The organism is Aeromonas sp. 95A (genome assembly GCF_051919235.1).
Lineage (GTDB): Bacteria > Pseudomonadota > Gammaproteobacteria > Enterobacterales > Aeromonadaceae > Aeromonas > Aeromonas veronii.
In genome coordinates this window covers 3,735,001-3,792,671 of sequence record NZ_JBQBFC010000001.1, presented here as the reverse complement: position 1 = coordinate 3,792,671, position 57,671 = coordinate 3,735,001, and the positions used below count along the sequence as shown (strand labels likewise).

At 59.9% G+C, this 57,671-nt stretch carries 44 protein-coding genes, 2 rRNA genes and 2 pseudogenes (2 of these 48 only partly in view); 23 read left to right on the top strand and 25 right to left on the bottom strand.

Translation table 11 applies throughout. The annotated features are described in order from the left end of the window. From torA to ACTG2U_RS17345, 4 genes and pseudogenes are all read left to right on the top strand, one after another. Nucleotides 1-2,393 carry the 3' portion of a trimethylamine-N-oxide reductase TorA gene (gene torA, locus ACTG2U_RS17360; protein WP_439974839.1) on the top strand. 100 nt of this gene lie to the left of the window's left edge, so only the last 2,393 of its 2,493 coding nucleotides appear in the window; its start codon lies beyond the left edge, outside the window; the stop codon is at nt 2,391-2,393. Between the two features lie 99 nt (nt 2,394-2,492). After that, nucleotides 2,493-3,161 carry a molecular chaperone TorD gene (torD, locus tag ACTG2U_RS17355; RefSeq protein ID WP_101531272.1) on the top strand — a complete coding sequence of 223 codons (669 nt, stop codon included), beginning with the start codon at nt 2,493-2,495 and terminating at the stop codon, nt 3,159-3,161. Between the two features lie 7 nt (nt 3,162-3,168). Continuing rightward, the gene (locus tag ACTG2U_RS17350) at nt 3,169-3,537 is read left to right on the top strand and encodes a hypothetical protein (protein ID WP_042080620.1); all 369 of its coding nucleotides are present in this window, start codon (nt 3,169-3,171) and stop codon (nt 3,535-3,537) included. A 153-nt stretch (nt 3,538-3,690) separates the two neighbouring features. After that, nucleotides 3,691-6,132: pseudogene (locus ACTG2U_RS17345) on the top strand (sensor domain-containing protein). Nucleotides 6,133-6,192: 60 nt separating this feature from the next. On the opposite strand, the gene ACTG2U_RS17340 reads toward ACTG2U_RS17345, so the two are convergent. Next, a complete protein-coding gene (locus ACTG2U_RS17340) occupies nt 6,193-6,474 on the bottom strand; it encodes a hypothetical protein (RefSeq protein WP_225315392.1) in 282 nt (93 codons plus the stop codon). A 166-nt stretch (nt 6,475-6,640) separates the two neighbouring features. Between ACTG2U_RS17340 and acs the strand changes: the two genes are divergently transcribed. The 4 genes from acs to accC all read left to right on the top strand — a co-directional run bounded on the left by acs (nt 6,641) and on the right by accC (nt 11,176). Continuing rightward, a complete protein-coding gene (gene acs / locus ACTG2U_RS17335; RefSeq protein ID WP_439974838.1) occupies nt 6,641-8,587 on the top strand; it encodes an acetate--CoA ligase in 1,947 nt (648 codons plus the stop codon). A gap of 288 nt (nt 8,588-8,875) precedes the next feature. After that, complete coding sequence (gene aroQ / locus ACTG2U_RS17330; RefSeq protein ID WP_439974837.1) at nt 8,876-9,325, top strand: type II 3-dehydroquinate dehydratase; 450 nt, start codon at nt 8,876-8,878, stop codon at nt 9,323-9,325. Nucleotides 9,326-9,361: 36 nt separating this feature from the next. Beyond that, nucleotides 9,362-9,820 carry an acetyl-CoA carboxylase biotin carboxyl carrier protein gene (accB, locus tag ACTG2U_RS17325; RefSeq protein ID WP_005338908.1) on the top strand — a complete coding sequence of 153 codons (459 nt, stop codon included), beginning with the start codon at nt 9,362-9,364 and terminating at the stop codon, nt 9,818-9,820. Between the two features lie 15 nt (nt 9,821-9,835). Next, a complete protein-coding gene (gene accC, locus ACTG2U_RS17320) occupies nt 9,836-11,176 on the top strand; it encodes an acetyl-CoA carboxylase biotin carboxylase subunit (protein ID WP_439974836.1) in 1,341 nt (446 codons plus the stop codon). A 360-nt stretch (nt 11,177-11,536) separates the two neighbouring features. Here accC and ACTG2U_RS17315 read toward each other — a convergent pair whose 3' ends face one another. The 8 genes from ACTG2U_RS17315 to ACTG2U_RS17280 form a co-directional block, all read right to left on the bottom strand. Continuing rightward, entirely contained in the window at nt 11,537-12,457 is a 921-nt protein-coding gene (locus ACTG2U_RS17315) for a L,D-transpeptidase family protein (RefSeq protein ID WP_005338927.1), read from the bottom strand. A 511-nt stretch (nt 12,458-12,968) separates the two neighbouring features. Continuing rightward, entirely contained in the window at nt 12,969-14,210 is a 1,242-nt protein-coding gene (locus ACTG2U_RS17310; RefSeq protein ID WP_368166979.1) for a tetratricopeptide repeat protein, read from the bottom strand. 11 nt (nt 14,211-14,221) lie between these two features. Continuing rightward, on the bottom strand, nt 14,222-14,857 hold the full coding sequence (locus ACTG2U_RS17305; RefSeq protein WP_005343441.1) for an energy transducer TonB: 636 nt from the start codon (nt 14,855-14,857) through the stop codon (nt 14,222-14,224). 16 nt (nt 14,858-14,873) lie between these two features. Next, a complete protein-coding gene (locus ACTG2U_RS17300) occupies nt 14,874-15,281 on the bottom strand; it encodes an ExbD/TolR family protein (protein ID WP_005338933.1) in 408 nt (135 codons plus the stop codon). Nucleotides 15,282-15,348: 67 nt separating this feature from the next. Then, a complete protein-coding gene (locus ACTG2U_RS17295) occupies nt 15,349-15,876 on the bottom strand; it encodes a MotA/TolQ/ExbB proton channel family protein (protein WP_005338936.1) in 528 nt (175 codons plus the stop codon). A 10-nt stretch (nt 15,877-15,886) separates the two neighbouring features. Continuing rightward, entirely contained in the window at nt 15,887-17,260 is a 1,374-nt protein-coding gene (locus ACTG2U_RS17290; RefSeq protein ID WP_335811796.1) for a MotA/TolQ/ExbB proton channel family protein, read from the bottom strand. Then, nucleotides 17,257-18,021, bottom strand: coding sequence for a DUF3450 domain-containing protein (locus tag ACTG2U_RS17285; protein WP_335811795.1), 765 nt, complete (start codon nt 18,019-18,021; stop codon nt 17,257-17,259). Before ACTG2U_RS17285 ends, ACTG2U_RS17290 begins: the two co-directional genes overlap by 4 nt. A gap of 108 nt (nt 18,022-18,129) precedes the next feature. Continuing rightward, on the bottom strand, nt 18,130-20,655 hold the full coding sequence (locus tag ACTG2U_RS17280) for a TonB-dependent receptor (protein ID WP_058057271.1): 2,526 nt from the start codon (nt 20,653-20,655) through the stop codon (nt 18,130-18,132). Nucleotides 20,656-21,394: 739 nt separating this feature from the next. Between ACTG2U_RS17280 and ACTG2U_RS17275 the strand changes: the two genes are divergently transcribed. The 5 genes and pseudogenes from ACTG2U_RS17275 (at nt 21,395) to ACTG2U_RS17255 (ending at nt 27,672) form a co-directional block, all read left to right on the top strand. Then, entirely contained in the window at nt 21,395-22,420 is a 1,026-nt protein-coding gene (locus ACTG2U_RS17275; protein WP_005349436.1) for an ABC transporter permease subunit, read from the top strand. Between the two features lie 109 nt (nt 22,421-22,529). Then, nucleotides 22,530-23,573 carry an ABC transporter permease gene (locus tag ACTG2U_RS17270; protein WP_013724081.1) on the top strand — a complete coding sequence of 348 codons (1,044 nt, stop codon included), beginning with the start codon at nt 22,530-22,532 and terminating at the stop codon, nt 23,571-23,573. 149 nt (nt 23,574-23,722) lie between these two features. Then, nucleotides 23,723-25,540, top strand: a complete 1,818-nt coding sequence (locus ACTG2U_RS17265) for an extracellular solute-binding protein (RefSeq protein WP_439974835.1) — start codon at nt 23,723-23,725, stop codon at nt 25,538-25,540. 31 nt (nt 25,541-25,571) lie between these two features. Continuing rightward, a pseudogene (locus ACTG2U_RS17260) lies at nt 25,572-26,629 on the top strand (ABC transporter ATP-binding protein). Continuing rightward, nucleotides 26,626-27,672 carry an ABC transporter ATP-binding protein gene (locus ACTG2U_RS17255; protein WP_439974834.1) on the top strand — a complete coding sequence of 349 codons (1,047 nt, stop codon included), beginning with the start codon at nt 26,626-26,628 and terminating at the stop codon, nt 27,670-27,672. Before ACTG2U_RS17260 ends, ACTG2U_RS17255 begins: the two are co-directional and overlap by 4 nt. Nucleotides 27,673-27,773: 101 nt before the next feature. Here ACTG2U_RS17255 and ACTG2U_RS17250 read toward each other — a convergent pair whose 3' ends face one another. Further along, complete coding sequence (locus ACTG2U_RS17250; RefSeq protein ID WP_439974833.1) at nt 27,774-28,385, bottom strand: YitT family protein; 612 nt, start codon at nt 28,383-28,385, stop codon at nt 27,774-27,776. Nucleotides 28,386-28,628: 243 nt separating this feature from the next. On the opposite strand from ACTG2U_RS17250, the gene ACTG2U_RS17245 reads away from it, so the two are divergent. Together ACTG2U_RS17245 and ACTG2U_RS17240 are read left to right on the top strand one after the other, a co-directional pair. Further along, nucleotides 28,629-30,008, top strand: a complete 1,380-nt coding sequence (locus tag ACTG2U_RS17245) for a UDP-glucose dehydrogenase family protein (protein WP_429012721.1) — start codon at nt 28,629-28,631, stop codon at nt 30,006-30,008. Beyond that, nucleotides 30,005-31,018: an NAD-dependent epimerase gene (locus tag ACTG2U_RS17240; RefSeq protein WP_429012719.1), complete on the top strand. Its 1,014-nt coding sequence runs from the start codon at nt 30,005-30,007 to the stop codon at nt 31,016-31,018. Before ACTG2U_RS17245 ends, ACTG2U_RS17240 begins: the two co-directional genes overlap by 4 nt. Before the next feature lie 6 nt (nt 31,019-31,024). On the opposite strand, the gene ACTG2U_RS17235 is transcribed toward ACTG2U_RS17240, so the two are convergent. The 4 genes from ACTG2U_RS17235 to xapA all read right to left on the bottom strand — a co-directional run bounded on the left by ACTG2U_RS17235 (nt 31,025) and on the right by xapA (nt 34,971). Beyond that, a complete protein-coding gene (locus tag ACTG2U_RS17235) occupies nt 31,025-31,936 on the bottom strand; it encodes a DMT family transporter (RefSeq protein WP_439974832.1) in 912 nt (303 codons plus the stop codon). A gap of 56 nt (nt 31,937-31,992) precedes the next feature. After that, nucleotides 31,993-32,796, bottom strand: coding sequence for a deoxyribose-phosphate aldolase (gene deoC / locus ACTG2U_RS17230; RefSeq protein ID WP_439974831.1), 804 nt, complete (start codon nt 32,794-32,796; stop codon nt 31,993-31,995). A 62-nt stretch (nt 32,797-32,858) separates the two neighbouring features. Next, nucleotides 32,859-34,118 (bottom strand): NupC/NupG family nucleoside CNT transporter, encoded by a 1,260-nt coding sequence (locus ACTG2U_RS17225; protein ID WP_047438187.1) that lies wholly within the window; start codon nt 34,116-34,118, stop codon nt 32,859-32,861. 25 nt (nt 34,119-34,143) lie between these two features. Next, nucleotides 34,144-34,971, bottom strand: a complete 828-nt coding sequence (gene xapA, locus ACTG2U_RS17220) for a xanthosine phosphorylase (RefSeq protein WP_144714220.1) — start codon at nt 34,969-34,971, stop codon at nt 34,144-34,146. A 330-nt stretch (nt 34,972-35,301) separates the two neighbouring features. Here xapA and ACTG2U_RS17215 point away from each other — a divergent pair, with 330 nt between their 5' ends. The 4 genes from ACTG2U_RS17215 to ACTG2U_RS17200 all read left to right on the top strand — a co-directional run bounded on the left by ACTG2U_RS17215 (nt 35,302) and on the right by ACTG2U_RS17200 (nt 38,325). After that, complete coding sequence (locus ACTG2U_RS17215) at nt 35,302-36,234, top strand: LysR family transcriptional regulator (protein WP_047438191.1); 933 nt, start codon at nt 35,302-35,304, stop codon at nt 36,232-36,234. Nucleotides 36,235-36,316: 82 nt separating this feature from the next. Continuing rightward, a complete protein-coding gene (locus tag ACTG2U_RS17210) occupies nt 36,317-36,922 on the top strand; it encodes a DUF2076 domain-containing protein (RefSeq protein WP_439974830.1) in 606 nt (201 codons plus the stop codon). A 204-nt stretch (nt 36,923-37,126) separates the two neighbouring features. Beyond that, nucleotides 37,127-37,315: a hypothetical protein gene (locus tag ACTG2U_RS17205; protein WP_139461199.1), complete on the top strand. Its 189-nt coding sequence runs from the start codon at nt 37,127-37,129 to the stop codon at nt 37,313-37,315. Nucleotides 37,316-37,470: 155 nt separating this feature from the next. After that, complete coding sequence (locus ACTG2U_RS17200; protein ID WP_439974829.1) at nt 37,471-38,325, top strand: lytic transglycosylase domain-containing protein; 855 nt, start codon at nt 37,471-37,473, stop codon at nt 38,323-38,325. 8 nt (nt 38,326-38,333) lie between these two features. On the opposite strand, the gene ACTG2U_RS17195 is transcribed toward ACTG2U_RS17200, so the two are convergent. Both ACTG2U_RS17195 and ACTG2U_RS17190 read right to left on the bottom strand, forming a co-directional pair. After that, nucleotides 38,334-38,897, bottom strand: coding sequence for a YgjV family protein (locus ACTG2U_RS17195; RefSeq protein ID WP_439975132.1), 564 nt, complete (start codon nt 38,895-38,897; stop codon nt 38,334-38,336). Between the two features lie 57 nt (nt 38,898-38,954). After that, the gene (locus tag ACTG2U_RS17190) at nt 38,955-39,530 is read right to left on the bottom strand and encodes a Crp/Fnr family transcriptional regulator (RefSeq protein WP_439974828.1); all 576 of its coding nucleotides are present in this window, start codon (nt 39,528-39,530) and stop codon (nt 38,955-38,957) included. A 242-nt stretch (nt 39,531-39,772) separates the two neighbouring features. Here ACTG2U_RS17190 and ettA point away from each other — a divergent pair, with 242 nt between their 5' ends. The 4 genes from ettA (at nt 39,773) to glnE (ending at nt 46,532) form a co-directional block, all read left to right on the top strand. Further along, nucleotides 39,773-41,440, top strand: a complete 1,668-nt coding sequence (gene ettA / locus ACTG2U_RS17185) for an energy-dependent translational throttle protein EttA (protein WP_005338959.1) — start codon at nt 39,773-39,775, stop codon at nt 41,438-41,440. A gap of 93 nt (nt 41,441-41,533) precedes the next feature. Continuing rightward, nucleotides 41,534-41,863: a hypothetical protein gene (locus ACTG2U_RS17180; RefSeq protein WP_005343410.1), complete on the top strand. Its 330-nt coding sequence runs from the start codon at nt 41,534-41,536 to the stop codon at nt 41,861-41,863. A gap of 264 nt (nt 41,864-42,127) precedes the next feature. After that, a complete protein-coding gene (locus ACTG2U_RS17175) occupies nt 42,128-43,471 on the top strand; it encodes an NCS2 family permease (RefSeq protein ID WP_101531589.1) in 1,344 nt (447 codons plus the stop codon). A gap of 187 nt (nt 43,472-43,658) precedes the next feature. Further along, nucleotides 43,659-46,532, top strand: a complete 2,874-nt coding sequence (gene glnE, locus ACTG2U_RS17170; protein ID WP_182963319.1) for a bifunctional [glutamate--ammonia ligase]-adenylyl-L-tyrosine phosphorylase/[glutamate--ammonia-ligase] adenylyltransferase — start codon at nt 43,659-43,661, stop codon at nt 46,530-46,532. Nucleotides 46,533-46,620: 88 nt separating this feature from the next. On the opposite strand, the gene ACTG2U_RS17165 is transcribed toward glnE, so the two are convergent. The 9 genes from ACTG2U_RS17165 to ACTG2U_RS17125 all read right to left on the bottom strand — a co-directional run. Next, complete coding sequence (locus tag ACTG2U_RS17165; protein WP_182963318.1) at nt 46,621-47,151, bottom strand: GNAT family N-acetyltransferase; 531 nt, start codon at nt 47,149-47,151, stop codon at nt 46,621-46,623. 95 nt (nt 47,152-47,246) lie between these two features. Then, nucleotides 47,247-49,448 carry a glycoside hydrolase gene (locus tag ACTG2U_RS17160; protein ID WP_439974827.1) on the bottom strand — a complete coding sequence of 734 codons (2,202 nt, stop codon included), beginning with the start codon at nt 49,446-49,448 and terminating at the stop codon, nt 47,247-47,249. A 108-nt stretch (nt 49,449-49,556) separates the two neighbouring features. Beyond that, nucleotides 49,557-50,303, bottom strand: a complete 747-nt coding sequence (locus ACTG2U_RS17155) for a DUF2861 family protein (RefSeq protein ID WP_439974826.1) — start codon at nt 50,301-50,303, stop codon at nt 49,557-49,559. A 50-nt stretch (nt 50,304-50,353) separates the two neighbouring features. Then, on the bottom strand, nt 50,354-51,001 hold the full coding sequence (locus ACTG2U_RS17150) for a response regulator transcription factor (protein WP_199428497.1): 648 nt from the start codon (nt 50,999-51,001) through the stop codon (nt 50,354-50,356). Beyond that, nucleotides 50,998-52,380 (bottom strand): DUF3404 domain-containing protein, encoded by a 1,383-nt coding sequence (locus ACTG2U_RS17145; RefSeq protein WP_439974825.1) that lies wholly within the window; start codon nt 52,378-52,380, stop codon nt 50,998-51,000. Before ACTG2U_RS17145 ends, ACTG2U_RS17150 begins: the two co-directional genes overlap by 4 nt. 144 nt (nt 52,381-52,524) lie before the next feature. After that, nucleotides 52,525-54,687: an AsmA family protein gene (locus tag ACTG2U_RS17140; protein ID WP_439974824.1), complete on the bottom strand. Its 2,163-nt coding sequence runs from the start codon at nt 54,685-54,687 to the stop codon at nt 52,525-52,527. 132 nt (nt 54,688-54,819) lie between these two features. After that, nucleotides 54,820-55,326, bottom strand: a complete 507-nt coding sequence (locus ACTG2U_RS17135) for an NUDIX domain-containing protein (RefSeq protein ID WP_439974823.1) — start codon at nt 55,324-55,326, stop codon at nt 54,820-54,822. 185 nt (nt 55,327-55,511) lie between these two features. Continuing rightward, a 5S ribosomal RNA gene (rrf, locus tag ACTG2U_RS17130) occupies nt 55,512-55,626 on the bottom strand. A 119-nt stretch (nt 55,627-55,745) separates the two neighbouring features. Continuing rightward, nucleotides 55,746-57,671: ribosomal RNA gene (locus ACTG2U_RS17125) — 23S ribosomal RNA — on the bottom strand (it continues 964 nt past the right edge of the window).

Below are 57,671 nucleotides of genomic sequence, written 5' to 3'. Positions count from 1 at the left end.
CCGAGTCCGGCGAAAAACTGGTGCAGTCCGGCTCCCACTGGGGCGCCTTCCGTGCCCGGGTGGTCGATGGCCGCTGGGTCGAGACCCTGCCATTCGAGCACGACAAGCACCCCACCGACATGCTCAAGGCCTTGAGTGAGGTGGTCTACAACCCCTCCCGCATCCGCTACCCCATGGTGCGACTGGACTGGCTACGCAAGGGCCACCAGTCCGACACCAGCGAACGCGGCCAGAACCGCTTCGTGCGGGTCACCTGGTCCCAGGCGCTCGATTTTTTCTATCACGAGCTGGAGCGGGTGCAGAAGACCTATGGCCCGAGCGCCCTCTATGCCGGTCACTCCGGCTGGCAGTCGGTGGGTAAACTGCACTCCGCTGGCGCCATGCTGGGACGCGCCATGAACCTGCACGGCACCTATCTGGCCAAGGCCGGTGACTACTCCACCGGTGCCGCCCAGGTGATCCTGCCCCACGTGGCGGGCGCCATGGAGGTGTACGAGCAGCAGACTTCCTGGCCGCTGGTGCTGGAGCACAGCAAAACCATCGTCATCTGGGGCTCCGATCCCATCAAGAATCTGCAGGTGGGCTGGCTGGTGCCGGATCACAGCGTCTACGACTACTGGGCGCAGTTGAAAGAGAAGGTGGCGAAGGGCGAGATCCGGGTGATCAGTGTCGACCCGGTCAAATCCAAGACCCAGAAGTTCCTCAATTGCGATCAGGTGACCCTGAATCCACAGACCGACGTACCGCTGATGCTGGGCATCGCCCACACCCTCTACAGCGAGAAGCGCCACGACGAGGCGTTCCTGAAGAACTACACCACCGGCTTTGACAAGTTCCTGCCCTACCTGCTGGGCACCAGCGATGGTCAGGTGAAGGATGCGGAGTGGGCCGCCGCCATCTGTGGCGTCCCCGCCGAGACCATCCGCGAGCTGGCCCGCGCCATGAGCAGCGGCCGCACCCAGCTTATCGGCGGCTGGTGCGTGCAACGCATGCACCACGGCGAACAGTACGCCTGGATGCTGGTGGTTCTGGCCTCCATGCTTGGCCAGATCGGCCTGCCAGGTGGCGGTTACGGCTTTGGCTGGCACTACAACGGGGCGGGTACCATCACCTCCAGCGGCCCCATCATGTCAGGTTTCAGCTCGGTCATCCCCGGCGTTAAACCACTCCATGACGGCGACTGGAAGGGCTACTCCAAATACATTCCGGTGGCCCGTTTCGTCGACAGCATCCTCAATCCGGGCAAGCAGATCGCCTTCAACGGCCAGACCATCACCTACCCCCACATGAAGATGGCGGTGTTCTGCGGCAACAACCCGTTCCACCACCAGCAGGATCGCAACAAGATGGTCGCGGCCTGGCGCAAGCTGGAAACCGTGGTCAGCATCGATCACCAGTGGACGGCCAGCTGCCGCTTCGCCGATATCGTGCTGCCCGCCACCACCACTTATGAGCGGGATGACATCGAGCAGTGGGGTTCTCATTCCAACGCGGGCATTCTGGCCATGTACAAGGTGGTTGAGCCGCTGTTCGAGGCGCGCGATGACTATGACATCTTCGCCGATCTCTGCCGTCGCTTCGGTCGCGAGGCCGAGTTCACCGGCGGCAAGAGCAAGCTGGAGTGGATCCAGAGCATCTATGACGACGCCCGCCTGCAGGGCCGCGGCATCGGCATTCGTCTGCCCCGTTTCAGCCAGTTCTGGCACGGCGAAGGCTTCGTCACCTTCCCGGCAGGCCAACCCTGGGTGCGTCACGAGTCGTTCCGTCAGGAGCCGGATCTGGAACCCCTCGGTACCCCGTCTGGCCTTATCGAGATCTACTCCAAGACCATCGCCGACTACGGCTATGGGGATTGCCCGGGCCATCCGGTCTGGATTGAACCCTACGAGCGCTCCCACGGTGGGCCGGGCAGCAAACAGTACCCGCTGCACCTGCAATCCTGCCACCCGGACAAGCGGCTGCACAGCCAGCTCTGCTCCTCCGACAACTACCGAGCCACCTACACGGTGCAGGGTCGCGAACCTGTCTATATGAATCCGCAGGATGCCAAATCCCGCGGCCTCAAGGACGGCGATCTGGTGCGGGTGTTCAACGGCCGCGGTCAGGTATTGGCTGGTCTGGTGGTGAGCGATGACTACGCCCCCGGCGTGGTGCGCATTCAGGAAGGAGCCTGGTATGGCCCGCAAGAGGGCGGCAAGGTAGGGACGCTCTGTACCTATGGTGACCCCAACGTGCTGACCGCCGACATCGGCTCCTCCAGCCTGGCGCAGGCCACCACGGCCCATACCGCGCTGGTGGAGATCGAGAAGTTCCGCGGACAGGCACCTGCTGTCACCGCCTTCGGCGCGCCGGAATCGGCCAAGGGCATCGACCCCATGTTCCCGGCACTCTGACCCCGGGGGGACGAAAGCGCCCCCTTGAGTTTCCTTTATTTTTAAAGTCGTTAGAATCGGGAGCCATCAAGGCTCCCGATTGCCATCCACGGAGGAAAAATGCAGGAATTTATGGCTACCAGCGAACGCCGGGCCGAACTCTACTGGTGGTTCTCCACCCTGTTCGCCGCCGAACTCAGTGATGAGCAGATCGCCGAATATGACACCTATGATGTGCGAGGCTTCCTGAAAAGCCTCTCCACCCTGGATCCGATGCGCGAAGCCGTGGCCGAACTCAACGAGGCCATTGCGCGCCTGCTGGTGCGCCCGGATCGCCAACTGGAACTCGCCGCCGACTTCGCCGGGCTGTTTCTGGTGGACCCCAAACAGGGCGCCCTGCCCTACGAATCGCTCTACCGCGGCGAAGCCAAGTTGCTGATGCAGGCACCGATGGCCGAGATGCAGGCCCGCCTCGATCGCCTTGGTATCAATGTCAGCGACAAATACAAAGAGCCCGCGGATCATCTGGCCATCGAGCTGGATCTGATGGGCAATCTCATCATCCGTGGGGCGGAAGCCAAGAGCGCGGCCGAGCGGGAACGCTGGCTCGACGAGCAGGAAGCGCTGCTGCACGGCCATCTGCTGGGCTGGTTCGACAAGTTCGAAAGCGCCTGTCGCGCCGCCGACCGGTTTGGCTTCTACGGCGCCAGTGCCCGTCTGCTGGGGGTCTTCCTCAAGATGGATGCCAACTACCTCTCTCTGGTCAAACCGGCACCGTCCGCCGACTGAGGCCGCGATGAAGACAGCCCTGCTTCTGATTGCATGCTGGCTGCTGGCCCTGATCCCGCTGGATCAGGGCATTACTCCCCTGATCGCGCTGCTGTTCAACCCGGATCGCGAGCTCTACGGCACCGCCCAGCTCACCGGATTTGCTGGCATCCTGCTCACCCTCTACCTTGCCAATCTCGGCGTCGAGGTGGTGTTGCGCCGCCGCTTCCAGATTGCCGGCATGCTGGCGCTGCTGGCCGCCTGGATCGACTTCATCAACAGCAGCGGCAGCGAGTCGCACTTCCTGCTGCTCTATCTGCTTGCACTCCCGTTTCACCTGCTCGGCTGGCTGGTATTTGTGCGCGGTATTCAGGCGTTTGGTCGCCAGAAGGGATAACCACTCGCCCCCTTTTTCCATCCTTTTTATCAGGTTTTTCTGCCTATTCTTGCCGTCAAAACAACCAGATAACTCCGCTTGACTCCCGGCCAAACAGTTCGTGCCATACTGACAACTGATGCAAGTGATAAAACAATCAATGCCGAGGTCATCATGGATGGGAAGCTTTTCAACGCCGACACCGAGGCAATGTTGACCCAGCTGTCAGATCACACCGTCCTGGAACAGGTGATGGATAATGCCCCTCTGGGCATCGGCGTCTTTGACTGCGAATTTCGCTACCGTAAAGTCAATCAGGTGCTGGCCGACATCAATGGCAAGAGCATCGAGGAGCATCAGGGCAAGCACCTCAGAGAGGTGGTTCCCAAGCTGGCACCGACTCTGGAGCCCATGTTTCAGCAGATCATGCGCAGCGGCATGCCCTACGTGGATATCGCCATCACGGGCCAAACCGCGGCGTACGACAACAGCTCCCGCCGCTTTCAGGCCACCTACAGCCCGATGCGTGATGAGAAGGGAGAGCTGAACGGCATCCTCGCCATCGTACGGGACATCACCGAGCAGTACGAAACCGAACAACGGCTGCAACTGGCAATGCGAGCGGCCCAAATCGGGGTGTGGGAGTGGCACGTGGCGGAGGACAGACTGCTGTTCGACGGCCAGATTGAGCCGCTGCTGGGCATTGAGGCCAACCAGTTCCACGGTGGGCTGCAAGCGTTCGTCGACTGTTTTGAACCGGAATCCGGCAGCCAGCTCAAGGCCGCCCTGCAAAGTCATGACCCCATCCATCTCACCCTGAGCTACCTCACCGCTCTCAACGAGCGCCACTGGGTCGATATTCATGCCGACCATGTCCCCGCCACCTAGTCGGTCGGCCACCGGGTCATGGGAGTCATTCACAATGCCACCGCCCGCCGCCGTCAGGAGGAACGACTCCATCAGGCCAACGTGGTATTCGATACCACGGCCGAGGGGATCATCATCCTCGACAGCGAGCACCATATTCTGTCGGTCAACCCGGCCTTCACCATGCTGACCCAATACAATGCCGAGGAGGTGATAGGCCGTACCCCGGATATCATCATGCATCCCAGGCGCTACACCGACCTCGACTATCCCTGGTATCACCTGCGCCCCGGTAACAACGCCTGGCATGGCGAGATGGTTTGTCTGCGCAAGGATGGCAGCTACTTCTCCTCCTGGCAGCAGATCAGCGCTGTCTATGACAACTTCAACAACACTACTCACTATGTGATCGCCCTCTCCGACATCAGCGCCATTCGCAAGGTGGAGGCCGAACTGAATCACCTTGCCTATCACGATCCCCTGACCGAGCTGGGCAATCGTCATCTGTTGCAGGAGCGGCTGGCCCTTGAGCTGAAAACCGCGCAGCTCAATCGCAAACGGTTGGGGCTGCTCTTTATCGATCTGGATGGCTTCAAGCTGATCAACGACAGCCTGGGCCACGGGGTTGGCGATGAGCTGCTCAAGCGGCTGGCAGAGAGGATCCGCAGCTGCCTGCAGCACAACGATCTGGCGACCCGCCTCGGGGGAGACGAGTTTCTGGTGCTGATCCCCTATCTGGAGGAGCCTGACGAGCTGGCAACCCTGGCCAATACCCTGCTGACCGTGTTGCGTGAACCGGTTGAGCTGGCCCATGAGCTGGTGGCGATCTCGGCAAGTATCGGTATCGCCATCTATCCGGATCATGCAGACAGCCCGGAAACCCTGGTCAGCGCCGCCGACAGCGCCATGTACGAGGCGAAAAGTCAGGGGCGCAACGGATTCCAGTTCTATACCCCCTGCATGGCGGCTCGAGCCCGCGAGCGAATGCAGATTGAGCAGGGTCTGCTCAAGGCCCTGGAGCTCGAACAGCTCTGCATTTTCTATCAACCCATGACCAATCTGGCCAACGGCCACCTGAGTGGGCTGGAGGCCCTGCTGCGCTGGCAGCATCCGAATGAGGGAATGATAGCGCCGACCCGTTTTATTCCGGTGGCAGAGGAGTGCGGCCTGATCGAGAAAATTGGGGAGTGGGTGATGCGCAATGCCTGCGAGCAGGGACAAAACTGGCTGGCCGCCGGACTGCCGGTGCCCCGCTTGTCGGTCAATGTGTCGGTACGGGAGATGCGCTCCCCGGGCTACGTTGAACGGGTCGCCGCTATTCTGGCCGAGACCGGATTTCCGCCAGAACGGCTGGAGATAGAGGTGACGGAGAGCATCATCCAGCGGGTCGAACAGAGTCTGGATCTCTTTACCCGCCTGAAAAATCTCGGCGTGCAGATTGCCATCGATGACTTTGGTACCGGCTTCTCGTCACTGAGTCTGCTCAAGACCCTGCCGATCGATCGCATCAAGATCGACCGGGCGTTTGTGCAAGCATTACCGGAAGACAAGAACAGTCGGGAGCTCTGCCGCACCATCATCAATCTGGCCGACAGTCTGGATATGGAGGTCACCGCCGAAGGGATTGAAACCAAGGCACAACACGCCTTCTTGCAATCACTCAACTGCGGCGAAGGACAGGGCTATCTGTTCAGCAAACCACTGCATGTCGAACATATGGGAGATCGCCTGCATCAACGCTACGTCTGATAGCGGCAGGCAATCATCATCACCAGCCGGGAGGCATCCGCCTCCTGGCTGCCGACTGGATTACCACTCGATCTGCAAGCGGGATTCCCAACCATCATCACGATCATTGAGCATGCGCGTCAACGGTGATTCGCCAGCATAACGGGGAGCTGGCTCGCTGAAGGTGAGTCTGGTACCGGGCTCCTTGGCCTGCCATGCATGACCAAGCTGATCGGCCACCCGATCCCGCAGCGCAGGTGAGGCCTCCTGATGGGTGATCGCAAACTCTTTCGGGGGTTCGCCAGCGGGCACTGGCGCATCAAACTGCCAGAGGGATGCACAGAGCAACAGAGAAAACATCATGACATCCAATTAATCGACACGCCCCCTTTTACCCACTCGCCGATTAATTGTCACTCTTTGTCCTGTAACCAACTTTTGCCGCCTATCCAAAAGTCTAATTGCCCCCCGCCACCAAAGGTATAAGTTGTTAAGAAACCATTAAAAGATCTATTCAAAGGAGTGACAGATGAGCGAGAGCAAGGTCTACCCGGTCAAACCCCACATCAGCAGCAATGCACTGCTCGACAAGGGCGACTATGCCGCCATGTATCAGGCTTCCGTCGAGGATCCCGATACCTTCTGGGGAGAGCAGGGAAAAATTCTCGACTGGATGAAACCCTATACCAAGGTCAAGAACACCTCCTACGATCCGGGCCATGTCTCCATCAAATGGTTTGAAGATGGCCAGCTCAACGTCTCGGCCAACTGTCTCGATCGCCATCTCGCCGAACGGGGTGACAAGGTCGCCATCATCTGGGAAGGGGACAACCCTGCCGAAGATCGCAAACTCACCTACCGCGAGTTGCACAGCGAAGTGTGCAAGTTTGCCAACGTCTTGAAAGCACAAGGGGTTCACCGCGGCGACGTGGTCTGCCTCTATATGCCCATGGTGCCCGAAGCCGCCATCGCCATGCTGGCCTGTACCCGCATCGGCGCGGTACACAGCATCGTATTCGGCGGCTTCTCGCCAGAAGCGCTGGCCGGCCGCATCATCGACTCGGGCTCGCGCATCGTGATCACCGCCGACGAGGGGCTGCGTGGTGGCCGTCCGGTGCCGCTCAAGAAGAATGTGGATGAAGCGCTCACCAACCCGGAAACCCAGGTCAACAAGGTGATCGTGCTCAAGCGCACCGGCGGCAATGTCGCCTGGCACAACCACCGCGACATCTGGTGGCACGAAGCGACCGCCACCGTCAGCAGCGACTGCCCGCCCGAGGCGATGAACGCCGAAGATCCGCTCTTTATCCTCTATACCTCCGGCTCTACTGGCAAACCCAAGGGAGTGCTGCACACCACAGGCGGCTATCTGGTTTATGCCAGTCTCACCTTCAAATATGTGTTCGACTACCACGAAGAGGATATCTACTGGTGTACCGCCGATGTGGGCTGGGTCACCGGTCACTCCTATCTGGTCTACGGGCCGCTTGCCAACGGTGCCACCACCATCATGTTCGAAGGGGTGCCCAACTACCCGGCCACCAACCGCATGAGTCAGGTGGTGGACAAGCATAAGGTCACCATCCTTTATACTGCACCAACCGCCATCCGTGCCCTGATGGCCAAGGGTAACGAAGCGGTCACCGGCACCTCGCGCCAGAGCCTGCGCATCATGGGGTCGGTGGGTGAACCCATCAACCCGGAAGCCTGGGAGTGGTACTACCGCACCATTGGCGATGAGCGCTGCCCCATTGTCGATACCTGGTGGCAGACCGAGACCGGCGGCATCCTGATTACGCCGCTGCCCGGCGTCACCGACCTGAAACCGGGCTCGGCCACAAAACCCTTCTTCGGGGTGCAACCGGCGCTGGTGGACAACATGGGCGAACCGCTGGAAGGGGCCACCGAGGGTAACCTGGTGATCACCGACTCCTGGCCAGGCCAGATGCGCACCGTGTTCGGCGATCACGAACGCTTTGAGCAGACCTACTTCTCCACCTTCCCGGGCCGCTACTTCACCGGCGACGGTGCCCGTCGCGACGAGGACGGCTACTACTGGATCACCGGTCGGGTGGATGATGTACTGAACGTCTCTGGCCACCGCATGGGTACCGCCGAAATTGAATCGGCGCTGGTGGCCCATCCCAAGATCGCTGAAGCCGCGGTGGTGGGGGTTCCTCACGAGATCAAGGGTCAGGGTATCTATGCCTATGTCACCCTGATCGCCGGGGAAGAGCCGAGCCGCGAGCTGCACAAAGAGGTGAAGGAGTGGGTCCGCAAGGAGATTGGTGCCATCGCCACGCCGGACGTGATCCACTGGGCAGAGGGGCTGCCGAAGACCCGTTCCGGCAAGATCATGCGCCGCATCTTGCGCAAGATCGCCACCGGCGAGACCGACAGCTTGGGGGATATCTCCACCCTGGCGGATCCGGGGGTAGTAGACAAACTCATCCGCGAGAAGTCGGAAGCAGCCTGATCCCGCTTCGTTTGTTGCTCAATAAAGCCGGCCCTGTGCCGGCTTTGTCGTTTCTCATCTGCCAGCAAACAGCAAGGTGGCAGCGAAGAAGTATCTCAGGCCGAAACGTGCAATAAATAGCCAGATGTAGAGATTAGACCAGTAAAATGCTGCTAATTTTCACGAAATCAATATAATTGCGAAATCTGTGTGCCAGGGCACACCGATTTGCGCAGAAAATGGCTAGATTTCTGGTAGTCCACAAGATAGCTGATAGATAGCAGCATTATCATCGAGGATGTACTCAATATGTCGCAAAATCACCGCATTCTCCTGCTCAACGGACCAAACCTGAATCTGCTGGGCAAACGGGAACCGGGTATCTACGGCAGCAAGACGCTTGATGAGATCGTCGCCGATCTGAAGCTTAACGCCAGCGAACTCGGTGTCACTCTGGAACATCTGCAATCCAACGCCGAACATGAGTTGGTCGGCCGCATCCATCAGGCCATGGGCCAGGTGGATTTTATCATCATCAATCCAGCCGCCTTCACCCACACCAGCGTCGCCATTCGCGATGCGCTGCTGGGTGTCGCCATCCCTTTTATCGAGGTTCACCTGTCAAACGTCCATGCCAGGGAGCCGTTCCGTAATCACTCCTATCTGTCTGATGTCGCCAAAGGGGTCATTTGTGGTCTGGGGGCCGATGGCTACCAATTCGCTTTAACCGCGGCCGTGCACCATCTGCGCGCGGCTTGATAATCACTGATCAGATAAAGAAGAAAGAGAATGCTAATGGATATCCGCAAAATCAAGAAGCTGATTGAACTGGTTGAAGAGTCCGGCATCGCCGAACTGGAAATCTCCGAAGGTGAAGAGTCCGTTCGCATCAGCCGCAACTTCTCCGGTCAGGTGACCACCGCCATGCCGCAGATGATGATGCAGCAAGCCGCTCCGGTTGCCGCACCTGCCGCTGCCGCCCCGGTTGCCGCCGCACCGGCCGCAGATGCCGCCCCGAGCGGTCACCTGATGCGCTCCCCGATGGTTGGCTCCTTCTACCGCTCCTCCAGCCCGGATGCCAAGCCGTTCGCGGAAGTGGGTCAGCAAGTCAATGTCGGCGACACCCTGTGCATCGTCGAAGCCATGAAAATGATGAACCAAATCGAGTCTGACAAGGCCGGTGTGATCAAAGCGATCCTGGTTGAAAATGGTCAGGCCGTCGAATTTGACGAGCCGCTGTTCATCATCGAATAAGGGAAATCGCCACCCATGTTGGACAAAGTAGTCATCGCCAACCGCGGTGAAATTGCCCTGCGGATCCTGCGCGCCTGTAAAGAGCTCGGGATCAAGACAGTGGCCGTTCACTCCACCGCCGACCGGGAGCTCAAACATGTGCTGCTGGCCGACGAATCCATCTGTATCGGCAGACCGGCCAGTACTGAATCCTACCTCAACGTCCCGGCCATCATCGCCGCCGCCGAGGTAACCGGTGCCGTGGCCATCCACCCGGGTTACGGCTTCCTCTCCGAGAACGCCGATTTCGCCGAAGTGGTCGAAAAATCCGGCTTCATCTTCATCGGCCCGCGCGCCGAGACCATTCGCCTGATGGGTGACAAGGTCTCCGCCATCGAAGCGATGAAGAAAGCGGGCGTACCGTGTGTACCGGGCTCTGACGGTCCCGTCGACAACGACGCCAAGCACAACGCTGCCATTGCCAAGCGCATCGGCTATCCGGTGATCATCAAGGCCGCCGGTGGCGGTGGTGGTCGCGGTATGCGCGTGGTGCGCAATGAAGCGGAACTGGCGGGCGCCATCGCGCTGACCAAATCCGAAGCAGGCCAGTTCTTCAAGAACGACATGGTCTACATGGAGAAGTACCTGGAAAACCCGCGCCACATCGAAATTCAGGTGTTGGCAGACGGCCAGGGCAACGCCCTCTATCTGGGCGAGCGTGACTGCTCCATGCAGCGTCGCCACCAGAAAGTGGTGGAAGAAGCACCTGCGCCGGGTATCACTGCCGAAATGCGCAAGTTCATCGGTGAGCGCTGCGTGCGCGCCTGTATCGAGATCGGTTACCGCGGTGCGGGTACTTTCGAGTTCCTGTACGAGAACGGCGAGTTCTATTTCATCGAAATGAACACCCGTATTCAGGTTGAGCATCCGGTCACCGAGATGGTCACCGGTATCGATCTGATCAAGGAGCAGCTGCGCATCGCCGCCGGTCAGCCCCTGTCGATCACCCAACAGGATATCCGCATCCGTGGCCATGCCATCGAGTGCCGGATCAACGCCGAAGATCCGGCCACCTTCATGCCCTCTCCGGGTCTGGTGCAGCGCTTCCACGCGCCGGGTGGTCTGGGCGTGCGTTGGGACTCCCACATCTATGCCGGTTACAAGGTACCGCCTTACTACGATTCGATGATCGGCAAGCTGATCTGCTACGGCGAGAATCGTGACATTGCCATCGCCCGCATGCGTCATGCGCTGGACGAATTGGTAGTGGAAGGGATCAAGACCAACGTACCGCTGCAAAAAGAGATCATGAAAGACGAAAACTTCCAGCACGGTGGCACCAATATCCACTACCTGCACAAGAAGTTGGGTCTGTAAGAATTTTACTGGCAGAACATCTGCTTTTGGTATGGCGCTATCGAGTCGCTTCTCAGCCGGAAGGATGACGTGGACAGCCACAAAAATACCCGATCCGCAGCATCGGGTATTTTTTATCTCAGCAGCTGAGATTCGCTCTTCGTGTAATGGATAAGGACAGTTCCTACTTAAATCACATCTTTCCCCTTCCTCCAGTGACCTACTATTCGGAACAGCTAGTTAGATATCCAGTGTTGTTTGTATGCCCCCCCCCCAAAAAACCGGAACAACAAAATTGGTTTTTATCCATAAAAAACGGCGACCATCTGGTCGCCGTTTTCTTTATTCAGTCAGTGCGCGCGGCACCGCCAACTTGCTCAATCAGGGATTGAGGCGGGTCGGCATACCGGTACGCTGTTCCAGCACCTGCTTGACCACGTTGGAGTCAGACTCGGCGTGAGCGATGAAACGGGTGATAGCCGGAGTCATCGGGAGCGGCACGGAGGCGGTGGAGTTGAACTCCTCCTCGGTGCGCGACAGCGGCTCGTGTACTTCCATGTAGCGACCGCCATCCGGCTCGACCGTGGTCTTGACCGGCTGGTTGACGAACTGGACGCGGGTGCCGACCGGCACGTTGTCGAACAGATACTTGATGTCGTCAGCGCGCAGACGGACGCAACCGCTGCTCACCCGCAGACCTATACCGAAGGTGGCGTTGGTGCCGTGGATGGCATAGAGGTTGCCAATGTAGAGGGCGTGCAGACCCATGGGGTTATCCGGACCGGCTGGCCATACTGCCGGCAGGGTCTTGCCCTGGGCGGCATAGCGGCGACGGATGTTCTCGGTCGGGGTCCAGGTCGGGTTGGCGCGCTTGCGCTCTACCTTGGTGATCCAGTTCTCCGGGGTGTTTACCCCCAGCTGACCGATGCCGATGGGCAGCACTTCCACCACGTTCTTCCCTTTCGGGTAGTAGTAGAGACGCATCTCGGCAACGTTGATGACGATCCCTTCGCGGGGCGCGTTGGGCAGGATCAGCTGGTGGGGGATGATCAGGGTGCTACCCGCCTTTGGCAGATAGGGATCAACGCCCGGGTTGGCTTCCATGATGTTGGTCAGACCCAGCTGGAAGTCAGCAGCGATCTGCTCCAGCGGACGGTTGTCCGCAGGCACCACGTATTCCTGATTTTCACCGATCAGGCGGCTGTTGGCCGCAGGCAGACGGTACTCGACGGCGGCAGCCTGCTGGCTGACCAGCGCAAATGTGCATAAAAGGGCCGAAGCGGCAGTGCGAAGGGGATTCATAAAATTCCTGTGTGGTTTCCTGTACCAAATGGGCCGGGGGCCGTCTCATCCTCGGTCTGCCGGTGGCGGGTCAACCTGCCCCACGACGCCAATAACCGAGCGCGCATTCTTTCCTGAGTCGGCCAAAATTTCAACTTCCATATGTTGCTTTTCTTGTTAAAAGTAGCCGTTTTCGATGTGACGCTTATCAACAGGGCAAAAGCCACACTGGCAAGTCACAGCAAAGAGAAAGATGAATAGCACAGCCCGCCTGGCAGCGAGCCACCCGAGCCCTCGTCAACCACAACGCTGCGCCACCTTGTGTCACGGTTGCAGCCCTAGCTAAAACGTTTGTCGCATCGGGGGAGATAAGCCAATGTCGAGGGAGGCTTTGTATTGGCATGAAGAGGGATAAAACCGAGCGTCGGCCACCCGCCAGTGCCGGTTTCAGCTATAAAAAAACCGCTCCGAAGAGCGGTTAATGGAGCCACCAGGCAACCATAAAAGGGACTACAGGTAGTTGTCATTGGAATTACTGGACGGCTGCCTCTCCGGTGCCACTCTGCTCTTTGAGGAAACTGATCCACGGAGATGCCCGACCGCTGACGTTGCCATTCTGAGCCGCCTGGGTGAAGGCGTTGAGGGCCTCCTTCGGCTTTTGTTGCTCAAAATAGGCGACCCCGGTCAGGAACTTGAGATCCGCCCGCTGTTCACCATTGGCATTGGCTGCCGGTTTGGCGGCCAGCGCCACCAAATCCTGATAGCGTTTGCTCTGGATCATCATGCGCGCCATTTTCAGCTGCAATTCGGCACTCGGGGCCAGCTGGTAGGACTTGGCCAGGGTGTCGATGGCCGGATCCAGCTCCTTGGCCTGATGCCAGTAGTTGGCCAGGGTCTTGTAGTTGCTGGCGCTCCGCTCAATCACCCCGTCCTTCATCCCCTTCTCCATCACCCGTGCGGCGCGATGGGGAATGCCGGTGAAGGCGAGGTAGTTGGCGAGGCGCTGCAGCTCGGCGGCCTCGGTCAACATGCCGAGGTTGTAGGCCGACTCCAGCGCCGCCAGCGCCTTGGCATCGTTGCCTGCCTGCATATGCATGGCCGACAGCTGGGTCCAGTACTTCTTCTTCTCCGGGAACATGTTGACCAGAGAGGTCAGCACCTCGGTCGCCGGTTTGTACTGTTTCAGCTCGTAGTGAGCGCCCATCTTCAGCAGATACCAGGACTCCGGCGCTTTACCTGCCGACAGCTTGATCGCCTGATCCACCGCCGGGATCGCGTCACGGTACTGCTTGAGCTGAACATGGGCGTTGGCCAGCGTGATATAGGCATGGGAGTTGGGCTTGTCATCCTTGCCCTGGTTGGCAAACCACTCCTTCATGGTCTTGATCGACCCCTGATAATTACCCTCCGCCATATAGAGCTGGGCCAAGTTGTATCGTACCTGCTGGGCCACCGGTGGCGGCAAGCCGCCTGTCGCGATGGCATCGGCAAAGTACTTGGTCGCCTGACCGTATTTCTCCTGCTGGGCGGCCACGAAACCGAGGGTCTGCAATATGACCCCCTTGTCGTAGACCCGCTCGCCCGCACCTGAAAGCGCGTCTTGCAGCTTGGCATTGGCCTCACCGTATTTCTTCTCGGTGATCAGCTCCTGCGCCTTGTTGACCGCCCGATAGGCCCGATCCGACAGGGCCGGCTGCTCGGCGGCCCAACTGGCGGTGCTGAGCAGCACCGCCATGGCGACCGGGGCGAGGATCATCTTGTGTAACTTGTTCATCGCCACCTTCCTTAGTTGACCGCAAACTCGATCTCTTGCTGCATACGGCTCGCCTGCGGCTTGCCATCCACCATGGCCGGTTTGAACGTCCACTTGGCGATGGTTTTACGCGCCTCTTTGCCGAGGTCATAGCTGCGCGGCTCTTCCTTGACGATCCGCACGTTACTGACGGTGCCGCGCTCGGTGACGGTGAACTCCACCAGCACCTTGCCGGAAGCCAGCCCCGCCAGTGCCGCCTTGCGGGGCATCATGGGCTCGAAGGTTGCCAGCGGAATGGCGCCGTTGTTGCCACCGACGCCGCCACCACCGCCGCCGGTGCTGTAGGCCCCCAGCGCGTTGCCACCACCGATGTTGACCGGGATGTCAAGCTTGGGCATGTCCATCGGCGCGCTCTCCATCTTCGGCCGATCCGTGCTGGCCACCTCCATCTCGGGAGGCGGCGGCGGACGCTTGGGCGGCGGCGGTTTGGGCAGCTCCCGCTGTTTCTCTTGCAGGGTCTCCTGGGGCTTGAGGCGGATGAAATCGGTCATGGTGACGTCATCCTTCTCCACCAGCTCCCGGTGATCCGGTGTGATCAGCTTGTTCATTCCCAGAAACAGAAAGAACACCACCACACAGGAGACCGCCAACGATATCAGGTATCTCATAGGTCTCTCTCCGGCATCAGCTGCTCTTGTCTGCCGCGATGGAGATGTTCTGGACACCGGCCATGCGGATCTGATCCATGACCTGCACCACCAGACCGGAACGGGATTCGTTATCGGCCTGGATCACCACGGCGCTCTCCGGGTTTTCGGCCCGCAGCCGCTCGATGTTGGCGCGTACCGCCCCCACCTCGACCACCCGCTTGTCGACCCAGACCTGACCGTTTTCACGCACCGCGACCATGATATTGCCCTTCTTCACCGTCTCGGCCGTGCTGGCACTGGGACGGTTGATCTCGACACCGGACTCCTTGACGAAGGAGGTGGTGACGATGAAGAAGATCAGCATGATGAACACTATGTCCAGCATGGGGGTCAAATCGATAGCCGCCTCGTCAGCACCGCTGTCGCTGTAACGTTTTCTCATAGCAGAAACTCCTTGCTTGTTCTGTGCCCCCGGCAGGCCATGCCTCGCCGGGGGTATGCATCCTGCATCAACCGTGTTTCAGGTTGTCTTCCAGCTTTTGCACCGCCAGTTTGGCCTTGTGATCGAGCTGGTTGACAAAAAACAGGCCGGAAAGGGCGGCGATCATGCCCGCCATGGTCGGTACCGTTGCCTTGGAGATCCCCGATGCCATCGCCCGCGGCGAACCGGTGCCGGTGATGGCCAGGGTGTCAAACACCTGCACCATCCCCACCACGGTGCCGAGCAGCCCCATCAACGGGCAGAGAGCGATCAGCACCTTGATGACCGGCATCCCCTTGTCCACCGCCATGGCAACCCGTGAGACCAGCTCGCGCCGGATCTGCTTGGCAGACCAGGAGAGATGATCGGTGCGAGCCAGCCAGGTGGCCTTGGTCTGCTTCACCTGCTTGGGGTAAACCGCCATGAAGTAGAACCAGCGCTCCAGCAACAGGGCCCACATCATCAGGGTCAGGAAGAACAGGGCGACCAGTACATCGCCCCCCAATCCCAAAAACCGGCGGACCGACTCGACTTCTTCAATCAACCAGAACCACATGGGTGACTCCTTACGCTGCGGCTTTGGAGGCGTGCAGACGTTCCTGATAACGGGCGACGAAACCGGCGCTCTGCTCTTCCAGCACCTGGATCAGACGACGGCTCTGGGTCTGCACAATGGTGTAGAGGAACAGCATGGGCACCGCGACGACCAGACCCTGCATGGTGGTCACCAGCGCCTCGGAGATACCGCCCGCCATCAGCTTGGGATCGCCGGTACCGAACAGGGTGATAGCCTGGAAGGTGGCAATCATCCCCACTACGGTGCCGAGCAGGCCCAGCAGCGGCGCGACTGAGGCGATCAGCTTGATGAGGCTGATGCCCTTCTCGAACTTGGGCACGTTGCGCAGGATGATCTCGTCGAGCTTGGACTCCAGATCCTCGATGTTGTCACCGCGATGGTTCTGGTAGGCCCCCAGCATGTCACCAATGGGGTTGCCCTTGATGATCTGATCAGATTTCAGCTGCTTGCGCATGGACGAGCCGATCAGCGACAGGCGGATACCGCAGAAGATGGCCAGCAGGGTACCTATGACCCCCAATGCCAGGATCACATAGCCCACGGAACCGCCCTGATCGATACGCTCCTTGAGGGTCGGTGACTGCACCAGCAGGGAGAGGATCACGCCGCGAGACGGGTCGATAAAGATGGGCTTGACCCCGTCACCGCCCTGTTCAAACTCGGCGATGGGAGCCAGCACGCTCTTCTCCGGTTGACGGGAGAGCTGCTCGAACTTGCCGGTCTCCGGTACGAAGGTGAGGTACTTGCCTTCGGAGACAGTGTTGAACTCGCCGATCTGGGTGACGGTCTTCTCGGCCTGGTTGCCCTCGCCGTAGACCACAGTCGCCGGGATCTGGCTCACCTTGCCACCGTCCACCATGCGGCCGAGGGTGGTGGTCCAGAACGCTTCCAGATCGTCGCTGGAGGGGAGCTCTTTACTCTCGGCCAGACGGGTCAACAGAGCTGATTGCTCCGGATGCTCGACACGACGAGCGGAGGCGTTGAAGATCCCCTTGAACTCACCGGCAAACTGACGCAACACACCAAACATCTCGCCCATGTTGCCAGAACGCTGGCGCAGAGTTTCAGTCAGTTCGGTCAGCTGCTTGTCGTTGGCATCGAAGGTCGCCTTGAGCTGATCACCCTTGGCGGTTTCAGCAGCCAGCTCGGCCTTGGCCTTGGCCAGCAGTGCCCCCTGCTCGTTCTTGTCAGCCAGGAAGCGGGCTTCCCGCTCCTTGTTGAGTTGGGATTCGCTCAGGCTGGAGGCCTTGACCTGGTTCAGCAGCGCATTGAGATCCACCGGTTTTTCGGCAGCGGTCACCGGCAGGGTGACCAGGGTAGCTCCCGCAATCAGGGAGGCAATAGCAAGTTTGATTCCTTTCATGATGCTTTCTCCGCAGTTTGAACCGGCAGCTTGATCAGCGCGGGAGGCGCCTGCTTCTTGGCGATGCGAAGGCCCTGTTCAACCGCACTGCGATACTCCTGGGGCAACTCTTCCCACTGACGGGTCTTCTTGTTCCACATGCCGGTCTCCTGACCATCCGGAGACTGGTAAAGCAGCGCGATGCGGCCAACGCGCAGGAACTCGTAGGTCTTCTCGCTGCCATCCTTGTCCAGGCTCGCCTTGTAGGCCTCAATGGTGCGGCTGAAGCCCTCCTCGATCTGGTAGGCCTCCAGGATCTTGCGGTACTTCTCCGAGATGGTGACATCGGCCCGGTTCATCAGGTCGGTCAGAGCCGCCACGCGGTCCTCCCGCTCGACCTTCTGGAACGGCAGATCCAGCGCCACAAACTGCTCGAGGGAGTCGATCATCTTGAGCATCAGGGGCACCACTTCGGTGCTGGTCTGGTCGATCTGGGCGATCTGCTTTTGCATCGACGCCAGCTCGGCGCTCTGGGACTCGACCATCTTGCTCACCTGCTCGTTGTAGGTGCGCAGACTGTCGACCTGACGCAGGGCGGCCTTGTACTGGGCCAGTGCGGATTCGGCAGATTCGGCATAGCTGTCGATCTTCTGCTGGGAAACTTTGGATGCGTTGTTGGTGGCGGCTTGAGCGTCCACAGCCTGACCGGCAGTAGCGGCACTCAGATTGAAGCTGGTCAACAAGGCGGCCGAAACCAGGCTGCCAAGGAGCGCTTTCTTCATTGTAATGGTCCTTGTCTTCATAGGATTACCCTATCTCCGTAACTTCCTTGGACGTTGGGCACAGCCGGCCCGACCGGGCCGGCTGAGGTTGTATATCAACAGGGTTGATTAGAACTTCTGGGTGTAGTCGATGTAGTAGATGCGACCGTCGATGCTGTAGAGGTCTTCATCGTAAGTGAAGCCATCATTGGACAGGGAGGGGCCACGGTTGAACATGTTCTTCACACCGGTCTGGATCTTGCCATTCCAGCTGGTATCGACTGCGACGTTCAGGTTCCAGACGGTGTTGGAAGCGATATGACCCTCTTCCTGACCATCAACATAGTCCTGGCTCTGGGAATCGATATAGTTGGCGCTCAGGTAGGTATCCAGATTCCACAGCTGCGGGAAGTTGGCACCGATCCCGGAGTTGAGGCGCAAGTCAGGTTTGCCATTCCAACCCTTCTTGTCGATCATCGGACCACCGGCAAACAACCCCTCTTCGTACTGCAGGATGTAAGTACCACCGAAGTCATAACGCAGGGTGAAGGTGTTGAAGTCGTACTTGTAATCGGCTTTAAAATCTACACCACTGGTCTTGAGTTGCCCCAAGTTGACCATGCCAGCCTTGATCTCCTTGATGGTGCCGTTGGGGAGACGAATTACGTTCGGGTTGCTGCCACTGTTCAGCTCCTGATAAATCTGGGTTTGTGCCGTGGCTAGCTGGATCACATCATCAATCTTGATGTAGTAGTAATCGAGTGACAGATTCAAGTTATCCAGCGGATTGTAAGCAGCCCCGATAGTGAAGGTATCAGCCGTCTCCTCCTTCAGATTTTTATTGGACTGGCGGGTAACGTCATACTGTTTCTCAGGACAGTTAGCTGTGCCGGTAGCATTGCAGCGTACATAGTCCTTGGCATAGTCAGCAGAGAATGAGTCTGCGGCATAGAGATCATCCAGCCCCGGCGCCCGGAACGATTGTGACCAGGAGGTCCGGAACATCAAGTTGTCTAGCGGCTGGTAACGCAGGCTCGCTTTGGGCGAGAAGGCGCTGCCAAAGTCGCTGTACTTGTCATAACGACCCGCCAGGTTCAGCTCGACCTGCTCGGTGATGGGGATCAGGCTCTCGATATAGGTGGCAAACACATCGCGCACACCACCACCGGAGTTGCCGGATGAACCTATGACGTTGCCTGCTTCAGACTGACTGTCATAGGTATCGGAGTAAGTCCAGTCGTTATACTCGGAGCCCCAGTACCAACCGATTGGACCGGCAGGCAGTTCGCCCATTTCCCAACCCAAACCGCCATACCACTGGAAAAAGTCCATCTTGGAAGTACGCGAGGTATCGTAGGACAACAGATCATTTACTGACTTATCAAACTCACCATTGGTGAACTTGCCATCTTTGATTGCATTACGGGCAGCACTTTTGAGGATATAACCGCTACCATCGCTGGTATTGTCAGTCTTGGAGTACATGTAACCGGCGTTCCATTCAACATCCCCAACGGCCTCGGTAGGTAGTACACCGTCAAAGCCCAGGTTCATGCTGCCGGTAAAGTCAGTCACATCGTTATCACGGGGACCAATATTGTTGAATCGATAGAAAATTGCAGCCTGACCGCCAGTGATTCCGTTCGCAGCCAACAACGCAGGATCATCACTCACAAATGAGCCCGCAGCAGGGGCAAAGCGGCCAAAACTGGTCACCCGAGAGCCAATAAACTGAGGAACAAAATCCACACTGTCATTGATGTGATAGCGACCATTCACATAGACAGTATCGCGAGAACGAGAGGCTGTTTTAGCAGCAACCTTGGCGAAATCAAAGTTGCATAAACCATCCTGTTCAACAAAGCCGGTCCCGACATTGGCACAGTTGATACCTGCAAGCTGCTTCAGATCACCTGTATCTAAATCCATGATGTTACGGCCAGCCACGCTGGGGGACATTGCACCTTGTAAAGCCAGATAGTCACGGTCACGATAGTAGATCACGTCCTTCTCATCGTGCTCGTAAACCATCATCAGGGACCCTTTCTCCCCATTGACGCCCGCAACCACAGAGCCACTCTTCTCATCACCGCCCTCTTCGGTTGGTGAGCCAAGACGCCCTTGGAATGTCAACCCTTCGAAACCCTCCTTGAGGATCACGTTGATAACACCTCCGATAGCATCAGAACCATAGAGTGCGGAGCCGCCGTCCAGGTTCACTTCCACCCGCTCAACAGCAGCCATGGGGATGGTGTTAAGGTTGATGGAAGTGCCCCCCATGGAGGGGGATCCAGCAACACGTTTGCCATTGAGAAGCACCAGGGTACGTTCTGAGCCCAAGCCACGCAGCCCTACTGTGGCTTGTGACTGGGCAGAACTACCGGAGGATGGGGAGAAACCACCAAAAGAGTTGTAGGAGGCCTGTTTCAGATAATCCGCCACAGTCTGCTGACCAGACTGTTCAATTTGGGCCTTGCTGACAGAGACGACCGGAGTCGCCCCCTCAACATCAACACGGGAGATACGGGAACCAGTGACTTTGATTTTCTGCAGTTTTTCGACGTTCTGCCCTTCTTCGGCAGATACGGATGGGGCCGCCGCAAGGCTCGCCAAGGCGAACGCAATCGCAGCAGAGATTCTGCTCTTCCTAAGCATCGCTTATATCCTTCCTGGTTGTTTATTGTTTGCTTCCTGATACCGCCCTCTTTGGAGCGATGTGTAAGGCTTATCAATCTTTGACTAGCGACGTCAATGGAGCAGGGGTGTGGCGAGGTCAGGCGTAGAATAAGCGGAGTGTATTAATTTTGACCGGCATAATTAGTGAATAATTCTGCCAAAAATAACCCTCACAATGTAAAAATATTGTTAATTGGCGTAAATGGCGCTGAATTAAAATTTGATGAACTTATTAGTTAACGTGCTGTCCGTTTATATCTTATTTTGATTTATCGGCCTTAATAAGAATAAAACACTAACTTCATGAGGGTTTCACCTGACGGTTCTCATGGGGATAACAGATAAGATCGTTGAGATGATATCGTTTTCCTTCAATTTCACCGCTCAAACAAAAACGCTATTAATCAACAACTTAAAAACACAAAAAACTCAAATAAACAGCTGCTTATATTTTTTAAAATAATGTTGAGCAGTAGCGTTTTGTTTTGATTTTCACTTTTCAGATAAAAAACGTCATTTTTCGGTGCTTTTGGTCTCAGCGGGTCATTTGTCCCAGTTTTCCATTTCCTTGTACTTGATTTTTGTTGCAGAGCTTTTACAGTGGCCAAGCGGATTGTCTGCTGTTTGGCAACCAATCCAGCGCGTAATGCCAGGAAGGACAGGCCCGTCACCGGATTTGACTGGCCGCAAAAAAGAACAACAAGGACGAGGTTCCACCATGCTGTCGTATTTCCTACGCCGGATGCTTTTGATCATTCCGACGTTTCTCGGTATCACCCTGCTCGTCTTCACCATCACCCGTTTCGTGCCGGGCGGACCGGTCGAGCGCATGCTGCTGCAAGCCCAGGTTTCCCAGAATGAATCTGGCCGCTCCAGCGGCAGCAAGGGGGCGCAGGCCCTCTCCGATGAGCAGATCGAGGAGCTCAAGGCCTTCTATGGCCTCGACAAGCCCATGCTGGTCGCCTACTGGGAGTGGCTGCAGAAGCTGGCGGTGCTGGATCTGGGCGAATCGACCCGCTACTACGAACCGGTGTGGGATCTCATCAAGGATCGGCTCCCGGTCACCGCCTTCTTCGGACTGGCGACCTTTCTGCTGAGCTATGCGGTCTCCATTCCGCTAGGTGTGGCGAAGGCGCTCAGGCACAACAGCCGCTTCGACTCGTTGAGCTCCATGCTTATCTACATGGCCTATGCCCTGCCAGCCTACGTGGTGGGGATCTTCCTCATCACCGTCTTCGCCTTCCATCTGGAGTGGCTGCCGATGGGCGGTTTTCCGGGGGATGACTTTGAGTACATGGAGAGCAGCTGGGATCAGATCCGCACGGTCTTTGCCCACGCCCTGCTGCCGCTTATCGCCTACGCCATCGGCGATTTCGCCATCCTCACCATGACCATGAAAAACAGCCTGATGGAGAACTTGTCGGCCGATTATGTGCGTACCGCCGTGGCCAAGGGACTGCCATTTCGCAAGGCTGTCACCGACCACGCCATGCGCAACAGCCTGATCCCCATCGCCAGTCACCTGGGGTCTGTGCTCACCGTTTTCTTTGGCGGCTCCTTCCTCATCGAGACCATCTTCAACATCGACGGCATCGGCCTGCTCGGTTACGAGGCGATCGTCGAGCGGGATTACCCCACCGTCATGGGCATTCTGGCCATCACCTCCATGCTGATGCTGATTGGCAATATCGTCTCCGATATCTGTGTTGCCCTCGTTGATCCCCGCGTGCGATTTGGAGACTGACCATGAAGCAGACCTCTATTGCCATGCCGATGCTGATATCACGCCATATCGTCTCCGATATCTGCGTTGCACCTTCTGTTGATCCCCGCGTGCGGTTTGGAGACTGACCATGAAGCTCAATCCGGTTACCTTGAAAAAACTCAAGCGCTTCAAGTCGATCAAGCGCGGTTACTACTCCTTCATCATCTTCACCACCCTGGTGCTGCTCTCCCTGCTGGCGGAGCTGCTGGTCAACAGCCGGGCACTGATGGTGAGCTATCAGGGCCAGCTGCACTTCCCCACCTATGGCGATGTGATCCCCGGTCAGCAGTTCGGGCTCGATTACGAGTACGAAACCAACTACCGCCAGCTCAAGGCCAAGTTTGCCGCAGAGGGCCAGGGCGACTGGGTACTGCTGCCGCCGGTACCCTGGAACCCCTACGAGCAGGATTTCAAGGAGGATGCCTACCCGCCTTACGCCCCCAGCGCAGCCGAGCGCCACTTCCTCGGTACCGACACCAGCGGCCGAGACGTGCTGGCGCGACTGGTTTACGGCTTTCGCATCGCCATCGGCTTTGCCTTTATCGCGCTGGCGGCCAGTTACGCCATCGGGGTCACCATCGGCTGCCTGATGGGCTTTCTCGGCGGCCGCTTTGATCTCATCCTGCAACGCTTTATCGAGATCTGGTCCCAGGTGCCGTTTCTCTACGTCATCATGATCCTGGTGTCGCTGGCCAAGCCCAACTTCGGCCTGTTTGTCGCCATCAACGTGCTGTTCGGCTGGATGGGGATCACCTGGTATATGCGCACCCTCACCTACAAGGAGCGGGCGCGGGACTATGTGATGGCGGCGCGGGCGCAAGGGGCGACCACCGGGCGGATCATCTTCAACCACATCCTGCCCAACACCCTGATGATGATCGTCACCCTGGCGCCGTTCGCCGTGGTGGGCAATATCTCCACCCTGACGGCACTCGACTATCTGGGCTTCGGGCTGGCACCGCCGACCCCGAGCTGGGGGGAGCTGCTCTCCCAGGGCATCAACAATCTGGATGCCATCTGGATCGTCAGCTCGGTGGTGGCCGCGGTGAGTCTGGTGCTGATCATGGTCTCCTTTATCGGCGAGGCGATCCGCGAGGCGTTCGATCCGCGTAAATTTACCCGTTACCAATAAGCCAGCCGATGCCAGCGCATCAGCAGGCGCCGGATAACGAACAGTGATTAATGAAGGACGGGCCGCCGCCATCGGCGGTCCCGGGAGCAAGGGATAATCCCGTTATCAATCAAGACCCCCAGTGCAGGGGCCGGACCTGGAAGTCAAACATGAAAAATAAAATCAAATGGATAGGTGCTCTCTTTGTGCTGGTAAACGGATCCTGGGTCTGGGCGGCCAGCCTGCCCGCGGATCTCAAATGGGAGACCAATGACACGGATCCTGTGTTCGCCTCCCCCAAGGCGCTGCCGGGTGGCAACCTCAATATGTTTGTGGAGAGCTTTCCGCTGACGTTCCGCACCGTAGGGCCTGACTCCAACGGATCGTTCCGCTCCTTTATTCTCGATAACCAACTACGGCTCATCAGCTTCCACCCCAATACCGGCAACCCCATCCCCTCGCTGGCTACCCACTGGGCCATCGCGCCAGACAGCCAGACCGTCTACTTCAAGCTGGATCCGCGAGCCAAATGGTCGGATGGCAAGCCAGTCAATGCTGACGACTACACCTTCGGCTACGAGATGATGCGCTCCAAACACATCAAGGGGCCCTGGTTCAACAACTACTACACCACTGAAGTGGTAGCGGTAGAGAAGATCGATGATCACACCATTATGGTCAAAGCGGGCAACCGCAAGGCCAAGATGGACCTGCTCAACACCACCGAGCTGTGGCCCCAGCCCAAGCACTACTACAAGCTGACCCCCAACTGGGTGAAGCAGTACAACTGGGCCGTGGTGCCCACCACAGGTCCCTACGTGATCAGCGACGTCAAGAAGGGCAAGTCGGTTACCTTTAGCAAGCAGAAGGATTGGTGGGCAAAAGACGATCGCTATAACCAGCACAGATTCAACATCGACACCATCAAGGTGCAGGTGATCCGCGACCACAACATCGCCTTCCGCCACTTCCTGAAAGGGGAGATCGATACCTTCGAGATGATCCTGCCCAACTGGTGGCATGAAAAAGCGGTCACCCCGGAGTACAAAAAAGGCTACGTGCAGAAGGTGATGGCCATGACCGACACCAAACAGGGCGGTCAGGGAGTTCACCTCAATGTGGCCAACCCCAAACTGGCAGACGTAAACGTGCGCCTCGGCATCCAGCACGCCTTCAACATCGACAAGATGATAGAGACCGTGCTGCGCGGCGACTATGACAGAGCCACCACCTTCGGCTCGGGTTTTGGCGAGTTCACCGACATGACGCTGCCGGAGCGGGCTTATGACATCGGCAAGGCGCGGGAGTACTTTGCCAAGGGCGGCTACAACAAGCCGGGGCCGGACGGCATCCTGCAAAATGAGAAGGGGGAGCGGCTGACGCTGGCACTCACCTACACCAGTCAGGAGCACTCCAAGCGCCTGACCGTGTTGAAAGAGGAGGCCAAGAAAGCGGGTCTCGATCTGGAGCTTAACCTAGTGGATGGCGCCACCGGCTTCAAGGTGATGCTGGAGAAGAAACACGAGGCGGCCTGGCTCGGCTGGGGCGGCGGCGGTCTCTATCCACAATATTGGGAGTCGTTCCACTCCGCCAATGCCAACAAACCGCAGACCAACAACCTGTTCAACGTAGCGGACAAGGAGCTGGACGCACTGATCGACGCCTACAACGTCGAATTCGACATGGCCAAACGGGCCGAGATCTCCCGCCAGATCCAGCAGCGCATCTATGATCTCGCCATCTTCGTGCCCGGGGTGCAGCTCAACTATGTGCGGGCCAGCAGCTGGCGTTATGTGATGCTGCCGGACGTACCTGCCACCAAGAACACGCCGGATCTGCTCTACTGGCCGATGGATGGTTATCCTCACAGTAGTGGTGGTCTGCTCTGGCTCGATCCCAAGGTGAAGGAAGAGACCCGCAACGCCAAGGAGGCAGGGGAGGCGCTGGCGCCCATCAACCTGCTCGACAAGACCTATGCACGTCATTGATATTCAGGCCATTGCGAAGGGAGCAGCAGTTATGCCCAACACCCAGGCCCCCATTCTTGACATACCGGATAACGGGGGGGAGTTCGCCGCTGATAACGCCCAGCACCCAGCCCCAATCCTCGAAGTACGTGATCTGAGGTGGAGTTCGCCGTCGATGACGGCAAGATCAAGGTACTCGACGGGGTCAGCTTCAAGGTGGCCCCGGGTCAGACCCTTGGGATCGTCGGCGAGTCTGGCTGTGGCAAGAGCGTTACCTCGCTCGCCATCATGGGGCTCTTGCCCAAACCCCACGGTCAGGTGGTCGCCGGCTCCATCCGCTTTCAGGGGGAGGAGCTGCTGTCACTTGCGCCGGATCAGATGTACAAGGTGCGCGGCAACCGCATCTCGATGATCTTTCAGGAGCCGATGACGGCCCTCAACCCGGTGCAGACGGTGGGGGAGCAGCTGATGGAGGTGTTTCGTCTCCATCGCCCCGAGTATGACAAGGCACAGCGCAAAGCCGCGGCCATCGCCATGCTGCAGAAGGTGGGTATCCCGGAACCGGCCCAGCGCTTTGCTGTCTATCCCCACAACCTCTCCGGCGGTATGCGCCAGCGGGTGATGATCGCCATGGCGCTCTCCTGCGAGCCAGACCTGCTTATCTGCGACGAGCCGACCACGGCGCTGGATGTCACCATTCAGGCCCAGATCCTCGAACTGATGAAAGAGCTGCAGGCCCAGACCGGGATGGCCATCATCTTTATCACCCATGATCTGGGGGTAGTAGCTGAGCTATGCGACGAAGTGGTGGTGATGTATGCCGGGCGGGCAGTAGAGCAGGCCGATGTGTTCGAGCTGTTTGACCATCCCCGTCACCCCTATACCCACGGCTTGATGAGCTCGATCCCGCGTCTCGAGGATGAGCCCAAGAGCCTGCTCAAGACCATCAAGGGACAGGTGCCAGCCCTGCACGAGATGCCCGCTGGCTGCCGCTTCTCCAACCGCTGCCCCCATGCGACCGATCTCTGCATCAGCGCCATTCCGGCGGTGGAGCAACTCAATCCGCGCCATCATGTCGCCTGTCACTACTGGAAGGAGTTGACCTCATGAGCACTCTGTTATCGGTCAGGGATCTGAAACAGCACTTCCGGCTGGGAGGCGGGTTCCTGCGCAAGCAATATACGGTTCACGCGGTGGATGGCATCAGCTTCGACCTGAAACAGGGAGAAACGCTGGGGCTGGTGGGGGAATCGGGCTGCGGCAAGTCCACCCTCGGGCGCAGCCTGCTCAAACTGTTCGAGCCGACCGCGGGCACCATCACCTTCGAGGGGCGCGATATCACCGACCTCAGCCCGAAGGAGATGCGCTCCCTGCGCCAAGAGATGCAGATGGTATTTCAGGATCCTGCAGAATCCCTCAACAGCCGCCACACCGTGGGCCAGATCCTGGAGGAGCCCTTTATCATCCACGGTAAAGGCAACACTGAGCAGCGCCGCGGCTGGGTGCAAGAGCTGCTGGCAAAAGTGGGCCTGCCGGGAAGTGCGGTGGATCGCTACCCCCACGAGTTTTCCGGCGGTCAGCGCCAGCGGATCGGCATCGCCCGCGCCATCGCTCTCAAGCCCAAGCTGCTGGTGTGCGACGAGGCAGTCTCGGCCCTTGATGTCTCGGTGCAGTCGCAGATCGTCAACCTGCTGCTCAGCCTGCAGCGGGAGATGAACCTCTCTATCATCTTCATCGCCCACGATCTGTCGGTGGTCAAACACATCTCGGATCGCATCGCGGTGATGTATCTGGGACGGATCGTCGAACTGGCGGATGCCCAGTCGCTCTATCTGGCGCCGCGCCACCCTTACACCCAGGCGCTGATCTCTGCCATTCCGGTACCGGACCCGCGCAGGCGCAGCCAGCGCATTCTGCTGACCGGCGATGTGCCCTCCCCCATCTCGCCGCCAAGCGGCTGCCACTTCCACCAGCGCTGTCCCCATGCGACCGATCTGTGCAAAAGCAAGGCGCCAAGGCTTGAGGCGTGTGATGAGGCCCATCATCAGGTGGCCTGCCACACCCCGCTCGCCGTCGGTGGTCACGCTATCAGCGGCAGCGCCATCAGTGGCAACGCCATGAGCGGCGACAGCAGGCTGGAGCAGGCGAGCTAGGCGCAGCGAACAAACCCCAGGGTAGAAACAGACGAGGCGGCCATCAGGCCGCCTCGTGCTATCGGGTCACTCTTGCAATATCGAGCCACGGCTGCCGCTTGTCAGGCAATCTGGTAACGGCCCGGCTTGTGGTTGAGTGTCAACACCAGATTACAGATAACCGCCGCCACGATGGAGAGCGCCAGGATCCAGGGCTGCACCACGAAAAACGAGGCGACAACAATGGCGCAATCGAGCCCCATCTGCAGCTTGCCCGCCCGGATACCAAAGCGATCCTGAATAAAGAGCGCCAGAATGTTGAAGCCCCCCAGACTCGACTTGTGGCGAAACATGATGAGCAGCCCCATACCAATCAGGGTACCGCCGATCAGCGCCGCATAGAGAGGCTCTATCTTGCCGATCTGCAGCACCCCGTTGAGGTGATCGGTCATGTAGGAGACCGCCGCCACCGAGACAAAGGTGTTGAAGGTAAAACGTGGCCCCATCCGCAGCCATGCCAGCGCATAGAAGGGCAGGTTGATGCCGAAAAACAGCAGGCCGAAGCTGATGTCGGTCACTTTTTGCAGCAGCAGGGCCAACCCGGCGGTGCCGCCAGTGAGCAGACCAACCTGATGAAACAGAAAGATGCCGAGGGAAACAAAGCCGGCCGCCGTCAGCAGGGCCAGCACATCCTCATAAATAGGATGAGCAGTGCGAATCGAGGTGTTGTCCATAACCTGTATCCAAGCGAAGTAAAGAGAGAGTGTCTGTCGCCTGCCGTTGCGGGCGGGCTGCGAGCCCTGTCCACAGGGCTTCGTTATGGGGTCCAGTCTATTTTTTGTGAAAAGGATCACAACAGGCAGGCTGAACGCCCCATTCTGGTGCCTGTCATCTGGCATTGACACTCGCTGCACCAAGATGCAGCATGCCGCGGTTTAAGCGCGCCATCCCCCCATTCACAGCACGAGGCACTTTTAATGAAGGTCACCATTTTTGGCACAGGCTATGTCGGGCTGGTGCAGGCCGCCGTTCTGGCCGAGGTGGGCCATCAGGTCTGCTGCGTGGATGTGGATGATGAACGGATCGCCGCCCTCAGGCAGGGGCAGATCCCCTTCTACGAGCCGGGGCTGGCCACGCTGGTCGAGAGCCATCTGGCCAGCGGCCGCCTGAGCTTCACGGTCGATCCCGCCATTGGCGTGGCACACGCCGACCTGCTGCTGATCGCCGTAGGCACCCCAGCTGACGAGGATGGCTCGGCCGACCTGCAACATGTGCTGGCGGTGGCCGACACCATAGGCCGACTGATGAGCCGCCCCAAGCTGGTGGTGACCAAGAGCACAGTACCGGTCGGCACGGCGCAGCAAGTAAGGGAACATATTGAGCTACAGTTGGCCGAACGTGGGCTGACCCTCGCCTGCGAAGTGGCGGCCAATCCCGAGTTTCTCAAGGAGGGGGCGGCGGTCAACGACTGCATGCGGCCGGATCGCATCATCATCGGCTGTGACAGCGAGCGGGCGCTTGAGCAGTTGCGCGCGCTCTACGCCCCCTTCAACCGCAATCACGACCGGATCGTGGTGATGGATCTGCGCAGCGCCGAGCTCACCAAGTACGCCGCTAACGCCATGCTGGCCACCAAGATCTCCTTTATGAACGAGATGGCGGCCCTCGCCGAGCAGCTGGGGGCCGATATCGAGGCGGTGCGCCAGGGGATGGGAGCCGATCCCCGCATCGGTTACCACTTTATCTACCCGGGCTGCGGCTACGGCGGCTCCTGCTTCCCCAAGGATATCAAGTCGTTGCGCCATACCGCGGCGAGTGTCGGCTGCGACGCCCCGCTTTTAGCGGCGGTCGAGCAGGTCAACCAGCGCCAGCAACAGAAGATGGCGCAAACCCTGCTGACCCGCTTCGGGCCGGATCTGCGCGGCCGCACCTTCGCCCTGTGGGGGCTGGCGTTCAAACCCGGCACCGACGACATGCGCGATGCGCCGAGCCGCCCGCTGCTGGCCGCCATCTGGGCTGCCGGTGGCCGGGTGCAGGCCTTTGATCCCAAGGCGATGGAGCGCGCCCGCCAGATCTACGGCCAGCGGCCGGATCTGCTGCTCTGCCCGACTCAGGAAGCGGCACTGGAAGGGGCCGACGCCCTGCTGATCTGTACCGAATGGCAGGCGTTTCGTGCCCCCGATTTCCAGCAGTTGAAGGCCCTGCTCAACCAGCCCGTCATCATTGATGGCCGCAACCTCTATGAGCCGCGCAAGCTCAGCGAACTCGGGTTTGACTATCACGCCATCGGGCGACCACATCTTCCCGCCAAAAAGCCGCCTGCCAACACCAGTTGCAACCCGGAGACTAAACCATGATCTATCTGGTCACCGGCGTCGCCGGCTTTATCGGCTTTCACGTGGCCAGCCAACTGTGCGCCGCAGGTCATCGGGTGGTGGGGATCGACAACCTCAACGACTACTACGAGGTGAGTCTGAAAGAGGCGCGGCTGGCCCAGCTGGCCAGTTTCCCCCATTTTCACTTCGAGCGGCGGGATCTGGCGGATCGCGAAGCCATGGCGACCCTGTTTGCCCGCCATCGCTTCGAGCGGGTGATCCATCTGGGGGCGCAGGCGGGGGTGCGTTACTCCATCGACAATCCGTTCGCCTATGCCGACAGTAACCTCACCGGCATGCTGACGGTGCTGGAGGGGTGTCGTCACCACGGGATTCAGCACCTCATCTACGCCTCCTCCAGCTCGGTCTATGGCATGGGGGATCAGATGCCCTACTCCACCGCGCAGCAGGTGGATCACCCGGTCTCCCTCTACGCCGCCACCAAGAAGAGTGGCGAGCTGATGGCCCACGCTTACTCGGCGCTCTATGGCCTGCCCACCACAGGGCTGCGCTTCTTTACCGTCTACGGCCCCTGGGGCCGCCCCGACATGGCCATCATCAAGTTCACTCGCGCCATCCTCGCGGGAGAGCCTATCGACGTCTATAACAACGGCGATCTCAGCCGCGACTTCACCTACATAGATGACATAGTCGCTGGGATCCTCGCCGTGGCCGACCAGCCGCCCCGCCAAAATTCCGATTGGCACGCCAGCGAGCAGAGCGCGGCCGAGAGCGCCGCCCCTTATCGCATCCTCAATATCGGCAACGGCCAGCCAGTACGGCTGCTCGACTTTATCGAGGAGCTGGAAAAGGCCATAGGCAAACCTGCCATCAAGCGGATGCTGCCGATGCAGGCAGGTGACATGCACGCCACCTGGGCCGACAGCGAGCCGCTGCACACCCTCACCGGCCTGCGCCCCGCTACGCCCCTCAAGCAAGGTGTTGCCGAGTTTGTCCGCTGGTATCTCGACTACTACCGGCCCGCCCGCTGACCTGCTTCAGGAGCGACGTGCCTGCCGAACAGGCACCAGTACCATGACCGCCATGGTAAGCAGCACGCCGAGCACACCCCAGCCCACCTGCCGCCAGATTACCTCCTCCCCGCTCAACATGCCGGTCAACAGCACCAGTACCGGGATCAGATAGGTGTAGGCCGAGACCTGCTCCGGCTGCAGCACCACACTCCCCTGCTGAAACAAAAAGAAGCTGAGCGCCGTGGCAAACAACGCCAAATAGGCAAGACCAAGCCAGAGCGTCAGTGACACCTGCTGCCAGTCGGTCGCCAGCAGCCGCGGCGCTGCCACCAGAGTGAGCAACAGGGTGGCGCAGATCAGAGTCCAGCAGGTGAGATGGGCAAACGACTCCCCCCGGTAATAGCGCTTCACCACTATGGGATTGAGGGCCATCCCCACACAGCCAAGCAGATAGATGCGATTGCTGGGGGTGAGACTCAGACTCGCCAGCTGGCTCAGCTCACCGCGAAAGATGATGAGAGCAGCCGCCACCATTCCCCCCAGCAATGCAAACGCCATCGACCAACCGATGCGGCGTTGTAATATAAGCATGCTGGCCAGCGCGCTGATGAGGGGAACCGTGGTGTAGAGCGCGCTGGCATCGAGGGCGCTGGTCTCCTGCAGCGCCACAAACATGGCGACGAAGTAGCAGAGGGCCGGCAGCGAGATGAGGGTATAACGCCCAAGATCCTGCAGCGAAGGCAGCACCAGACGACGTTGGCAAGCCAGCATAGTCACGAAGGTAAGCGCCGCCAGCAAGTAGCGCGCCCAGGTGACCACCAGAGGGTCCAGCACCGCGGTGAGGGCGCTACCGATGGGAAAGGAGAGACTGATGAGCAGGGTGAACAACAACACCTTGCCGTGAGCCTGCACGAAATGAAAACGGGGATGGGACATGGCATGCACCTGTGCAAAGGGGCGCCCCGCCGGGCGCCGCACTGGATTGGAATAACTCAATAACTGCCGTCGGCAGCAACCGGCGTCTTGCCCTCAACAGTGGCCAGCAACTGGCCGAGCAGGCTGGAAGCACCAAAGCGAAAATGTTCGGCAACCAGCCACTCATTGCCAAAGTGTGCTGCCGCCATGGCCAGATACTCCGCAACGTCCTGCACACTTTTCACCCCGCCTGCAGCCTTGAAACCGACCTGGTTCTGCGCACCGCACTCGGCGATGGCCGCCAGCATGATGTGGCACGCCGCTGGGGTGGCATTGACCGGCACCTTGCCGGTGGAAGTCTTGATGAAGTCGGCCCCCTCCTCGATGGCGAGCAGAGAGGCGGCGCGGATAAGCGCGGGATCCTGCAGCTCACCGGATTCGATGATCACCTTGAGCCGCCGAGTTCCGCACAACGCCTTGCAGCCGCGCACCAACGCCCGGGCGGGCATATCGTCCCCCGCCTTGAGCGCACGCCAGGGGATCACCAGATCGATCTCGTCGGCACCATCTGTGAGGGCTGTACGGGTTTCAGCCAGCACAGTTGCCGGGTCATCGTCACCGTGCGGAAAGTTGACCACGGTGGCAACCCTGACCTCGGGAGCACCCTGCGCCGCCAGGGTGAGTTTGGCCAGCCCCACGAAACGCGGATAGATACAGACGGCGGCGGTGTTGCCGATGGGGGTCTGCGCCTGATGGCAAAGCGCGATGATGCGCGCATCGTGGTCATCGTCGTTGAGGCTGGTGAGATCCATCAAGCGGATGGCCCGGATGGCAGCCTCGGTGGAGGTACAGACAGGTTCAAAAACAGTATCTGGAATCATGGAAGGCTCCTGTTGGGATGAGGAAGGGGCACCGCGGCGCCCCTGGACAAGGGATGGGACGCTCAGGCCAGAGAGAAGAAAATCCCGGCGATGGCGGCGCTCATCAGGTTGGAACTGGTGGCAGCCAGCACGGTACGCAGGCCATAGCGGGCAATAAAGTCGGTGCGGGAAGGGCAGAGGGTGCCGAGGCCGCCGATCAGGATCCCCATGGAAGCCAGGTTAGCAAAGCCGCACAGAGCGAAGCTGATAATCACCTTGGACTTCTCCTCCAGCACCTGCAGACCGGCCGCAGCTACAGTGCTGGCATCCTTCAGGTAGGGAGATAGGTCGCTATAGGCCACGAACTCGTTTACCACCAACTTCTTGCCGATCATGGCGCCGGCGATGCCGATGTCCGCCAGCGGTACCCCGAGTAGGAAGGCAAGCGGCGAGAAGATCCAGCCCAGAATGAGTTCGAGAGAGAGCGGCATGCCCACCATCTCCCCCACCCCACCCAACAAGGTGTTGACCAAGGTCACCAGCCCGATCATGGCGATCAGCATGGCGCCGATAGCCGCCGCCAGCTTGAGGCCGCTGCTGGCACCCTCACCTGCCGCCGCCAGAACGTTCTCCGGCTTCTTGCCGTCAAACTGGATGCTGTTGTCGAACACATAGTCCGGCTGGCTGGTTTCGGGGATGATCAGCTTGGCGAACAGGATACCGCCAGGCGCAGCCATGAAGGAGGCGGCCAACAGGTACTGCATGTCGACCCCCATCATGGCGTAACCCGCCAGCACGGTGCCGGAGACCGAAGCCATGCCACCACACATGACGGCGAAGAACTCCGAATCGCTCATCTTGGGCATGTAGGGTTTGACTACCAGCGGCGCCTCGCTCTGGCCGACGAAGACGTTGGCCACCGCAGACATGGATTCGGTCTGGGAGGTGCCTAGCAGACGGGCCATGGCGCCGCCGATGAAGCGGATCACCACCTGCATGATGCCGAGGTAGTAGAGCACGGCGATCAGCGCCGAGAAGAACACCACCAGCGGCAGCACATTGAGGGCAAACACGAAGCCGATGCCGTCCACCGAGAAGTTGACCAGGTTGCCAAACAGGAAGTGGATGCCTGCCTTGCCACTCGCCAACACGGCATCAACCCCGTGAGCCATCCCCTCCAGCGCCCGGCGCCCCAATGGCACATAGAGTACCAAGGCACCGATGGCGACCTGTAAGGCCAGCGCCAACCCCACTGTGCGCAGGCGAATGGCCCTGCGGTTGGTCGATGCGAGCACGGCGATGAGGATCAGCACCGCCATACCGAGAAATCCTGCTGCAAACATAACTGACCTCCTGGTCGTTCCCTGCTTACTGGAAGTGGTGCTTGATAAAGACGTTGATGAGGCGGATGAAGTCCGTTTCCGCCAGCTTGGCGCACTTGAGAGTCTGCTCGTGGGAGAGCTGCACGTCGCCAAGCCCCTCCGCCATGTTGGTAATGGCGCAGATGGCCAGTACCGGCAGGGCACAGTGGGCAGCGCTGACCACTTCTGGCACCACCGACATCCCCACCACGTCGCCACCGATGACCTGCATCATGCGGATCTCGGCCGCGGTCTCGAAACAGGGGCCGCTGTAGGAGACGAACACTCCCTGATTGACGGCGATCCCCTCCCGCTCGGCCAACGCCAACGCCTCGCTGCGCAGCGCCTTGTCATAGGCATTGGCCAGACTGAAGAAACGCGGGCCATAGGCCTCGTCATTGGCCCCTGTCATGGGAGTGCCCGGCATGGTGTTAATGTGATCGTTGAAGATGACCAGAGAGCCGACTCCGATCCGCTCCGGGCGCAAAGAGCCGGCCGCATTGGTCACCAGCAGCAGCTCGCAGCCCAGACGCTTGAAGGTGCGCACCGGGGTGGTCATCACCTTCATGGTTTCGTGTTCGTAGTAGTGACCGCGCCCCTTCATGCAGATCACGTCCACCCCGTGCAGCTTGCCGAGCACCAGCTCACCGCTGTGGCCCGCTACCGTGCTTACCGGGAAACCATCCAGCTCCTCATAGGGGATGGTGACCTTCTCCTGCAGTGCATCGGCCAGTACGCCGAGGCCAGAGCCCAGGATCATGGCGGCGCGGGGAGCGAAACCTGGCTTGCAGGCGAGAATGGTGGCGACGGCGTTGAGTACCGGATCTTGTTGCATGAGCTGTACCTCTTGAGGCTGTGAATGAGACATGACGCTCACTCTAGGAGAGGTATTGAGCGATAAAAATCGCTAAAATCGGCCTTACTATCCCGATTTTCAGCACAATAACCCTCAAGGGAATGGCTGCAAACGGCAGGAACAGACATCAGTAGTGCTGATTGGGCCCGTTTTATCGCCAACCCGATTCGGCAGGGTCAAAACGGCCCGGCAAAGGTGTGAACCAGATCGACCATCCGCCGCGCAGCGGCCCTGCTGCTATCTGCACGGACAGTGAAAACTTTGACGGGGATCGCCCCCGGTTCTCTATCAGCAATCGAAGGAGGTCACTTGGCCCTAGACAGTCACTGGCGCGATCGCGTCACCCTCAAGATGCTGCGCTACTTCCATGCAGTGGCTAGTCATGGTCACTTCAGCCGGGCAGCCCAGCAGCTCAATGTCTCCAAGTCACCGCTCAGCGCCCAGATAAAGGAACTCGAATCCCTGCTGGGGCTGACACTGTTCGAGCGCCATACCCGCCAGGTGAGCCTCACAGCCACCGGCCGTCTGCTGCAAGCCGAGTGCACTTTGCTGTTTGACGTGCTGGAAAGTGGCCTTAACCGGGTAGTTCAGGCGGGACGCATGGAGCGCAACCAGATCCGCATCGGGCTGGTCAGCTCCATCTTCTGGGCCGGCTTTGGCGAGGTGATCCGCCAGTGCCACCAGCGCTACCCCGTGTTCGAAATCACCTTCACCGAGCTCTCCCCGGAGCGGCAGAAGCAGGCTCTGGCCAATAATGAGATAGATCTCGGCCTCGCCCGCTTCGCCGATACCGTCAACATCCACCCACTGCTGGCCGAGACTGTCTATCGTGAATCCATGGTGCTGGTGGTATCGGACGAGCATCCGCTGCGAGATCGCAAACTGGTCTCCTTGCCTGAACTTGCCGGGGAGCAGTTCGTGCTGATGAGCCGCGCCAACTCCTCCTCTACCGATCTCATCATCAACGCCTGCCTGGTAGAGGGTTTCTACCCCCACCTCAATCAGGAAGTGGTTGAACCCAACACTCTGATGGCGGTGGTGGCCACCAGCCAACAGGTAGCGTTGGTGCCTGCCAGCTACGCCCGCCAGAAGTGGCCCCACGTCCGCTTCATCCGCCTCGAACAGGCGATCCCCGCCGATCTCTGCGTGCTTTATATCCCGCCAGATGACGGGCAATCAGCAGCGATCCGCCACTTCATCGACACCATGAGCGAACAGATGAATCAGCCTTCCGGTCATTGATGAGTTAATCAGATACCACTGATGCCCCGCGAGTTTTAGGATGGCTGAACGCACTGTCTGCGCACCATAGCGAGGATTTGAGATGCAATCACAGGAACAGGGTCTGATCGATGGACTGTTCGACCGCCTCAAGCAAGCGCAAGCCAGGGATAGCAAGCGAGACCAACAAGCGGATCAGCTGATCCGCCAGCATCTGGCAGAGCAGCCCGATGCCCCCTACTACATGGCCCAGGCGCTGCTGATCCAGCAGGCTGCCCTTACTCGCCTCAACGAGCGGGTCAAGGAGCTGGAAGCCAGCCAGAGCGCCCCAAGTGGCGGCAGTTTTCTCTCCGGCCTGTTTGGTAGCGAAAGCAGCCCGCCCCCGCGCTTTACGCCGCCACCGGCATCCGCTCCTGCCCAGCCAGCATCCCGTACCAGCTCCTTTTTGGGCGGCGCCCTGCAAACCGCAGCAGGAGTTGCCGGCGGAGTCATGCTGGCCGATATGATCGGCGGACTGTTTCACAACAATCGGCCCGAGGAGATCATCGATATCATTGAACCGGCGGCCATTGCCAATCCGGTCGATGCGGAACCGGTTCGCTGGGACGGCTGGGATTCACCTCCCGATATTGGCAGCAGTTTTCTCGATGACGATAGCCAGAGTGGCGGCTGGACCGACAGTGACGATAACAACGGCGGTTTCTTCTAACCGTTACACAACAACAGGCCCCGCATCTGGCGGGGCCCAACTCGATACGAACCCCATGACTATGGAAAGTGTGATGACACCACGGACCGGCAGCGGCATGACGCGATATAATCACTTCGCTTCGAGCCACCCGGGAGACACTCCCGACCCCAGGCGCTCTGTCCGTGGCCACGCAACACCCCCATGACGACAAGGAGCCACCTCATGATCCGAACCCTTCTCCTGATTGGCGCCGCCATCGCGGCCTATGCCCTGACCCAGAGCCACTCTCTGCTTCCCCTGCTCAGCCTGCTGGCCCTGCTTTCGCTCTGGGTTGTCAGCGAAATTGGCAGCTTCTATCGCGCGCTTCCTCCCGCCGTGCTGGATGAGCAGGAGTATCACCACGACTTTTAACCGGATGAAAGATGGTGTGAAACTGTCGAGATGCCGTTAGTTCCATACCGTTTTGCTCTCTGAAATCTCCACGCTATAACAACAGGATCCACTGGGTTCGTGGCGATAGCAGCCATGTTCCTCTATATCTTCTGTACTCAAACAGGAGATAACCCATGAGGAACATCAGCGAAAACGGACTGTTTTTGCTGCTTTTTTTGTCGTTGTTACTGGCAGGTACGCCGCGGGCGATGGCACAAGGCAGGGATTTCAGACAGGCCCCCAAGGCGCTGACGGCGATCAAGCAGGGTCAAGTGGCCCAGCAACACGGCAATCTGCAAAAGGCCATCGCCCTTTACTGTGTCGCCGCCAGCACCGGCAATCCCGAAGGATATTTCCGGATTGGCCGCCTGCTCGCCACCGGCCCTGCCTCGGTGCGCAGCGCCAAGCTGGCCAACAGTTATCTCGCCATGGCAATGCGCCTTGGCAACCAGCAGGCCAGCCGCTACTACAACCCGCGGGTCGGCAATGCCCCCATGGGCGATCAGTGCGGTGTCGGCATGCGCGGCGGACAAGGGAGTTATTCCGCCTTGCCCAGCACACCGTTCAATGTCGAGGCATATCTGGCACGCCAGTCACCGGGCAAACAGAAGCTGGTCACCATGCTGCGTCACGCCGCCAAACACCATAAGGTGGATGCCCGGCTGGTACTGGCGATTGCCATCGCCGAATCCAATCTCAACAGCCGCGCCGTTTCACCCAAGAATGCTCAGGGGCTAATGCAGCTGATCCCCGAAACCCAGCAACGGTTCGGGGTAACCCGGCCATTCGATCCAGCCCAGAACATCAAGGGTGGCGTCAGTTATCTCAAATGGCTGGATCGCCGTTTCGATGGCGACTGGGTACTGATCTCGGCAGCCTACAATGCCGGGGAAAAAGCGGTGGAGCGCTATGGCGGGATCCCACCCTATGACGAGACGCAGGAGTATGTGAAACGGGTGCTCTACTTCGCTGGCCACAAGCAGCCCTGAGCGGGAGGTCAGGAGCTCGCCCGCTCGGAAGGAGGCACACACCTCTTTCTGCGGCCACAGTGGCGGCCACGCCCCCAATAATCGAAGCCATAGTGGCGGTAGTAACCCACCAGATTGCTGATCAGAAACAGCCCCTCCATCAGTACGGCCACCGGTGAGCCCACCAGCAAGTTGTTACCCAGCCAGCAGAGGGTGCCGAGCAGCATCCAGCGCCGCAACAGGCGATCGTCGGAGCAAAACGCGGCCCGGGTTTGCAGCAAGCTCGCCAGCAGCCCGATCCATGAGAGCAGGCCCTGATAGGTCGCCAGCGCCGCCGCACAGGCCAACCCCATGAAAAACCACATCAAGATGCGGCGAACCAGCCAGATGCTGACCAGAAAGCGCATGCTGGCCAGCAGCAACAGGCTGGCGGCCGACCACTGCCCGAGCAGGGCAAAGTGACCGGCATTGAGGGCACAGGAGAGGGCCAGACAGGCCAGGATCCTGCGGCGATCCCGCAACTGAAACGACAACAGATCGAGCAGCAAAGCCAGACTCACCAGCAGTTGCGACCACAGAAACAGCGACATTATCCACCCCTTATCCCTCGTTTGGATGGCGCAGTCTGAGAGGATGGCCGGAGAGCGGCATTAACCCATGTTAATGCGTTTGCGGATCCGTGACAGGGTGACCGGGCTGATGCCGATGTAGTTGGCGAGCTGCACTTGGGTCAGACGCGCAGGCCAGTGGGGGAAGGTGTGGCAGAGCTCCCGATAACGCTCCTCGGGGGAGTGGAGCAGCAAAAACGCCTCCTTGCGCTCCTTGTAACCGAGCTGCTGGCGCAACAGGGCCATGCAGACCGGCTGCCAAACGGGCTCTTCCAGCAGGGCGATCGGAACCCGCACCACCTGCAACTCCGTCAGCGCCTCCAGCTGGTAGCGGGCGGGCGCCCCCGTGAGCCAGCTGTCATAGAGCAGGCAGAGCTCCCCTTCGAAGTAGAACTCCTTGCAGCGCTCCTGTCCGTCCCGGGTGTAGTGGCAGGCGCGAGCAATGCCCGCTTCGATATAGAAGGCTGCTTCCTGCTCTGCCCCTTGCGCCAACAGTGCCTGACCGGCACGCAGCGTCTGCCGTGGCAAGCGCAGGCTGATGGCTTCACTCAGCGCGGCGTCCAATCCCATTGTGCAGAGAAAGGCGGCCAGTGAGGGGGCTTGAGAGGATGGGTTCATGACGGCTCCGGGACAAAACGACAGCCCACATCATGCCCAAATTGCACGGCTGATGCAGCAAGGCGTGACCGCTGCGGCAAAGGGGGGACATAGCCGGGTGCCACCTTTGCCCCCCCTCGTCCGTTGGTTTACAATCGACGGGTTTTTTGGAACCCGGTTGACCTGTGTCGACCTGGCCCCACCACGACATCAGTCTGTTAATGCCAAGACATTAACCTGCTGAAAAGGAAGAGAATTAGCCAATGGCTCAATTTATTTACACCATGAACCGGGTCGGCAAGGTAGTGCCACCCAAGCGTCATATTCTCAAGAACATCTCCTTGAGCTTCTTCCCGGGCGCCAAGATCGGCGTGCTGGGTCTGAACGGTGCCGGTAAATCGACCCTGCTGCGCATCATGGCGGGCATCGATACCGAGATCGAAGGGGAAGCCCGTCCGCAGCCCGGCATCAAGATTGGCTACCTGCCGCAGGAGCCGAAGCTGGAGCCGGAGCAGACCGTACGCGAAGCGGTCGAAGAGGCCGTTGGCGAGGTGAAGCGCGCCATGGCCCGTCTGGACGAGGTCTATGCGGCCTACGCCGACCCGGATGCCGACTTTGACAAGCTGGCCCGCGAACAGGGCGAGCTGGAGGCCATCATCCAGGCCCAGGGCGGCCACAACATGGAAAACCAGCTGGAGCGTGCGGCCGATGCCCTGCGCCTGCCAGCCTGGGATGCCAAGATCAAGCACCTCTCCGGTGGTGAGCGCCGCCGTGTGGCGCTCTGCCGTCTGCTGCTGGAAAAGCCGGACATGCTGCTGCTGGACGAACCAACCAACCACCTGGATGCAGAATCCGTTGCTTGGCTGGAGCGCTTCCTGCACGACTACGAAGGCACTGTTGTGGCCATCACCCACGACCGTTACTTCCTCGACAACGTGGCAGGCTGGATCCTGGAACTGGACCGCGGCGAAGGTATCCCGTGGGAAGGCAACTACTCCTCCTGGCTGGAGCAGAAGGACGCCCGTCTGGCGCAGGAAGCCAGTTCCGAAGCGGCCCGTCGCAAGTCCATCGAGAAAGAGCTGGAGTGGGTTCGTCAAAACCCGAAAGGCCGTCAGGCCAAGTCCAAGGCCCGTATGGCTCGCTTCGAAGAGCTCAACACCAACGACTACCAGAAGCGCAACGAGACCAACGAGCTGTTCATTCCGCCCGGACCGCGCCTCGGCGACAAGGTGGTGGAAGTGGCCAACCTGCGCAAATCCTACGGTGATCGGGTGCTGATCGATGATCTGTCGTTTGCCATTCCGAAGGGTGCCATCGTCGGCATCATCGGCCCGAACGGTGCCGGTAAGTCGACCCTGTTCCGCATGATGTCGGGTCAGGAGCAGCCGGATTCCGGTGCCATCACCCTGGGTGAAACCGTGGTACTGGCCTCTGTCGATCAGTTCCGCGACAGCATGGATGACAAGAAGACGGTATTCGAAGAGGTCGCTGACGGTCAGGATATCCTGCGCATCGGCAACTACGAGTTCCCGAGCCGCGCCTATATCGGCCGCTTCAACTTCAAAGGTTCCGACCAGCAGAAGCGGGTTGGCGAACTCTCCGGTGGTGAACGTGGTCGTCTGCATCTGGCCAAGCTGCTGCAGACCGGCGGCAACGTGCTGCTGCTGGATGAACCGACCAACGATCTGGATATCGAAACCCTGCGTGCCCTCGAGAACGCCCTGCTGGAGTTCCCGGGTTGTGCCATGGTCATCTCCCACGACCGCTGGTTCCTCGACCGTATCGCCACTCACATCCTGGACTATCAGGATGAGGGCAAGATCGAGTTCTTCGAAGGTAACTTTACCGAATACGAAGAGTGGAAGAAGAAGACCTACGGCGCCGAGGCGATCCAGCCCCATCGCGCCAAGTACAAGCGCATCGCCAAATAAGGCTGACTGCGTGTTGAGGGGAGCTTCGGCTCCCCTTTCTCTTGCCTTTTGACTTACAATCCTAGACGGATGCCTTTGCATGGATGTAGCACGATGACGACCCCCATAGAGAAAAAACTCACCATCCAGATCCGGGTTGAACCGGGTTGCCTCGGGCCGGATGGCAAGGAGCACATAGAGACCTTCTGTGCCGCCGCCGCCAAGATTTTTGCCGCCGTGGAGCCCGAGCTGGTGAGCTGGGTGCTGATCCCCCGCTACGACAAGCAACTGCCGGAGCAGGAGTTTTTTATCGAGGGGCGCAAGCTGACCGAAGAACAGGCCAGCCTCTTTCTGCGCCGCTTCGGCCGCGAACTGGGTGAGGTACAAGACCGACTCGACTCGGTGCTGGCCCAGCTGGTCGAGCGCTACTTCAAGACCCTGTAAGCCCCCAATTTTCGATAAAAGGTTCTCTGCTGAGAACCTTTTTTAATGCTCAAAAAGCAAACGTTTGAATTTTTACCCTATTCATTGATCTGCTTCGCAGATCCGGGGTTTGTAAACGGCGCCGCCTGTGTAAAAATGTGCGCGCTGTCACGGTATCAGGACGAGTCTGGTTACTTAACCGCCAGAAACAGGGCAATTTACCCCGCATGGATGGGATAGCCCGTTCCCCTGCTGCTTATTTCACGTCACCTATTGGAATCCAACATGAATCAACAACACCAAGCTGCCAATCAGGCCGCCGGGCAAGGATTGCTTGAGCGCCTGTTTGCCCTGCAAGGCCATGGCACTACCGCCCGCACCGAAGTGATCGCCGGTATCACCACCTTCCTGACCATGGTCTACATCGTGTTCGTCAACCCGCAGATCCTCTCTGCGGCGGGCATGGACACCCAGGCCGTGTTCGTCACCACCTGCCTCATCGCCGGTATTGGCAGCATCCTGATGGGCCTGTTGGCCAACCTGCCGATCGCGCTGGCCCCCGCCATGGGCCTCAATGCCTTCTTCGCCTTCGTGGTGGTTGCAGGTATGGGCTACTCCTGGCAAGTGGGCATGGGCACCATCTTCTGGGGCGCCATGGGTCTGTTGATCCTCACCCTGCTGCGGGTGCGTTATTGGCTGATCGGCAACATCCCGCTCACCCTGCGAGTCGGCATCACCGCCGGTATCGGCCTGCTGATCGCCCTGCTCGGCCTGCACAACGCAGGGATCGTCGTGGCCAGCCCAGCGACTATGGTGACCGTGGGCAACCTGACCTCCCTGCCCTGCCTGCTGGGGCTGCTCGGCTTCTTCCTGATCTGCATCTTCTCCGCCCGCGGCGTCCACTCCGCCGTGCTGATTGCCATCGTGGTCACTACGGCGCTGGGCTGGCTGTTTGGCGATGTCACCTTCAAGGGCTTTGTCTCCATGCCCCCCAGCATCGAACCGGTGTTCGGCCAGCTGGACCTGATGGGCTCGCTCGATATCAGCCTCGCCGGGATCATCTTCTCCTTTATGCTGGTCAACCTGTTCGACTCCTCCGGCACCCTGATCGGCGTCACCAACCGCGCCAAGCTGGCCGATGACAAGGGCCACTTCCCGCGCATGAAACAGGCGCTGATGGTGGATAGCGTGAGCTCCGTCGGCGGCGCCTTCATGGGCACCTCCTCGGTCACCGCCTTTATCGAGAGCAGCTCCGGCGTCGCCGTCGGCGGCCGTACCGGTCTGACTGCCATCGTGGTCGGCCTGCTGTTCCTGCTGGCGATCTTCTTCTCTCCGGTCGCCGCCATGGTGCCGGCCTATGCCGCCGCTGGCGCCCTTATCTATGTGGGCGTGCTGATGTGCTCCGAGCTGACCCGGGTGAAGTGGGAAGATCTGACAGAAGCGGTACCGGCCTTTATGACTGCGGTGATGATGCCGTTCAGCTTCTCCATCACCGAAGGGATCGCCGTGGGCTTTATCTCCTACTGTGTGATGAAGGCAGGCACCGGCCGCTGGCGCGAAATCAACCCCTGCGTGCTGGTGGTAGCCCTGCTGTTCGTCCTCAAGTTCGTCTGGGTCGACAGCCACTGATAATGGCCAGTGCAATCCGATGGGCTCCCGACAGGGAGCCCATTTTTATTTGCCGGATCATGCTTCTCGCCCCTGCGCTGTGACGCGGGGGCCTGACAGTGCTAGATTGGCAGCCACCATTTTGAACCGGCAGCGTTGTTAACCTCGTGTCGTTAACCCGCTGTCGTGAACCACAAGGACGGCAACCGTGGCCCAGCACTCTCCCTCTTTCTCCGCCCTCTCCCCCCTGCTGCAAGAACAGGCCGAGCGCCAATGGCAGCGACTGGTCGAGCTGGCCCCCGACTATGGCAACCAGCCCGAGCCCGTTCGCCAGACCCTGCTGACCCTGCTCGGCCTCTCCGATTTTGTCGCCGACTCCCTCTTCAAACAGCCAGAGTTGCTGACCGAACTGCTCGCCTCCGGAGATCTGGAAGGCTCCGAACGCTGGCCCGCCTACCAGCGCGATCTGACCGCCCTGCTCGCCGAGGTGAGTGATGAAGAGGCGCTCAAGCGCATCCTGCGCCAGTTCCGCCGCAGCCGCATGCTGGTGATCGCCTGGCGCGAACTGCTGGGCCACTCTGAAGTGGAAGAGAGCTTTATCCATCTCACCAAACTGGCGGATGCCCTGATCTGCTCCGCTCGCGACTGGCTCTACGCCAAACAGTGCAGCGAGCTGGGCACCCCGATGGATGGCAATGGCAACCCGCAGCCGCTGCTTATTCTCGGTATGGGCAAGCTCGGTGGTGGCGAGCTGAACTTCTCCTCGGATATCGACCTTATCTTCACCTTCCCCGAGAACGGCTACACGGTTGGCGGGCGGCGCGAGCTGGCCAACCAGCAGTTCTTTATCAAACTCGGCCAGCGCATCATCAACGCCCTCCACCAGCCCACCCAGGATGGTCAGGTGTTCCGGGTCGATATGCGCTTACGCCCCTTTGGCGATGCGGGGCCGCTCGCCATCTCCTTCGCCGCCATGGAAGATTACTACCAGCACCACGGCCGCAACTGGGAGCGCTACGCCATGGTCAAGGCGCGGGTACTGGGCCCCCAGTGCGAGCACGCGGTGGAGCTGGCCGAGATGCTGCGCCCCTTCGTGTTTCGCCGCTATATCGACTTTGGCGTTATCGACGGCCTGCGCCAGATGAAGGCGATGATCGCCGCCGAGGTGCGCCGCAAGGGGCTGGAGGGCAACATCAAGCTGGGGGCTGGCGGCATTCGCGAAGTGGAGTTTATCGCCCAGGCGCTGCAGCTTATTCGCGGCGGCCGTGAACCGGCACTGCGGGTGCGTCACCTGCCGGAGGCGCTGGCCGCCATCGCCCAATGTGGCGCCCTCGAATCTGCCCATTGCGACCGCTTGCTGACGGCCTATCGCTTCCTGCGCCGGGTCGAGAACATTCTGCAGGAGATTGCCGATCAACAGACCCAGACCCTGCCCACCGAAGAGCGGGATCGCCAGCGGCTGATCGCCGCCCTCGGTTTTGACGACTGGGGCGCCTTTATGGCTCATCTCGATGAGGAGATGGCCGCCGTCCATCAGGAGTTCGCCGCCGTGGTGGGGGAAGAGAAAGAGGCACCCGCCCATCTGGAGCAGCTTTGGCTCGATCTCTGGCGCACCGAGCTCGATGCCGCCGAGCTGGAAAAATTGCTGACTGCTCAAGGGGTCGTCGAGCCCGCTCCGCTCTGCGCCGCCCTGCTGCGCTTCAAGGAGGAGTACAAGCGCCGTCAGGTGGGGCCGCAGGGGCGCATCGCGCTGGACTGGCTGATGCCGGAGCTGCTGCGGCTGGTGGTCGCCAGCGAGCAGCCCGCCCGCCTGTTCGAGCGGGTATGCGAGCTGCTGACCCGCATCTTCACCCGCAGCGCCTATCTGCAACTGCTGGCGGAAAACCCGGGCGCCCTGCGCCAGCTGGTACGGCTGTGCGATGCCAGCCATCTGGTGAGTGAACAGCTGGCCCGCTACCCGATTTTGCTGGACGAGCTGCTTGATCCCCAGCACCTCTACCACCCCACCCCGCTCGATCAGTACAAGCCCCAGCTGCGTCAGTTCCTGCTGCGCATCCCCGAAGAGGACGTGGAGCAGCAGATGGAGGCGCTGCGCCAGTTCAAACAGGTGCAGCTGCTGCGCATCGTGGCGGCCGATATCGCTGGCGCCCTGCCGCTGATGAAGGTGAGCGACCACCTCACCTGGCTGGCGGAGGCGATCACCGAAGAGGTGGTCAATCAAGCCTGGGCCCAGATGAGCGAGCGCTACGGGGTGCCGCCAGAGGTGGCAACCAGCGGCCAGCGCGGCTTTGCGGTGGTGGCCTATGGCAAGCTGGGCGGCATCGAGCTCGGCTACGGCTCGGATCTCGATCTGGTGTTTCTGCACGGCGGCGACCCCAACAGCTACACAGATGGCCGCAAACCCATCGACAGCCGCCAGTTCTACCTGCGCCTCGCCCAGCGGATCCTGCACCTGTTCAGCACCCGCACCCCGTCCGGCATCCTCTACGAGATCGATATGCGGCTGCGCCCCTCCGGCGACTCCGGCCTGCTGGTCTCGTCGCTGTCGGCCTACGAGCAGTACCAGCAAAACGAGGCGTGGACCTGGGAACATCAGGCGCTGGTGCGGGCCCGCCCCATCTATGGCGATGACGCCATCGTTGCCGAATTTGCCCGTATCCGCCGCGATGTGCTGGCCAAGGAGCGGGATCTGCCGACCCTGGCCCGCGAGGTGCGCGAGATGCGCCACAAGATGCGGGATCACCTGCTCAAGGCGGGGGCTGGCGAATTCGACCTCAAGCAGTCCCCCGGCGGCATGGTGGATATCGAGTTTATCGCCCAGTATCTGGTGCTGGCCCACGCCTGCGGCGAGCCCGATGCCCTCACCCGCTGGTCCGATAACGTGCGCATCTTCGATGAGTGCGTGATGGCGGGGGTGCTGACCCTGGAGCAGGCGGAGGGGCTGAAGCAGGCCTATCTGGAGATCCGCAACCTCGGCCATCGCCTCAACCTCTCGGAGATCTCCCGCAAGGTAAGCGACGATCAGCTGCAAAACGAACGCAGCCATGTGCTCGCCGTCTGGCACAAGCTGCTGGGGGAGTAATTCCCTCCAGCGGCAATGAAAAAGGGCCCGCCTGAATTGCTTCAGGCGGGCCCAGCTCTTATCGGTAAAACAGCATTCTTACGGCTGCTCAGCCGTGCTCCATCACCGTCTCCACCAGCATCTGGTTGAAACGCTGATAGGCCTCTTCCTCAAGAAGCCCCGGATAGCTCAACACCCGCAGCGCATGTCCTTGATAATCAGAATGATAGGGCGGGTGGAGATGGGCATAGTCGTTGAGACAAAAGCCCAGCCCCTGATAGAAGCGCAGACGGCGAATGGCAATCTCATCCTCTGGCGGATCGATCTCGAGAATGACGGTTTTGCCTGCCCGCTCGCAAAATTCGGCCAGCAGACGGCTGCCGTAGTTGCGGCCGCGCAGCGCAGGATTGATGGCCAGATGTTCGATATAGACCTGCTCGCCACACGCCCACCAGAAGATAAAACCGAGCAGCAGGCCGTCCTGATAAAAGATTTGGCAGTGATAGCGAGGATCCCGCATCTTCTGGGGCTGATGCTGTGACTGGCGCTGCTCGTAGCGGGGAAAACTCTCGCCATAGATCTGCCAGACCAGCGGCCACGCCGGATGGTTTACCTCTCTAATCACTTCACTCTCAATCATCAGAACTGCCTCTCATTTATTTTGCAGAACGTTCATCTATACATGAAAAGTTCTGCCACAGCATCATCTGATGAAATAAAAGCCAAAACGCCAGATTAGCGGACGCCATCCGGTTGCGAGACAAACTGCTGCTGGCTGCCATCGTGCAGCAGCGCCAACACGCTTTGAGCGGCCAGTTTTATCCCCGCCTGCTCGGTAGCCGGGCCGAAGTTGGCAATCAGTCGAGTGCCATCGGCAAACTCGCTCTGCTGCACCACTCCTTTTTTGTCGAGCCAGCGAAAACCGGTGAGGGGCTGGTTGTAGAGCCGCTCATGCAGTGGGCGGAAGAAGGCATCGAGCCCCTTGAGATAGGGAATGCGCGCGCTGGCGCTATCCAGACTGAGGTTGAGCAGCGGCGGCACGTTGTAGAGCTGCTGCAACAGTTCGGTGACCTGACTGCTCTCCCTGAATTTGAGGCTATCCATCGTCCAGTGGTGGGTGGTCACTATGCTGTCGTGAAAGACGCTCTGGAACAGCGGCAACCGCAGCGCCGGATCGAAGTAGAGCCCCTGATACTCAGGTTTTAGGTGGCTCTGGCGAAAGAAGAACGCGGGCTGATAGTCGGGATACCAGGCTCCCAGATAGTAGGGAGAGCGCTTGTTGCGGCGCATATCGGGATCCTGCCAGCCAAAGCCGCTGGTCTGGGGGCCGTGGGCAAAGGCTGCGGTGCGGTTGGCTACCGCCCCGCCCTCCTCGGAGCCCACCAGCACCCCCTGACTCTTGGCAATCCACGCCATCCCGGCCATCCGGTTTTGCGCATCCTGCGCCTGAGTGGTCGGCTTGGCCGGATCGAAGTCGTCAAACACCATGCCGGTCGCCGCCACATCGAGGAACCAGCTGTTGTAGTGGCTCGCCTGCTGCAATTTGGGCACTCGCTGCTCCATCACCGGGCGCACGCAGGCCTGATTGGTGTAGACGCCGCGATTTTGAAAGCCGCTCTTGCGCCGGCCGTTCTCCTGCATGATGCCGCAGCGCTGATAGATATCCTGCCCCATCTGGGCGGTGAGCCAGCTCTGCTGACGATTCCCCTCCGGCAGCGCAGTATCGTAGGAGTCGTAAGGGGCGATGAGATAGCCCGCCGCTTTGGCAAGTTCAACCCCCTTTGGCGCAGCAAAACCGGCGGTCCACTGGGGCAGACCCAGCCAGAGTCTGGGTAGTCCAGCCTGCTTGAGAGCGGCGATCATCTTGGCCGAGCTGCCATCACCCCAACTCTGCGGCTCGTTGAGCGCAGCCCCCAGTTGCGTGGCAGCCAGCGCACGCCGGGCAGCGAAATCGGCCGGTTGCTGACCCGGATGGCGCAGCGCCAGCGCCTGCTCAACTCCGGTCAGCACCCGGTTTTGCAGATAGCGGTTGCGCTCGAGATCGGGCGCTTGCAGCGCCGTTTTGCTCTCCCCCTTGAGCCAGTCGGCGGGGATCAGGCGGTGCAACGCGGGCCAGCTTTTCACATCCTGTGGCACCAGCAGTCGCTCGCCCCAGAGGTAGAGGTGAGAGGCGCCGATCAGCCGTTTGCCATCCGGCACCGCCGCCAGCTTGCTCTCGAGCGACACCAGCTCGCCCCGTACCTGCAACCAGTGACGATAGGCCTTGGCCGCCGCCAGCCAGTCGTGACCCGGCTGCAGCGATACTTCCACCTCATAGGGGTCGGCCAGATTGAGACGGTTAACGCTGTGGGTCGCAGTGAGGGCAATGCCATCTTGCTTCGGAGCAAAGGTGAGCCGGTTGTTGAAGGGATTGGCAAAGAGGATCGCCAGCTGCTGATCACCGTAATCCAGCCCAACCAGTGGCAGGGTAAGATTATCCGTGGTGTTGATCCCCTGATACTCCTGCGCCAGCGCCTTGCGCCACGCAGTGTGCGTAGCCGGAATGCGAAATCCCTCGTGGATCGGCAGCATCAGCGCCTGCGCCCCTGCCGGTACCCGCGGCCACACCAGCTCGCCAGCAGTTGCACGGCTGAGGGTGAGGATCAGACGGTTGCCCTCAAGGCGAGCCAAGGCCCGCACCTCGCCATCGGCGCGGATCAGCCAGCTGGCACGCTCCCCCTCCTGCAGCAAGGCGGTGACAGGCTGACGCGGGCCGGGAGAAGAGATGGCAAGGTGCTGGCCCGATGGCAGCACAGCCTCGGCCGCCAGGGTGGCGGGATCCAGCTCAATGCGCCACTGATCGTTGGCCAGGGTCAGCGCCTCGGCAGGCAAGGAGAACAGCGGCGCCAACAGCAGCAGCGGGCGGATCCGGCTCGCTAATTCGGGAAGAAGAGTCATGGTCGGTGATTCCTGATAACACACGGGAATCGCCATTTCAGCAGATCGGCCGCCTGCGATTGTCAGGCCAATGTCAGGATTGCGGTGACCTGACCATCACGACGACCATTACTCAACCGGCCCCGCCTGACTGTGGCTTAGCTGCAACACCAGCTGGCCACGCTGGCTGGTCTGCACCAGCGAAAGGGTACGCCAGCTGTCGGGCGTGGCGGCAGGCCAACCCACCTTGCCATCGAGAGGCAGACGGTTCCACCAAAGCAGGGAATATTGCGGGCGGGCCAGCACCGTCTGCTCAAGCCAGAGCGGCGTACAGGAAGCGGGATTGGCGGGGGGATTGGCCACCGCCAGCGGCGAGCGGGAGAGCCAGTCCAGATCCTGCACCGCAGGCAGCGGCAACGCCACCTGCCACTCCTTGCCCGCCACCGCCAGCCGCAGCTGATAGAGCCCGGCTGGTAAAGGCGTAGGTAGATCGGCCCCCACGACCCTGACCCCTTTATTCTCTTCCGCCTCCCACTGGGCGCCAGCCAACCGGTTGCGACCAGCGGGATCGACAAGTTCAGCGACGGTGATGGGCCCCTCCCCGGTCAGCTGCACCCGATAATCCCGCAGCAGCGGCGCATCGCGCTGGATCAGCTCAAGACGCAGCTCGCTCACCCCATCAGGCAAGGTCAGTGGGAAATCCTTGCCGCAGTGCTGGGCACTCAGCGCGGCCAGCATCCCCTGCCAGCTGCGGCGCTCGGCATCGCTGTTGAGGGCTGGCCATGCCTGCTGCAAAGATTGCCAGGCGTGCCGGTTATCCCCCTGCAACAGCGCCAACGTAGCCGGTTGCAGTGGATCGGCACGTTCAGTTGCCATAACGCAGCCAGCGCTTAGAGCCAACAGCAGCGCGGCCAGCGTTGCACGCTTCACGCTGTCACCTCCAGCCGGTAGCCGATGCCGCGCACCGTCTCGATGGCCAGCCCTGGCAGCTTCTGGCGCAGTTGCAGAATATGGGTATCGACGGTGCGGGTGGAGGGAAACGCCTGATAGCCCCATACCCGGTTGAGGATCTCCTCCCGGCTCAGCACCCGCCCCGCCATCCGCACCAGCAAGGTGAGCAGGGCAAACTCGGTGGGGGTAAAGCTCACCTCCGCATCCTGCCAGCTCGCCTGCATCCGGGCGGGATGAAGCTGCAAGCCGCCCACTGCCTGAGTGCCATCCCCCAGCTGACGCAACTGGGCCCGGATCCGCGCCAGCAGCTCGTCGTGGGAGAAGGGTTTGGTCAGGTAGTCGCGCGCCCCCGCATCGAGCCCGGCCACCCGATCGCTCACCTCCACCCTTGCGGTGAGCACGATCACCGGCAGCGCCTTGCGCGCCAGCCACTGGGGCAGCCAGTCGAGGGCATCCCCCTCCGGCATGGTGCGATCCAGCAGCACCAGATCCGCCGCCAGCCACTGCTGCTCCGCCGCTGTCAGGGTATCGCACCAGAGGCAGCGATACCCTTCGCGGGTCAGATAGCGTTGCAGGTTCTCCGCCAGCAGCGCCTCGTCTTCCACAAGCAGGATGGTCTTCATGATTTGGGGTCGCTCCAGAGTTGACAGGGCAGCGTCAGGGTAAAGGTAGTGGGCCAGCCGGATAGGGTGAGGCGTCCGCCAAGACGGCGCAGCAGATGGCGCACAATGGCAAGCCCCAGCCCCAAACCCTCGGCACGGGCACCACGGCGCAGCAGGGTGGCGAGCCGGTAATTTGGCAGCTCTCCGCCATCGCTGACCGCGAGGATCAAACGCCCCGCCTGCCAGCTGGCACAGATCCGAACCGGCGCGTGGCCATGCTGGCTGGCGTTGCGCAGCAGGTTGTCGAGGGCAAGGTCGAGCCAGTAGAAGGGGAGCGCCAGAGTCATCTCCCGCTCAAGGCAGAAGGTAGCGTCATGCCGCTCGCAAGCCAGGGTGAGCCACTCGGTGAGACTGACCGCCACCCGCTCATCTTCCAGAGTCTCAGCCGCCAGATAGTGACGACTGGCCTGCGCCAGCTGATGCAGGCGGGCGACACTGCCCAGCAGCTGACCCACGCTCTGCTGGGCGGAAGGGGGCAGCCGGTCGAAATCGTGGCGCAGCTCCTCGCTGATGCCGGAGAGTGCCATGATGGGAGTGCGCAGCTCGTGGGTCAGCATCTGCAATGCGACACGCCGCTCCCGCAGCAGGCGCCAGCGCTGCCAGCTGGCCCACCCCAGCAGCAGGATGAAACCAAGAGAGCTGGCCAGCGCCAGCCACTGCCAGTCAAGCGTGGGGCGAGTATTGAAACAGATCGCTCCGACTCGCTCTTCACAAGTACCAGCTGTGCGGCTATCCAGCGTTACACCAAGCCGATCGGCCAGCGGTTGCCACTGCCCGGCGCTATAGCGGCGCCACTGCCCATCGCCAAACAGCCAGAGTTGGCCGGATTGCAGCAGCCAACGCTCACCCCGCAGCAGGGCATCGAGGTTGTCATCGCCGAGCTCGCCAAGCAGCCCCAACCGATCGCGCCGCTCCCGCACATGGAGCAGAGCGTCGAGCCCGGCCGCCGGATGACCAGCCTCCCAGCGAGCCGAGCTGGAGCCGCCAAGCGGATAGACGGGGTGAGCGGCAAACCAGCGGGTCGAGGGCACAGCCCCTTGGCCGCAAAGCGCTCGCAGCAGTGGCAGCCACTCGGCGGGCAAGTCATTCTCTGTCCCGCACTCCTGCTGATAGCGATAGATGGCCTGCAACTGACGCAACGGGTAGCGCAGCCAAGCGGGATGAAGAGAGTCGGGAGCGATCAGGCGACGGTCGAGCCGCTGCACCTCGTCAAGAGGCAGCGCCTGTTCGGGAGCCTGCCTGGCCAGCTCGCCCGCCAGACGCTCCGCCAGCGGCCCGGCCAGCACGGGATACGCCATGCTGTAGCAGATCAGGGAGCAGAGCAGCAGGATCAGGCGCATGGGTTCAACTCGAGATGACTCCGGATGAAGACACAGCAGAGCACTGCGCCATAAAAAATGTCAGCGCCATTTTTCAATGGCGCTGACATCCGGTCAACCGCTAACGGCATTGGCGCGGCTCCCGCCAGCCCATATGAACCGTCACTATTTGAACAGTCCCTTGAGCAACTGGTCGGCCACCCCTTTGACGGCCTCATTGTCGGCCTTGTCCCCCAGCAGCTTCTTGAGGCCGCGTTCGGCCTCCTTACGTGCCTTATCCTCCAGCAGCTTGTTGTTGCTGAGCAGCGCCTTCACGTCGAGTTGATAGCTGGGAGCCTGCCAGTGGCCGCCGATCCGCACCGGAATGGTGATCTCCTTCAGCTCGTCCACATCCTTACCCCCTTGCCCCTTGCTGCTCTCGACGATGGAGGTAAGGAACAGGAAGTTGAGGCTCTCCGGCACCAGCGCCGTCTGCCCCTCCCCCTTGACCCGCAAGGCGGGGGCAAAGAGCTGGATGTCGTTGCTGCGGGCGATGCCGTCGGCAATCTGGAAGCTGGCGGTGAGGGCGCTGAAGTCGGTCTTGCGCGCCTCCTTCACCTGCTCGGCCCCCTTGCCGCTGAGGGAAGCCCGCGCCTCGCGGATCATCTCCGGCAGGTTGATGCCGTGCAGGGCACCGTCGCTCAGTTTCAAGGTAACCTTGCCCTGCATCCCGTTGCGCAGTGCAAGCGCGGAGAGACCACGGCCCTGCACCTGCACATCGAGATCGCCCTTGCCCTCCAGCAGATCACTCTGAGCCAGAGCCTGCAACAAGGGACGAATGTTCACTCCGGCCACCTGCTTGTGCACCTTGTAGGTGGCGGGCTGCTGGCGCGTGTCGAGTACCCCGTTCGCGTTTACCTGACCACCTGCCACGGTCGCGCTGAACTGTTTGAGCGTCAGCAGCCCTTTGGCCAGAGCCACCTGCAGATCGACAGCACCGAGATCCAACCCTTTCAGACGCAGGCTGCCGAGTTGCAGCCGACCATCCAGATCCACCCCTTTGAGAGCGCCCAGATCCGGTTCGACCGCGGAGAGGGCTTCGCTCTTGCCGGTTACCGCTTTATTGCCACTTGCAGCTGTGCTGGCAACACCGGCCCTCGGTTTGTCCTCTTTCACCTGCGCAGGTGTGGTCGGTACCGATTTGGCGAGCCATTTGTCGAGATCCAGCTTCTCCCCCTTGAGATCGAAGCTGATTGTGGGAACAGCGCCAAGCTGCACGGTTCCATCGCCACTCAACAGTGCCTCATCGGCACTCATCACCAGCTTGCTCAGGGTAATCAACTGCTTGTCGAGCTCGGCACGGGCAAACCCGGCCAGTTTCAGCTTCATCTGCGGGCGCGGCAGCGCATCTCCTTCCAGCGCTGCCGTCAGCAGTACATCGGAGAGCTCGGCCAGCTTCATCTCCTTGTCGAGCCGTCCCTTGAGCGTTCCTTCCAGCGAGCCAGCCAGTAAAGCTTGCTGCCCCTCTACCTTGGCGCCTTTCAGCGCCAACGTGAGGTTGCTCCACTCACCCAGGGCCAATCGGTCCCCCTTGATGGAGAAACTATCGAGTCGCAGGGACGGGTCACTCAGGCTGCCACTGAGGCTCAGATCTTTCAGTTCACTGGCCATCACCTCCTGCGCCAGCTTGATCTGGGTCTGCCCTTTAACATCGAAAGCGAGCTTGTCGGCACTCCCCTTGGCGGCCAGCGTCACGGGTACCCACTGACCGGTGGCCAGCTGCCCCATATCGAGATCGAGGCGATCCAGTCGCAGCGAGGTGCCGCTGCGATCATCCTGTATCCGCGCACTGGCCTGGGAGAGCGCGACACCCTGCAAGCTGATCTGCCAAGGCTTGCTATCAGCGGTTGGCGCAGGGGTTGCGGGGACGACCGGTTCGCTTGCATCAGCAGCGGCATCCTTGAACAGTCCGCTCAGATTGGAGCTGCCATCCACCTTGGTCTGGATAAAGAGATGGGCGCCACTCAGGGTCACCTTGCCGATCTCCAGGCGATGGGAGAGCAGCGGCAACAGGGCAACCGAGGCCTCCCCCTGTTCGAAACGAACCAGATCTGGCTCGGCAAAATCGGCCGGATTACGCAAGGCGACCTTTTCCAGCGAGAGGCCGAGACTCGGCCAGAAACGCCAGTCAATCTCCCCCGCCATCACCAGTTCGCGCCCCGTGCTCTTGCGCACCTGTTCAGCCAGTTGGGGCTTGAATTGATTGGGGTCGATGAGGCTTATCAGCGTCACTATGGCCAGCAAGGCCGCCACGGCGATGCCGAGCAAGATGAGAACTATCTTCTTCACGATATGCTCCTTGAATCCGGATCCACTGCAGACTATACCACTCACCGTCTGACGAATGGCGTCTGCGGGACAAAAGCGGACAAGGATGAGACAGGGATGGTCGCTGCCAATCCCCATCGTCATCAGCAGGGATCAAGCTTGCAAAGAGGATTGCTGCAGCCGCGCCATCGCGGTGCGCGTCGATTCGAAAGCAAAGCGGGACATGGGGATATCGCTGATCTTCTGCCACTGGCAGGCGGCCACATCGCCAGCTGGCTGGATGACCGGTTTTTCACTCAGCTTGATGGCAAAGAAGGTGTCACAGGTGTGATAGGTGATGCCATCGTAGGGATAGATATTGGGGAAGGAACCGAGATAGGTACAAGGATGAGCGCTGACATCGAGCCCCAGCTCCTCCTGCAACTCGCGCACCAGCGCCCCCTCCAGCGACTCGCCGGGATCGACAAATCCCCCCGGCAGATCCAGCAACCCCTTGCCAGGATTACGGGCACGCACCGCAACCAGCACCTCGTCCTGCCAGCAAAGCGCCACCATCACAGCCGTCGCCACATTCTGGAAAAAATGAAAACCGCAGCCACAGCGAAACTCTTTAGGGCTGACGCTCTGCAGGGTTTGACCGCCGCATTTTGGACAAAACATGGGCTATCTCCGACGAAATAAAGCACCATTTTACGCCGTTGGGGTCAATTTCTATGAGTAAAACAGACAGGGAGGATAAGGTGTTCAGGTAAAAGAGGGGGTAAAGAAGGTCAATTATCAGCCAAAACACTGAATTTCAGCCAATAAAAAACCCCGCTCGATGAGCGGGGTTCCTTGTATTGGGTGCCTGGCAGTGTCCTACTCTCGCATGGCGAATGCCACACTACCATCGGCGCTACCGCGTTTCACTTCTGAGTTCGGCATGGGATCAGGTGGTTCCACGGCGCTATGGCCGCCAGGCAAATTCTTAATCTAGAAAGCTGACGTGAGTAGTGATGTTGCGCTTGGCTTGTCACTATCACTTAATTTGAGTAGTTCGTTCATTCGCTACAAGCCTTAGAACACTTCTTGGGTGTTGTATGGTTAAGCCTCACGGGTAATTAGTATGGGTTAGCTCAACACGTCACCGCGCTTACACACCCCACCTATCAACGTTGTGGTCTCCAACGGCCCTTTAGGACCCTCAAGGGGTCAGGGATGACTCATCTCAGGGCTCGCTTCCCGCTTAGATGCTTTCAGCGGTTATCGATTCCGAACTTAGCTACCGGGCAGTGCCACTGGCGTGACAACCCGAACACCAGAGGTTCGTTCACTCCGGTCCTCTCGTACTAGGAGCAACTCCCTTCAATCATCCAACGCCCACGGCAGATAGGGACCGAACTGTCTCACGACGTTCTGAACCCAGCTCGCGTACCACTTTAAATGGCGAACAGCCATACCCTTGGGACCGACTTCAGCCCCAGGATGTGATGAGCCGACATCGAGGTGCCAAACACCGCCGTCGATATGAACTCTTGGGCGGTATCAGCCTGTTATCCCCGGAGTACCTTTTATCCGTTGAGCGATGGCCCTTCCATTCAGAACCACCGGATCACTATGACCTACTTTCGTACCTGCTCGACCTGTCCGTCTCGCAGTTAAGCTGGCTTATGCCATTGCACTAACCTCCTGATGTCCGACCAGGATTAGCCAACCTTCGTGCTCCTCCGTTACTCTTTGGGAGGAGACCGCCCCAGTCAAACTACCCACCAGGCACTGTCCGCGAGCCCGATTCAGGGCCCTGCGTTAGAACATCAAACATACAAGGGTGGTATTTCAAGGACGGCTCCAGCGCAACTGGCGTCACGCCTTCAAAGCCTCCCACCTATCCTACACATGTAGGTTCAATGTTCAGTGCCAAGCTGTAGTAAAGGTTCACGGGGTCTTTCCGTCTAGCCGCGGGTACACCGCATCTTCACGGCGAATTCGATTTCACTGAGTCTCGGGTGGAGACAGCATGGCCATGGTTACACCATTCGTGCAGGTCGGAACTTACCCGACAAGGAATTTCGCTACCTTAGGACCGTTATAGTTACGGCCGCCGTTTACCGGGGCTTCGATCAAGAGCTTCGCTTGCGCTAACCCCATCAATTAACCTTCCGGCACCGGGCAGGTGTCACACCCTATACGTCCACTTTCGTGTTTGCAGAGTGCTGTGTTTTTGATAAACAGTCCCAGCCATCTGGTCACTGCGACTCCCAACTGCTCCATCCGCAAGGGACTTCACTGTCAGGAGCGAACCTTCTCCCGAAGTTACGGTTCTATTTTGCCTAGTTCCTTCACCCGAGTTCTCTCAAGCGCCTTGGTATTCTCTACCCGACCACCTGTGTCGGTTTGGGGTACGATGACTTGTAATCTGAAGCTTAGAGGCTTTTCCTGGAAGCAGGGCATCAATGGCTTCCACACCGTAGTGTGTTCGTCTCGTGTCTCAGTGTTGTGTCTCCGGATTTGCCTAGAAACACCACCTACGCACTTTCACCAGGACAACCGTCGCCTGGCCCACCTAGCCTTCTCCGTCCCCCCATCGCAATTACAAGTCGTGCAGGAATATTAACCTGCTTCCCATCGACTACGCCTTTCGGCCTCGCCTTAGGGGTCGACTCACCCTGCCCCGATTAACGTTGGACAGGAACCCTTGGTCTTCCGGCGAGGAGGCTTTTCACCCCCTTTATCGTTACTTACGTCAGCATTCGCACTTCTGATATCTCCAGCATACCTCTCGATACACCTTCGCAGACTTACAGAACGCTCCCCTACCACTCACACATAAGTGTGAATCCGCGGCTTCGGTGCCTGGTTTGAGCCCCGTTACATCTTCCGCGCAGGCCGACTCGACTAGTGAGCTATTACGCTTTCTTTAAATGATGGCTGCTTCTAAGCCAACATCCTAGCTGTCTGAGCCTTCCCACATCGTTTCCCACTTAACCAGAACTTTGGGACCTTAGCCGGCGGTCTGGGTTGTTTCC

Bases quoted from the DNA above. Each gene is read 5' to 3' on its own strand.
- torD (WP_101531272.1), top strand. From the start codon at position 2,493: ATGCAGGAATTTATGGCTACCAGCGAACGCCGGGCCGAACTCTACTGG.
- ACTG2U_RS17350 (WP_042080620.1), top strand. From the start codon at position 3,169: ATGAAGACAGCCCTGCTTCTGATTGCATGCTGGCTGCTGGCCCTGATC.
- ACTG2U_RS17340 (WP_225315392.1), bottom strand. From the start codon at position 6,474: ATGATGTTTTCTCTGTTGCTCTGTGCATCCCTCTGGCAGTTTGATGCG.
- acs (WP_439974838.1), top strand. From the start codon at position 6,641: ATGAGCGAGAGCAAGGTCTACCCGGTCAAACCCCACATCAGCAGCAAT.
- aroQ (WP_439974837.1), top strand. From the start codon at position 8,876: ATGTCGCAAAATCACCGCATTCTCCTGCTCAACGGACCAAACCTGAAT.
- accB (WP_005338908.1), top strand. From the start codon at position 9,362: ATGGATATCCGCAAAATCAAGAAGCTGATTGAACTGGTTGAAGAGTCC.
- accC (WP_439974836.1), top strand. From the start codon at position 9,836: ATGTTGGACAAAGTAGTCATCGCCAACCGCGGTGAAATTGCCCTGCGG.
- ACTG2U_RS17315 (WP_005338927.1), bottom strand. From the start codon at position 12,457: ATGAATCCCCTTCGCACTGCCGCTTCGGCCCTTTTATGCACATTTGCG.
- ACTG2U_RS17310 (WP_368166979.1), bottom strand. From the start codon at position 14,210: ATGAACAAGTTACACAAGATGATCCTCGCCCCGGTCGCCATGGCGGTG.
- ACTG2U_RS17305 (WP_005343441.1), bottom strand. From the start codon at position 14,857: ATGAGATACCTGATATCGTTGGCGGTCTCCTGTGTGGTGGTGTTCTTT.
- ACTG2U_RS17300 (WP_005338933.1), bottom strand. From the start codon at position 15,281: ATGAGAAAACGTTACAGCGACAGCGGTGCTGACGAGGCGGCTATCGAT.
- ACTG2U_RS17295 (WP_005338936.1), bottom strand. From the start codon at position 15,876: ATGTGGTTCTGGTTGATTGAAGAAGTCGAGTCGGTCCGCCGGTTTTTG.
- ACTG2U_RS17290 (WP_335811796.1), bottom strand. From the start codon at position 17,260: ATGAAAGGAATCAAACTTGCTATTGCCTCCCTGATTGCGGGAGCTACC.
- ACTG2U_RS17285 (WP_335811795.1), bottom strand. From the start codon at position 18,021: ATGAAGAAAGCGCTCCTTGGCAGCCTGGTTTCGGCCGCCTTGTTGACC.
- ACTG2U_RS17280 (WP_058057271.1), bottom strand. From the start codon at position 20,655: ATGCTTAGGAAGAGCAGAATCTCTGCTGCGATTGCGTTCGCCTTGGCG.
- ACTG2U_RS17275 (WP_005349436.1), top strand. From the start codon at position 21,395: ATGCTGTCGTATTTCCTACGCCGGATGCTTTTGATCATTCCGACGTTT.
- ACTG2U_RS17270 (WP_013724081.1), top strand. From the start codon at position 22,530: ATGAAGCTCAATCCGGTTACCTTGAAAAAACTCAAGCGCTTCAAGTCG.
- ACTG2U_RS17265 (WP_439974835.1), top strand. From the start codon at position 23,723: ATGAAAAATAAAATCAAATGGATAGGTGCTCTCTTTGTGCTGGTAAAC.
- ACTG2U_RS17255 (WP_439974834.1), top strand. From the start codon at position 26,626: ATGAGCACTCTGTTATCGGTCAGGGATCTGAAACAGCACTTCCGGCTG.
- ACTG2U_RS17250 (WP_439974833.1), bottom strand. From the start codon at position 28,385: ATGGACAACACCTCGATTCGCACTGCTCATCCTATTTATGAGGATGTG.
- ACTG2U_RS17245 (WP_429012721.1), top strand. From the start codon at position 28,629: ATGAAGGTCACCATTTTTGGCACAGGCTATGTCGGGCTGGTGCAGGCC.
- ACTG2U_RS17240 (WP_429012719.1), top strand. From the start codon at position 30,005: ATGATCTATCTGGTCACCGGCGTCGCCGGCTTTATCGGCTTTCACGTG.
- ACTG2U_RS17235 (WP_439974832.1), bottom strand. From the start codon at position 31,936: ATGTCCCATCCCCGTTTTCATTTCGTGCAGGCTCACGGCAAGGTGTTG.
- deoC (WP_439974831.1), bottom strand. From the start codon at position 32,796: ATGATTCCAGATACTGTTTTTGAACCTGTCTGTACCTCCACCGAGGCT.
- ACTG2U_RS17225 (WP_047438187.1), bottom strand. From the start codon at position 34,118: ATGTTTGCAGCAGGATTTCTCGGTATGGCGGTGCTGATCCTCATCGCC.
- xapA (WP_144714220.1), bottom strand. From the start codon at position 34,971: ATGCAACAAGATCCGGTACTCAACGCCGTCGCCACCATTCTCGCCTGC.
- ACTG2U_RS17210 (WP_439974830.1), top strand. From the start codon at position 36,317: ATGCAATCACAGGAACAGGGTCTGATCGATGGACTGTTCGACCGCCTC.
- ACTG2U_RS17205 (WP_139461199.1), top strand. From the start codon at position 37,127: ATGATCCGAACCCTTCTCCTGATTGGCGCCGCCATCGCGGCCTATGCC.
- ACTG2U_RS17200 (WP_439974829.1), top strand. From the start codon at position 37,471: ATGAGGAACATCAGCGAAAACGGACTGTTTTTGCTGCTTTTTTTGTCG.
- ACTG2U_RS17190 (WP_439974828.1), bottom strand. From the start codon at position 39,530: ATGAACCCATCCTCTCAAGCCCCCTCACTGGCCGCCTTTCTCTGCACA.
- ettA (WP_005338959.1), top strand. From the start codon at position 39,773: ATGGCTCAATTTATTTACACCATGAACCGGGTCGGCAAGGTAGTGCCA.
- ACTG2U_RS17180 (WP_005343410.1), top strand. From the start codon at position 41,534: ATGACGACCCCCATAGAGAAAAAACTCACCATCCAGATCCGGGTTGAA.
- ACTG2U_RS17175 (WP_101531589.1), top strand. From the start codon at position 42,128: ATGAATCAACAACACCAAGCTGCCAATCAGGCCGCCGGGCAAGGATTG.
- ACTG2U_RS17165 (WP_182963318.1), bottom strand. From the start codon at position 47,151: ATGATTGAGAGTGAAGTGATTAGAGAGGTAAACCATCCGGCGTGGCCG.
- ACTG2U_RS17160 (WP_439974827.1), bottom strand. From the start codon at position 49,448: ATGACTCTTCTTCCCGAATTAGCGAGCCGGATCCGCCCGCTGCTGCTG.
- ACTG2U_RS17155 (WP_439974826.1), bottom strand. From the start codon at position 50,303: ATGGCAACTGAACGTGCCGATCCACTGCAACCGGCTACGTTGGCGCTG.
- ACTG2U_RS17150 (WP_199428497.1), bottom strand. From the start codon at position 51,001: ATGAAGACCATCCTGCTTGTGGAAGACGAGGCGCTGCTGGCGGAGAAC.
- ACTG2U_RS17145 (WP_439974825.1), bottom strand. From the start codon at position 52,380: ATGCGCCTGATCCTGCTGCTCTGCTCCCTGATCTGCTACAGCATGGCG.
- ACTG2U_RS17135 (WP_439974823.1), bottom strand. From the start codon at position 55,326: ATGTTTTGTCCAAAATGCGGCGGTCAAACCCTGCAGAGCGTCAGCCCT.